Origin of the sequence: Streptomyces sp. NPDC059895 (assembly GCF_042731035.1) — a bacterium.
Taxonomy (GTDB): Bacteria; Actinomycetota; Actinomycetes; order Streptomycetales; family Streptomycetaceae; genus Streptomyces.
Window position 1 is genome coordinate 1 of sequence record NZ_JBHWKO010000041.1, and the last position, 57671, is coordinate 57671.

49 protein-coding genes, 1 rRNA gene and 1 riboswitch (1 of these 51 running past the window's edge) are annotated in these 57671 nt (G+C 72.0%); of the genes, 37 read left to right on the plus strand and 13 right to left on the minus strand.

Annotation, left to right across the window (positions count from 1 at the left end):
• From rrf to ACFV9M_RS32730, 12 genes are all read left to right on the plus strand, one after another.
• Positions 1-95 (plus strand): 5S ribosomal RNA (gene rrf / locus ACFV9M_RS32675); the annotation flags it as partial.
• A gap of 109 nt (positions 96-204) precedes the next feature.
• Positions 205-813, plus strand: a complete 609-nt coding sequence (locus ACFV9M_RS32680) for a CDP-alcohol phosphatidyltransferase family protein (protein ID WP_385074048.1) — start codon at positions 205-207, stop codon at positions 811-813.
• A gap of 115 nt (positions 814-928) precedes the next feature.
• Entirely contained in the window at positions 929-3424 is a 2496-nt protein-coding gene (locus tag ACFV9M_RS32685) for a sugar phosphate nucleotidyltransferase (RefSeq protein ID WP_385074051.1), read from the plus strand.
• A gap of 98 nt (positions 3425-3522) precedes the next feature.
• On the plus strand, positions 3523-4428 hold the full coding sequence (locus tag ACFV9M_RS32690; RefSeq protein WP_385074054.1) for a DUF881 domain-containing protein: 906 nt from the start codon (positions 3523-3525) through the stop codon (positions 4426-4428).
• A complete protein-coding gene (locus tag ACFV9M_RS32695) occupies positions 4425-4757 on the plus strand; it encodes a small basic family protein (RefSeq protein ID WP_030798533.1) in 333 nt (110 codons plus the stop codon). Before ACFV9M_RS32690 ends, ACFV9M_RS32695 begins: the two co-directional genes overlap by 4 nt.
• A 5-nt stretch (positions 4758-4762) precedes the next feature.
• Positions 4763-5701, plus strand: coding sequence for a DUF881 domain-containing protein (locus tag ACFV9M_RS32700; protein WP_385074057.1), 939 nt, complete (start codon positions 4763-4765; stop codon positions 5699-5701).
• Positions 5702-5783: 82 nt separating this feature from the next.
• Positions 5784-6668 (plus strand): FHA domain-containing protein, encoded by an 885-nt coding sequence (locus ACFV9M_RS32705; RefSeq protein ID WP_385074141.1) that lies wholly within the window; start codon positions 5784-5786, stop codon positions 6666-6668.
• 44 nt (positions 6669-6712) lie between these two features.
• Positions 6713-7450 (plus strand): MerR family transcriptional regulator, encoded by a 738-nt coding sequence (locus tag ACFV9M_RS32710; RefSeq protein ID WP_385074059.1) that lies wholly within the window; start codon positions 6713-6715, stop codon positions 7448-7450.
• An 85-nt stretch (positions 7451-7535) separates the two neighbouring features.
• Positions 7536-8009: a bifunctional nuclease family protein gene (locus tag ACFV9M_RS32715; protein ID WP_004934251.1), complete on the plus strand. Its 474-nt coding sequence runs from the start codon at positions 7536-7538 to the stop codon at positions 8007-8009.
• Positions 8010-8265: 256 nt separating this feature from the next.
• Entirely contained in the window at positions 8266-8949 is a 684-nt protein-coding gene (locus ACFV9M_RS32720) for a MerR family transcriptional regulator (RefSeq protein WP_385074062.1), read from the plus strand.
• Between the two features lie 233 nt (positions 8950-9182).
• A complete protein-coding gene (locus ACFV9M_RS32725) occupies positions 9183-10667 on the plus strand; it encodes a DNA polymerase IV (protein ID WP_385074064.1) in 1485 nt (494 codons plus the stop codon).
• Between the two features lie 20 nt (positions 10668-10687).
• Positions 10688-11110: a nucleotidyltransferase domain-containing protein gene (locus ACFV9M_RS32730; protein ID WP_385074067.1), complete on the plus strand. Its 423-nt coding sequence runs from the start codon at positions 10688-10690 to the stop codon at positions 11108-11110.
• 8 nt (positions 11111-11118) lie between these two features.
• Here ACFV9M_RS32730 and ACFV9M_RS32735 read toward each other — a convergent pair whose 3' ends face one another.
• On the minus strand, positions 11119-11490 hold the full coding sequence (locus ACFV9M_RS32735; RefSeq protein WP_385074070.1) for a PRC-barrel domain-containing protein: 372 nt from the start codon (positions 11488-11490) through the stop codon (positions 11119-11121).
• A 114-nt stretch (positions 11491-11604) separates the two neighbouring features.
• Positions 11605-11700, plus strand: a riboswitch (glycine riboswitch).
• A gap of 175 nt (positions 11701-11875) precedes the next feature.
• Between ACFV9M_RS32735 and gcvP the strand changes: the two genes are divergently transcribed.
• Entirely contained in the window at positions 11876-14761 is a 2886-nt protein-coding gene (gcvP, locus tag ACFV9M_RS32740; RefSeq protein ID WP_385074072.1) for an aminomethyl-transferring glycine dehydrogenase, read from the plus strand.
• A gap of 84 nt (positions 14762-14845) precedes the next feature.
• Here the strand turns inward: gcvP and ACFV9M_RS32745 are convergent, their stop codons facing one another.
• The 5 genes from ACFV9M_RS32745 to ACFV9M_RS32765 form a co-directional block, all read right to left on the minus strand.
• On the minus strand, positions 14846-15265 hold the full coding sequence (locus ACFV9M_RS32745) for a molybdopterin-binding protein (RefSeq protein ID WP_385074074.1): 420 nt from the start codon (positions 15263-15265) through the stop codon (positions 14846-14848).
• Between the two features lie 28 nt (positions 15266-15293).
• Positions 15294-16586 (minus strand): ATP-binding cassette domain-containing protein, encoded by a 1293-nt coding sequence (locus tag ACFV9M_RS32750; RefSeq protein ID WP_385074077.1) that lies wholly within the window; start codon positions 16584-16586, stop codon positions 15294-15296.
• Positions 16583-17440, minus strand: a complete 858-nt coding sequence (locus tag ACFV9M_RS32755; RefSeq protein ID WP_385074080.1) for an ABC transporter permease — start codon at positions 17438-17440, stop codon at positions 16583-16585. The genes ACFV9M_RS32750 and ACFV9M_RS32755 overlap by 4 nt, the downstream gene beginning before the upstream one ends.
• Positions 17437-18273, minus strand: coding sequence for a molybdate ABC transporter substrate-binding protein (gene modA, locus ACFV9M_RS32760; protein ID WP_385074082.1), 837 nt, complete (start codon positions 18271-18273; stop codon positions 17437-17439). The genes ACFV9M_RS32755 and modA overlap by 4 nt, the downstream gene beginning before the upstream one ends.
• Positions 18274-18528: 255 nt before the next feature.
• Positions 18529-18924: a molybdopterin-binding protein gene (locus ACFV9M_RS32765; protein WP_385074085.1), complete on the minus strand. Its 396-nt coding sequence runs from the start codon at positions 18922-18924 to the stop codon at positions 18529-18531.
• Positions 18925-19153: 229 nt separating this feature from the next.
• Here ACFV9M_RS32765 and ACFV9M_RS32770 point away from each other — a divergent pair, with 229 nt between their 5' ends.
• The 5 genes from ACFV9M_RS32770 to ACFV9M_RS32790 all read left to right on the plus strand — a co-directional run bounded on the left by ACFV9M_RS32770 (position 19154) and on the right by ACFV9M_RS32790 (position 25366).
• Positions 19154-20800 (plus strand): glycoside hydrolase family 43 protein, encoded by a 1647-nt coding sequence (locus ACFV9M_RS32770; RefSeq protein WP_385074088.1) that lies wholly within the window; start codon positions 19154-19156, stop codon positions 20798-20800.
• 155 nt (positions 20801-20955) lie between these two features.
• Entirely contained in the window at positions 20956-22248 is a 1293-nt protein-coding gene (locus ACFV9M_RS32775; protein ID WP_385074090.1) for an extracellular solute-binding protein, read from the plus strand.
• 6 nt (positions 22249-22254) lie between these two features.
• The gene (locus ACFV9M_RS32780) at positions 22255-23259 is read left to right on the plus strand and encodes a carbohydrate ABC transporter permease (RefSeq protein ID WP_385074092.1); all 1005 of its coding nucleotides are present in this window, start codon (positions 22255-22257) and stop codon (positions 23257-23259) included.
• Positions 23260-23429: 170 nt separating this feature from the next.
• On the plus strand, positions 23430-24194 hold the full coding sequence (locus ACFV9M_RS32785) for a carbohydrate ABC transporter permease (RefSeq protein WP_385074143.1): 765 nt from the start codon (positions 23430-23432) through the stop codon (positions 24192-24194).
• Between the two features lie 68 nt (positions 24195-24262).
• The gene (locus tag ACFV9M_RS32790) at positions 24263-25366 is read left to right on the plus strand and encodes an endo-1,4-beta-xylanase (protein ID WP_385074093.1); all 1104 of its coding nucleotides are present in this window, start codon (positions 24263-24265) and stop codon (positions 25364-25366) included.
• Positions 25367-25409: 43 nt separating this feature from the next.
• Here the strand turns inward: ACFV9M_RS32790 and ACFV9M_RS32795 are convergent, their stop codons facing one another.
• The 3 genes from ACFV9M_RS32795 to ACFV9M_RS32805 all read right to left on the minus strand — a co-directional run bounded on the left by ACFV9M_RS32795 (position 25410) and on the right by ACFV9M_RS32805 (position 28003).
• Positions 25410-26450: a LacI family DNA-binding transcriptional regulator gene (locus tag ACFV9M_RS32795; protein WP_385074096.1), complete on the minus strand. Its 1041-nt coding sequence runs from the start codon at positions 26448-26450 to the stop codon at positions 25410-25412.
• 344 nt (positions 26451-26794) lie between these two features.
• Entirely contained in the window at positions 26795-27001 is a 207-nt protein-coding gene (locus ACFV9M_RS32800; RefSeq protein ID WP_385074099.1) for a DUF5999 family protein, read from the minus strand.
• A gap of 387 nt (positions 27002-27388) precedes the next feature.
• Positions 27389-28003, minus strand: coding sequence for a hypothetical protein (locus ACFV9M_RS32805; RefSeq protein ID WP_385074101.1), 615 nt, complete (start codon positions 28001-28003; stop codon positions 27389-27391).
• 560 nt (positions 28004-28563) lie between these two features.
• Between ACFV9M_RS32805 and ACFV9M_RS32810 the strand changes: the two genes are divergently transcribed.
• A complete protein-coding gene (locus tag ACFV9M_RS32810; protein WP_385074104.1) occupies positions 28564-30081 on the plus strand; it encodes a glutamate-cysteine ligase family protein in 1518 nt (505 codons plus the stop codon).
• Between the two features lie 364 nt (positions 30082-30445).
• Positions 30446-31246: a CPBP family intramembrane glutamic endopeptidase gene (locus ACFV9M_RS32815; RefSeq protein ID WP_385074106.1), complete on the plus strand. Its 801-nt coding sequence runs from the start codon at positions 30446-30448 to the stop codon at positions 31244-31246.
• Positions 31247-31306: 60 nt separating this feature from the next.
• Here the strand turns inward: ACFV9M_RS32815 and ACFV9M_RS32820 are convergent, their stop codons facing one another.
• Positions 31307-32116, minus strand: coding sequence for a PhzF family phenazine biosynthesis protein (locus ACFV9M_RS32820; protein WP_385074109.1), 810 nt, complete (start codon positions 32114-32116; stop codon positions 31307-31309).
• Positions 32117-32427: 311 nt separating this feature from the next.
• On the opposite strand from ACFV9M_RS32820, the gene ACFV9M_RS32825 reads away from it, so the two are divergent.
• The 5 genes from ACFV9M_RS32825 to ACFV9M_RS32845 all read left to right on the plus strand — a co-directional run bounded on the left by ACFV9M_RS32825 (position 32428) and on the right by ACFV9M_RS32845 (position 39306).
• Positions 32428-33390 carry an NAD-dependent epimerase/dehydratase family protein gene (locus ACFV9M_RS32825; RefSeq protein WP_385074112.1) on the plus strand — a complete coding sequence of 321 codons (963 nt, stop codon included), beginning with the start codon at positions 32428-32430 and terminating at the stop codon, positions 33388-33390.
• A gap of 534 nt (positions 33391-33924) precedes the next feature.
• Positions 33925-36612: a LuxR C-terminal-related transcriptional regulator gene (locus ACFV9M_RS32830; protein ID WP_385074115.1), complete on the plus strand. Its 2688-nt coding sequence runs from the start codon at positions 33925-33927 to the stop codon at positions 36610-36612.
• Between the two features lie 181 nt (positions 36613-36793).
• Entirely contained in the window at positions 36794-38434 is a 1641-nt protein-coding gene (locus tag ACFV9M_RS32835) for an MFS transporter (protein ID WP_385074117.1), read from the plus strand.
• On the plus strand, positions 38434-38955 hold the full coding sequence (locus tag ACFV9M_RS32840; RefSeq protein WP_385074120.1) for a hypothetical protein: 522 nt from the start codon (positions 38434-38436) through the stop codon (positions 38953-38955). The genes ACFV9M_RS32835 and ACFV9M_RS32840 overlap by 1 nt, the downstream gene beginning before the upstream one ends.
• A 153-nt stretch (positions 38956-39108) precedes the next feature.
• Entirely contained in the window at positions 39109-39306 is a 198-nt protein-coding gene (locus ACFV9M_RS32845) for a hypothetical protein (protein WP_385074121.1), read from the plus strand.
• A gap of 124 nt (positions 39307-39430) precedes the next feature.
• Here the strand turns inward: ACFV9M_RS32845 and ACFV9M_RS32850 are convergent, their stop codons facing one another.
• The gene (locus tag ACFV9M_RS32850) at positions 39431-40834 is read right to left on the minus strand and encodes a DUF2252 domain-containing protein (RefSeq protein ID WP_385074124.1); all 1404 of its coding nucleotides are present in this window, start codon (positions 40832-40834) and stop codon (positions 39431-39433) included.
• Between the two features lie 400 nt (positions 40835-41234).
• Between ACFV9M_RS32850 and ACFV9M_RS32855 the strand changes: the two genes are divergently transcribed.
• The 5 genes from ACFV9M_RS32855 (at position 41235) to ACFV9M_RS32875 (ending at position 45441) form a co-directional block, all read left to right on the plus strand.
• Entirely contained in the window at positions 41235-41972 is a 738-nt protein-coding gene (locus ACFV9M_RS32855) for an HdeD family acid-resistance protein (protein WP_385074127.1), read from the plus strand.
• Positions 41973-42007: 35 nt separating this feature from the next.
• Complete coding sequence (locus ACFV9M_RS32860) at positions 42008-43348, plus strand: hypothetical protein (protein ID WP_385074130.1); 1341 nt, start codon at positions 42008-42010, stop codon at positions 43346-43348.
• Positions 43349-43496: 148 nt separating this feature from the next.
• On the plus strand, positions 43497-43967 hold the full coding sequence (locus ACFV9M_RS32865) for an SHOCT domain-containing protein (RefSeq protein ID WP_385074133.1): 471 nt from the start codon (positions 43497-43499) through the stop codon (positions 43965-43967).
• Positions 43968-43998: 31 nt separating this feature from the next.
• Positions 43999-44436 carry a hypothetical protein gene (locus ACFV9M_RS32870; RefSeq protein WP_385074136.1) on the plus strand — a complete coding sequence of 146 codons (438 nt, stop codon included), beginning with the start codon at positions 43999-44001 and terminating at the stop codon, positions 44434-44436.
• Positions 44437-44607: 171 nt separating this feature from the next.
• Positions 44608-45441, plus strand: coding sequence for a class II glutamine amidotransferase (locus ACFV9M_RS32875; RefSeq protein WP_385074138.1), 834 nt, complete (start codon positions 44608-44610; stop codon positions 45439-45441).
• A gap of 204 nt (positions 45442-45645) precedes the next feature.
• On the opposite strand, the gene argG is transcribed toward ACFV9M_RS32875, so the two are convergent.
• Positions 45646-47100: an argininosuccinate synthase gene (argG, locus tag ACFV9M_RS32880; RefSeq protein WP_385076416.1), complete on the minus strand. Its 1455-nt coding sequence runs from the start codon at positions 47098-47100 to the stop codon at positions 45646-45648.
• A gap of 225 nt (positions 47101-47325) precedes the next feature.
• Here argG and ACFV9M_RS32885 point away from each other — a divergent pair, with 225 nt between their 5' ends.
• The 7 genes from ACFV9M_RS32885 (at position 47326) to ACFV9M_RS32915 (ending at position 57292) form a co-directional block, all read left to right on the plus strand.
• Positions 47326-48087, plus strand: coding sequence for a TnsA-like heteromeric transposase endonuclease subunit (locus tag ACFV9M_RS32885; protein WP_385076418.1), 762 nt, complete (start codon positions 47326-47328; stop codon positions 48085-48087).
• The gene (locus ACFV9M_RS32890) at positions 48075-50192 is read left to right on the plus strand and encodes a Mu transposase C-terminal domain-containing protein (protein ID WP_385076421.1); all 2118 of its coding nucleotides are present in this window, start codon (positions 48075-48077) and stop codon (positions 50190-50192) included. The genes ACFV9M_RS32885 and ACFV9M_RS32890 overlap by 13 nt, the downstream gene beginning before the upstream one ends.
• Before the next feature lie 188 nt (positions 50193-50380).
• Positions 50381-51205: a TniB family NTP-binding protein gene (locus tag ACFV9M_RS32895; RefSeq protein WP_385076424.1), complete on the plus strand. Its 825-nt coding sequence runs from the start codon at positions 50381-50383 to the stop codon at positions 51203-51205.
• A gap of 1942 nt (positions 51206-53147) precedes the next feature.
• Positions 53148-54371: an MFS transporter gene (locus ACFV9M_RS32900; protein ID WP_385076426.1), complete on the plus strand. Its 1224-nt coding sequence runs from the start codon at positions 53148-53150 to the stop codon at positions 54369-54371.
• 189 nt (positions 54372-54560) lie between these two features.
• Entirely contained in the window at positions 54561-55217 is a 657-nt protein-coding gene (locus tag ACFV9M_RS32905) for a PadR family transcriptional regulator (RefSeq protein ID WP_385076428.1), read from the plus strand.
• Positions 55218-55509: 292 nt separating this feature from the next.
• Positions 55510-56241 (plus strand): Clp protease N-terminal domain-containing protein, encoded by a 732-nt coding sequence (locus tag ACFV9M_RS32910; RefSeq protein ID WP_385076431.1) that lies wholly within the window; start codon positions 55510-55512, stop codon positions 56239-56241.
• A 46-nt stretch (positions 56242-56287) separates the two neighbouring features.
• Positions 56288-57292: a DMT family transporter gene (locus tag ACFV9M_RS32915; RefSeq protein WP_385076433.1), complete on the plus strand. Its 1005-nt coding sequence runs from the start codon at positions 56288-56290 to the stop codon at positions 57290-57292.
• Positions 57293-57454: 162 nt separating this feature from the next.
• Here the strand turns inward: ACFV9M_RS32915 and ACFV9M_RS32920 are convergent, their stop codons facing one another.
• Positions 57455-57671, minus strand: the 3' portion of a protein-coding gene (locus ACFV9M_RS32920; RefSeq protein ID WP_385076436.1) for a pyridoxamine 5'-phosphate oxidase family protein. Its footprint extends 479 nt past the window's final position; only the last 217 of its 696 coding nucleotides appear in the window; its start codon lies beyond the right edge, outside the window; the stop codon is at positions 57455-57457.

Genomic DNA, 57671 nt, shown 5'->3' on the forward strand with positions numbered 1-57671 from the left:
AAACGCCCGGTTACATTCCGAACCCGGAAGCTAAGCCTTACAGCGCCGATGGTACTGCAGGGGGGACCCTGTGGGAGAGTAGGACGCCGCCGAACTAAATTTGGAGCTCTGGCTCCTGGGCACACAGCCCGGGGGCCAGAGCTTTTTTGCGTTGAGGTAAGGTCAGGGAGCATCGTTGGCTCGTTTCCTACTGGAGGCCCCCGGGTGGAGGTCCAGGAGACCCGTGTTCAGACCGACCGGGTCCTCACCATCCCGAACATCCTCAGCATGGCGCGTCTCCTCGGCGTACCGCTGTTCCTGTGGCTGATCCTCAGGCCTGAGTTCGGGGGGCCGCAGAGCGACGGCTGGGCCCTGCTGGTACTGGCCCTGAGCGGGGTCAGCGACTACCTGGACGGCAAGCTCGCGCGACGCTGGAACCAAGTCAGCAGCCTCGGCCGGCTCCTCGACCCGGCCGCGGACCGGCTCTACATTCTCTCGACCCTGATCGGCCTCACCTGGCGGGACATTCTGCCCCTCTGGTTGACGGCTGTACTTCTCGCGCGGGAACTGGTCCTGCTGGTGATGGTCGGCATCCTCAGACGGCACGGCTATCCGCCGCCACAGGTGAACTTCCTGGGCAAGGCGGCCACCTTCAACCTGATGTACGCCTTCCCGCTTCTCCTGCTCAGTGACGGAACCGGATGGCCGGCGTCACTCGCTGCCATTTTCGGATGGGCGTTCGCCGGATGGGGTACAACGCTCTACTGGTGGGCAGGAGTCCTCTACGTGGTACAAGTCCGCCGCCTGGTCCGTGCGGACGCCATGGCCGACTGAGCTCGCCGATCCCCTGTCGAGAAGTGGCTCGATGGCCCGCCGCCGAGAAGTGCGGGACAATCTGGACGGGTGAAGTCGGCTAGACCGTCGTCTCTTCAAGGAGGACGCTTCCGACATGAAGGCCGTCGTGATGGCCGGAGGCGAAGGCACGCGCCTTCGCCCTATGACCTCGAGCATGCCCAAGCCGCTCCTGCCGGTGGCCAACCGGCCGATCATGGAGCACGTTCTGCGGCTGCTCAAAAGGCATGGGCTCAACGAGACCGTCGTCACTGTGCAGTTCCTGGCGTCACTGGTCAAGAACTACTTCGGTGACGGTGAAGAGCTCGGAATGGAGCTCAGCTATGCCAACGAGGAGAAGCCACTCGGTACCGCGGGAAGCGTCAAGAACGCGGAGGAGGCGTTGAAGGACGACGCCTTCCTCGTCATCTCCGGCGATGCACTGACCGACTTCGACCTCACCGAACTGATCAACTTCCACAAGGAAAAGGGCGCGCTGGTCACCGTCTGCCTGACGCGCGTGCCCAATCCGCTGGAATTCGGCATCACGATCGTCGACGAGGAGGGCAAGGTCGAGCGCTTCCTCGAGAAGCCGACCTGGGGCCAGGTCTTCTCGGACACTGTGAACACCGGCATCTACGTGATGGAACCCGAAGTCTTCGACTACGTCGAGGCCGACGTGCCCGTCGACTGGTCCGGTGACGTCTTCCCGCAGCTCATGAAGGAGGGCAAGCCGATCTACGGCTATGTCGCCGAGGGCTACTGGGAGGACGTCGGCACGCACGAGAGCTATGTGAAGGCCCAGGCCGACGTGCTCGAACGCAAGGTCGACGTCGAACTCGACGGCTTCGAGATCTCCCCGGGCGTATGGGTGGCCGAGGGCGCCGAAGTCCACCCCGACGCCGTTCTGCGCGGCCCCCTCTACATAGGTGACTACGCCAAGGTCGAGGCCGGCGCGGAAATCCGCGAACACAGCGTCATCGGCTCCAACGTCGTCGTGAAGAGCGGCGCCTTCCTGCACAAGGCCGTCGTCCACGACAACGTGTACGTCGGACAGCACAGCAATCTGCGCGGATGCGTCGTAGGCAAGAACACCGACATCATGCGGGCCGCCCGGATCGAGGACGGCGCCGTCATCGGTGACGAATGCCTGATCGGTGAAGAATCGATCGTGCAGGGCAATGTGCGGGTCTATCCGTTCAAGACCATCGAAGCCGGCGCGTTCGTCAACACGTCGGTGATCTGGGAGTCCCGCGGACAGGCGCACCTCTTCGGGGCCCGCGGTGTCTCCGGCATCCTGAACGTCGAGATCACGCCCGAACTGGCCGTGCGTCTGGCCGGCGCCTACGCCACGACCCTGAAGAAGGGCTCCACCGTCACCACCGCCCGCGACCACTCCCGTGGTGCCCGGGCCCTGAAGCGGGCGGTCATCTCCGCGCTCCAGGCCAGCGCCATCGACGTACGGGACCTGGAGAACGTACCGCTGCCGGTGGCGCGGCAGCAGACCGCTCGGGGCAGCGCCGGCGGCATCATGATCCGGACCTCGCCCGGGGTGCCGGACTCCGTGGACATCATGTTCTTCGACGGACAGGGCGCCGATCTGTCGCAGGGCGGTCAACGGAAGCTGGACCGGGTGTTCGCGCGGCAGGAGTACCGGCGGGCGTTCCCCGGCGAGATCGGGGACCTGCACTTCCCGGCCAGCGTCTTCGACTCCTACACCGGGTCGCTGCTGCGGAACGTGGACACCACCGGGATCTCCGAGGCCGGCCTGAAGGTCGTGGTCGACGCCTCCAACGGAAGCGCCGGCCTGGTCCTGCCGAGCCTGCTCGGCAAGCTCGGCGTGGACTCGCTGACGATCAACCCCGGTCTGGACGAGTCCAGGCCCACGGAGACCGGCGACATGCGTCGCCGGGGGCTCGTACGGCTCGGCGAGATCGTCGCGTCCTCGCGGGCCGCGTTCGGCGTGCGGTTCGACCCCGTGGGTGAGCGGCTGTCCCTGGTGGACGAGAAGGGCCGCATCATCGAGGACGACCGGGCGCTGCTCGTGATGCTCGACCTGGTCGCCGCCGAGCGGCGCAGCGGGCGGGTCGCCCTGCCGGTGACGACGACCCGGATCGCCGAGCAGGTGGCGGCCTACCACGGGACGCAGGTCGAGTGGACGACGACCTCGCCCGACGACCTCACCCGGGTCGGGCGGGACGAGTCGACGATCTTCGGCGGAGACGGCAAGGGCGGGTTCATCGTCCCGGAGTTCAGCAGCGTCTTCGACGGGACCGCGGCCTTCGTGCGGTTGATCGGGCTCGTGGCCCGGACGCAGCTCACGCTGAGCCAGATCGACGCGCGGATCCCGCGGGCACACGTCCTGAAGCGGGATCTGGCGACCCCGTGGGCCGTGAAGGGGCTCGTGATGCGGCGGGTCGTCGAGGCGGCCGGAGACCGCTTCGTGGACACCACCGACGGCGTCCGGGTGGTGGAGACGGACGGACGCTGGGTCATGGTCCTGCCGGACCCCGCCGAGGCCGTCACGCACCTGTGGGCGGAAGGCCCGGACGACGCCTCCGCGCAGGCACTGCTGGACGAGTGGGCGACGGTGGTGGACAGCGCCGGGCGGTGACGGCAGGTCCACGCGCGCGTGCCGGACAGGTGTCCTCGAGAGGGCCTGTCCGGCACGCCGGTGGGGTCGTTCACAGGTAGTGGCCGCGACATGCGACGATGTGCGGCATGCCGCAGCAGCCCCCCGTTCGGAGCACACCCGCGCGCGCCTCGCGCCCGGACGCGTCCATGTCGCTGCTCACCAACGTCATGGACCACAGCCTCGACGACGGGTACGCCGAGGCGGCCGCCCGGAAACAGGCCGACGGCACCGGGGGCCTGCCCAGGACCCTGCGGGCCAGGCTGGGACTGGCCGCCGGGCTGGTCCTCGCGGCCCTCGTGGTGACCGTCGGCGCGGCCCAGGCGCGGACCGCCGCCCCGGTCGTCGCCAAGGAGCGCGAGGAGCTCATCGACCGCATCGACCGCGAGACCGAGGCGGCGGACGAGCTCGAGGACACCGTCGACGACCTGCGCGCCGACGTGAGCGCCCGGCAGCGGGAAGCGCTCAGGGACAGCGGCGGCGGCGATCAGGCGGAGCTGGTGGGCATGCTGGCGGGCGCCGTCGCGGTGCACGGGCCAGGGATCAAACTCGTCGTGGACGACGCCGAGGAAGCCTCCACCGGCGGTGACGGCGACCCCCGCGAGACATCCGGGTTCTCCGACACCGGACGAGTGCGCGACCGTGACATGCAGCGTGTGGTGAACGGGCTGTGGGCCTCTGGCGCCGAGGCGGTCTCCATCAACGGGCAGCGGCTGACGGCGCTGTCGGCGATCCGGGCCGCGGGCGACGCGATACTGGTCGACAACAAACCGCTGGTGCCGCCGTACACGGTGCTCGCGGTGGGGGACGGGCAGAACCTCAGTACCCGGTTCCAGGACAGCGCCGACGGGCTGTACCTGCACGCCCTGCAGGAGAACTTCGGCATCCGGACCGCGATCTCCGTGCAGGACGACGTCCGGGTGCCCGCCGCGCCGAGTGTGATCGTACGTACAGCACAGCCGATAACTGAGAAGGACACATCGTGATCGCCGTACTGGGCCTCGTCGTGGGCGTCGTGGCCGGCCTGTTGGTCCAGCCCGAGATTCCGGCCGCTGTCGTTCCGTACCTGCCGATCGCCGTCGTGGCGGCACTGGACGCGGTGTTCGGCGGGCTGCGGGCCATGCTGGACGGGATCTTCGACGACAAGGTCTTCGTGGTGTCGTTCCTGTCGAACGTGGTCGTCGCCGCGCTGATCGTCTTCCTGGGCGACGAGTTGGGCGTCGGGTCCCAGCTGTCCACGGGTGTGGTGGTCGTCCTCGGCATCCGCATCTTCTCCAACGCCGCGGCGATCCGCCGGCACGTGTTCCGGGCGTGAGGCCGATGAACAACCAGGACGAGACACGCCGGGACGAGACACACCGGGACGAGACACACCGGAGCGGGACGCACCGGAGCGGGACGCACCGTCACGAGTCGCACGGCAACGGGTCGGACCGGGACGACACGGCGACGACCCGGCTGCGCAGGGAGTTGCCCGCGGAGGTTCCCTCGGTGCCCGCGCAACAGCAGGGGCCGGGACGGGCCTCGGAGCCCGAGCTGACGGGGCGGCAGCGGCTGGTGAAGGGGCTGTGGCCGCCGCGCGTCACCCGGGCCCAACTCATCGTCGCCGTGCTGCTGTTCGGCCTCGGATTCGGTCTGGCCGTCCAGGTCGCCTCCAACAGCGAGAGCGGCAACGCCCTGCGCGGCGCGCGCCAGGAAGATCTCGTCCGCATCCTCGATGAACTCGATGACCGCACTCAGCGTCTTGAGGACGAGAAGCAAGGTCTCGAGGAGCAGCGGCAGGAGCTGGAGAACAGTTCCGACCAGGCCGAGGAAGCGCGTAAGCAGACGGTCGAGAAGGAGAAGCAGCTGGGTGTCCTGGCGGGAACAGTGGCCGCCCAGGGGCCCGGTATCACCATGACCATCGAGGACACGAAGGGGACGGTCGAGGCGGACATGCTGCTCGACGCGATCCAGGAGCTGCGCGCCGCGGGGGCGGAGGCGATCCAGGTGAACGGTGTACGGGTCGTCGCCGACACGTTTCTGACGGATTCCGGCAAGAGCGTGAGCGTCGACGGGAACAAGATCAACGCGCCCTATCGTTTCAAGGTCATCGGCAAGCCGCAGGACCTCGAACCGGCGCTCAACATTCCTGGAGGCGTGGTGCAGACTCTCGAGAAGGAGCAGGCCACCGTGACCGTCGAGCGATCGACCAAGATCGTCGTGGACGCCTTGCGAGTGGCGCAGCAGCCTGACTACGCTCGGTCGTCCTCCCAGTGAACCGGGGGTGCATGGGGGCCGTCCGGCAGGGGCATGAGGTTGCGGGGGGTCGACGCACCGATCGGGTGGTGCGTGGTGGAAACTGTCTGGTGGATACGGACGTTGTGAAGGTGTCCGGGTCGGCCGGTGTATTCAGTCAGGGTTCGTCCTGCCCCACGGGCGGGTCTGTTTCGGTCAAGGGGAATCGCCCGTGAAGTTGTTTGCGAAGTTGTTCGGCAAGAGCGCGCGAGAGGGCAGCGACAACGCGACCGCCCGTCATCGCGCACAGCCCGAGGCGGAAGGTGAGCGGCCGCTGTTCCGCGACCAGGTGGCTGGTCCGGGCGGTGACATTCCGGGAGGCCAGGGCGCGGCGTCGGTTGACCCTGCCCAGGCCGGCGGCATAGGTTTCGGCCAACCGTCGACCTCGAGTACGGGTGGAGGGTTTTCCCCCATGTCAGCCCTGGTGTGTACGAGGTGCGGTAACCGCAACGCGGAGAACAGCCGCTTCTGCTCCAACTGCGGCGCGCCGCTGAGGCCCGGTCTGACGCCCGAGCGCGCGTCGGAGACGACCTCCACCATCTCCATCTCCGGTCTCGAGGCCTACGACTCCGAGGCCACCGGTCAGACCCAGCTGCCGGCGCTCTCCCCCGAGGCGCAGGCCGCGGTGGACGCGCTGCCGCTCGGCTCCGCGCTGCTGGTCGTGCGCCGCGGGCCCAACTCGGGCAGCCGTTTCCTGCTGGACGGCGACCTGACCACGGCCGGGCGTCACCCGCAGAGCGACATCTTCCTCGACGACGTGACCGTCTCGCGCCGTCATGTGGAGTTCCGTCGCCGGCCGGACGGTTCGTTCACGGTGGCCGACGTCGGCAGTCTGAACGGCACGTACGTCAACCGGGAGCGGATCGACGAGGTCGCTCTGTCGAACGGTGACGAGGTGCAGATCGGCAAGTACCGGCTGGTCTTCTACGCGAGCCAGCGAGGCTACTGACCCTCCCCCCGGGCTTCGTCCGGGGGTATCCCCAGGGAAGGTCCATGCTGCGAACACCGAGGGGCGGTGCCGGTCACGGCACCGCCGCCGCGGACGGCGGTCCGATGAGCATCGGCGCGGTGCTGAACGTGCTGCGTGACGAGTTCCCCGACGTCACCATCTCGAAGATCCGCTTTCTGGAGTCGGAGGGGCTGGTCGAGCCGGAGCGGACCCCTTCGGGGTACCGCAAGTTCAGTGCGGCGGATGTCGAGCGCCTCGGTCACGTGCTGCGGATGCAGCGGGACCACTATCTGCCGCTCAAGGTGATCCGGGAGCATCTGGACGCCATGGAGCGCGGTGAGGCCGCGCCGTTGCCGACGGTGGGCCGGCAGCGCGACGGGGAGGCCGTGCCCGAGCTGCCCGACGTGCCCACGGTGGCCCGTATCGGACGGGCCGAGCTGCTGGCGGCCGCGGGGGTCGAGGAGCCGGAGCTGGAGGAGTGGGAGTCGTACGGGCTCCTGGTACCTCTGGAGGACGGGGTGTACGACGCGGAGGCGGCCACGGTGGCCTCGCTCGTCGCCGAGCTGGGGCGTTTTGGCATCGAGCCCCGGCACCTGCGGGTGATGAAGGCCGCCGCGGACCGTGAGGCCGGGCTCGTGGACCAGGTGGTCGCCCCGCTCAGGCGGCATCGCAATCCCCAGACCAGGGCACATGCGGAGGCCCGTACGAAGGAGCTCGCGGGGCTGACGGTGCGGTTGCACGCGGCGCTCGTGCAGATCGCGCTCGGGGTGCGGCTGCCCTGACGCGTGGGTGCTCCGGGAGGCCGGATCGGTCACCCGTTCCCGGCCCGACTACCCAAACGTCCCGGGCACGGCCTAGGGTTGCTGTGTGAACGAGCTCGATGTCGTAGGTGTCCGGGTCGAGATGCCCTCCAACCAACCGATCGTGCTGCTGCGTGAAGTGGGGGGCGACCGTTACCTCCCCATCTGGATCGGACCGGGGGAGGCGACGGCCATCGCCTTCGCCCAGCAGGGCATGGCTCCCGCGCGGCCGCTGACCCACGACCTGTTCAAGGACGTGCTGGAGGCCGTCGGCCAAGAGCTCACGGAAGTGCGCATCACGGACCTGCGTGAGGGCGTCTTCTACGCCGAGCTGGTCTTCGCCAGCGGTGTCGAGGTGAGTGCCCGCCCGTCCGATGCCATAGCGCTGGCGCTGCGCACCGGGACGCCGATCTACGGCAGTGACACGGTCCTGGACGACGCGGGCATCGCCATCCCGGACGAGCAGGAGGACGAGGTGGAGAAGTTCCGCGAGTTCCTCGACCAGATCTCGCCGGAGGACTTCGGCACCAGCAACCAGTAGCGGGCGGTGCCCGGCCGACGGGACGGGCCGCGCGGGGAAGGGGCGCCCGGGGGCGTCCCGGGAGCGGCATGTGCCGGTGGCCCGTGAGGGCGTCCCACGGTTCCCGCTCCGCGCATTCGGCTAGCCTTTCCCCGCGGTGGGGTGCGGGAAACCACTCCTTGGGTGATTATCACTCGGCGTGGCGAGTGTGGCGATCGTTGACGCACCCCTGGTGACTGCCTACCGTCGAGAAGGCAGGTCAAGGACGGAGGTCGGCGTGGGAAGCAGCGGCGACGGTACGGCTGGGGGTGCCCCCGGATTCGGTGTCGGGGGGAGCGGTCCGTACCCTTCCCCGAGTTCTCGGCTGCGCTCGGGCAGGGGGTACCCCCCGCACGGTGGCGCGGCCGACCTCGCACCCCAGCGACCGGCGGCCGTGCCGAGCGGCGGAGGGGCGGCGTCCATGGCGTCCGAGCAGATCGGCTACCGGGGTCCGACGGCCTGTGCGGCCGCCGGCATCACCTATCGGCAACTGGACTACTGGGCGCGCACCGGGCTCGTAGAGCCGAGCGTGCGGCCCGCTCACGGGTCCGGCACGCAGCGGCTGTACAGCTTCCGGGACGTCGTCGTCCTGAAGATCGTCAAGCGGTTCCTCGACACCGGTGTGTCACTGCAGAACATTCGCACCGCCGTCCAGCACCTGCGTGAGCGCGGGTTTCGCGATCTGGAGCGCATGACGCTGATGAGCGACGGCGCCACGGTCTACGAGTGCACCTCGCCGGACGAGGTGCACGCGCTGCTCCAGGGCGGTCAGGGCATCTTCGGGATCGCGGTGGGCGTGGTGTGGCGGGACGTCGAGAGCGCGTTGTCCCAGCTGCACGGCGAGCGGGTGGACACCGGGGAGACACTCGTCGGGCACAACCCGGCGGACGAGCTGGCGCGGCGGCGCAACCGGGCGGTCTGAGACCTGGCGCGGTCTGAGACCCGGTGGGTGCCTGGCGGGCGGTCCGGGACCGGAAGGGTGCCGGGCGGGCGGTCCCGGACCGGGAAGTGCACCTGGCGGGCGGTCCTGGACCGGAAGGGTGCCGGGCGGCGGTCTGCGGCAGCGGGACGGTGTTGCGGGCGGTCCGGGAGCGCAGCGGTGCCGATCCGGGCGGTCCGGTGCCGTTGTCAGTGGTGTGGTGCAGCATCGGAGATGTGAGAAAAGCGCCCACGATCCTGCATCTCGACATGGATGCCTTCTTCGCCCAGGCGGAGCAGGCGTCCAAGCCGAGTCTGCGCGGGAAGGCCGTCGTCGTGGGCGGGCTGGGGCCGCGCGGGGTGGTGGCGACCGCCTCGTACGAGGCGCGGGTCTTCGGTGTGCACTCGGCGATGCCCATGGCCCAGGCCCGCCGGCTGGCGCCGAACGCCGCCTACCTCACCCCGCGCTTCGCGTTCTACCGGTCGATCAGCGATCAGGTGATGGGGTTGCTGCGGGCCCTGTCCCCGCTGGTCGAGCCGCTGAGCCTGGACGAGGCGTTCGTGGACCTGGAGGCGGGGGAGGCGGCCTGGGACGGCGAGTCGGCGCGGCTGGCCGGGGTGCGGCTGCGGGCGGACATCCGCGCGGTCACCGGCCTCACCGGATCGGTGGGGCTGGCCGGCTCCAAGATGCTCGCGAAGATCGCCTCGGAGCAGGCCAAGCCCGACGGCCTGGTGCTGATCGAGCCGGGCACGGAGCGGGCGCTGCTCGGGCCGATGCCGGTGCGGACCCTGCCGGGGGTGGGTCCGGCGACCGGTGACCATCTGCGCCGGGCGGGGATCACCACGGTCGACGAGATCGTCGAGGCCGGTGAGGACGAGCTCGTGCGGCTGCTGGGCAAGGCCCACGGGCACGGCCTGTACGCGATGGCGCTGGCGCGGGACGACCGCCCTGTGGTGGCGGAGCGGGAGACGAAGTCGGTGTCGGTCGAGGACACGTACGACGTGGACATCCATGACCGGGTGCGGGTCGAGCTGGAGGTGCGGCGGCTGGCCGACCGGTGTGTGCGCAGGCTGCGGGGGGCCGGGCTGTCGGGGCGGACCATCGTGCTGAAGGTGCGGCGGTACGACTTCTCCACCCTCACCCGGTCCGAGACCCTGCGGGGGCCCACGGACGATCCCGCGGTGGTGCGGGAGGCGGCCGGCCGCCTGCTGGACGCGGTGGACACCACGGGCGGGGTGCGGTTGCTCGGGGTCGGCGTCAGCGGCCTGGCCGACTTCACGCAGGAGGACCTGTTCGCGCAGGCGGCCGAGGAGAGGGCGGAGGGCGTGGAGGAGGAGGTGCCGGACGAGCCGGTGCGGGAGGACGCGGTGCCGGACGGGCACCAGTGGCGTCCGGGGCACGATGTGCGGCATGCCGTGCTGGGGCACGGATGGGTGCAGGGCAGTGGCCTGGGGCGGGTCACCGTGCGGTTCGAGACACCGCAGTCGGAGGTGGGGCGGGTGCGCACGTTCCGGACGGACGACGCGGATCTGGAGCCGGCGGATCCGCTGCCGCTGGTCCGGCGAAGACCTGACAAGGCCCCGATGACGGACGACGGGGTGGAGGACGCGGGCGACGCGAGGGCGGACGCGGGGGACGCGATGGAGGACGCGGGGGACGCGGCTGGGGAGGCGGAGTCGGCGGGCGGGGTGCCGGCGGGGCGGCCGGGGGCCGTTCGGTGACCGGGGAGAGTCCTTCCGGGGTGTCCCCGCAGCGGCGTGCCGAGGTCCGGACGGTGGTGGAGCGGGTCACGGCGTGGGCCCTCGGCCGGAGCGACGTCGTCGGAGTGCTGCTGGTCGGCTCATGGGCCCGGGGCGCGGCGCGGCCGGACTCCGACGTCGATCTCGTCGTCCTGACGACCCGGGCGGCCGGGTACCCCGACGACGACGCCTGGCTCCGCGAGCTCGCCCTGGGCGAGGTGGTCCGGGTCGAGGCGTGGGGGCCCGTCACCGAGTGGCGGCAGGTCACCGCCTCCGGGCTGGAGGTCGAGGTGAACATCGGCTCGCCGGACTGGGCGCGCACGGACCCCGTCGACGCCGGTACCCGGCGCGTCGTGCGGGACGGCGCCCGCGTCCTGCTCGACCCCGCCGGGATGCTCGGGCGGCTGCTGCGGGCCTGCGGCTGACCGCGGGGTCAGGCGTCGTCCCTGCCGGCCAGGGTGCCGAAGTCGTGGTCCTGCGCCGGGGGAGGGGCGCCCACGTCGAGGCCGTAGTGGTGGTAGAGCTGGAGCTCCTGCTCGGGGGAGAGGTGGCGGCCGACGCCGAAGTCCGGAGCGTCCTTGATCAGAGCGCGGTCGAAGGGGACGCGCAGGGTGCCCTCGACCAGTTCGCTGGGCTCCAGGGGGACGAAGGCGTCCCGGGAGAACAGGCCGGTCCGTATCGCCGCCCACTCCGGCACGCCGGTCGCGTCGTCGAGGTAGACCTCGTCGATCGTGCCGATCTTGGTGCCATGACGGTCGAACGCCTTGCGGCCGATCAGGTTGCGCGGATCGATGTCGGTCTGCACGGGCCCTCCACTTGGTCGCAACTCATCCGTAAGCACTACAAAAGAGCACTTCGGGGAAGGCGGCCACTCGACAGAGGACGCCGTTGACCTCGCTGATAGTCTGGCTACGGCTGCTGACCCCGTGCGGGAGAGTCCTCCGGAGAACACCGGAGGCGCCGAAGGAGCAAATCCTCCCCGGAATCTCTCAGGCCCACGTACCGCACGGACGAGGTCACTCTGGAAAGCAGGGCGGATGTCGATGGCTTCCGCTCTCACCGACGGTGAAAGCCGGGCGCCCGCGGGCGGCCGGTGAAGCTCTCAGGTCGAGATGACAGAGGGGGAGGCCGTCCGGGTACCCGTGCCGTGGTGCCCCTCGTAGGTCGCGTCAGACCAGGAGGCCTCCGCAATGACCGCCCATCGCATTCCGCTCTCCGACCTCGAACGGGCAAACCCGTTCGAGCAGCGCCACATCGGGCCCGACCAGGAGGCGCGGGCCAAGATGCTCGCGCAGGTCGGGTACGGCTCGCTGGACGAGCTCACCGCCGCCGCCGTCCCCGATGTGATCAAGAACGCCGACGCGCTGGACCTGCCGGGCGCGCGGTCCGAGGCCGAGGTGCTGGCCGAGCTGCGCTCGCTGGCCGACCGCAACCAGGTCCTCGACTCCATGATCGGCCTGGGCTACCACGGCACGTTCACGCCGCCGGTGATCCTGCGCAACGTCATGGAGAACCCCGCCTGGTACACGGCCTACACGCCGTACCAGCCGGAGATCTCCCAGGGGCGGCTCGAGGCGCTGCTGAACTTCCAGACCATGGTCGCCGACCTCACCGGGCTGCCCACGTCCGGTGCCTCGCTGCTCGACGAGGGGACCGCCGCCGCCGAGGCGATGGCGCTCTCCCGCCGTATGGGCAGGAACAAGAAGGGCCTGTTCCTGGTCGACGCGGACGCGCTGCCGCAGACCATCGCCGTGATCGAGACGCGGGCCGAGCCGACGGGCGTCGAGGTGGTCGTCGCCGATCTCGGCGACGGGATCCCGGCCGAGGTCGCCGAGCGCGAGATCAACGGCGTGCTGCTCCAGTACCCGGGTGCCTCCGGCGCCGTACGCGACCTCAGGCCGGTCATCGAGCAGGCCCACGCGCTGGGCGCGCTCGTCACCGTCGCCGCCGACCTGCTCGCGCTGACGCTGCTGACGTCGCCCGGTGAGCTGGGCGCGGACATCGCGGTCGGCACGACGCAGCGGTTCGGTGTGCCGATGGGCTTCGGCGGGCCGCACGCCGGCTACATGGCCGTCCACGAGAAGTTCGCGCGCAGCCTGCCCGGGCGGCTCGTCGGCGTGTCCGTGGACGCGGACGGGAACAAGGCCTACCGGCTGGCGCTCCAGACGCGTGAGCAGCACATCCGCCGGGAGAAGGCCACCAGCAACATCTGCACCGCGCAGGTGCTGCTCGCCGTCATGGCCGGGATGTACGCCGTCCACCACGGCCCCGAGGGGCTCAGGACGATCGCGCGGCGCACCCACCGGTACGCCTCCGTCCTCGCCGGCGGCCTCAGGGCCGGCGGCGTCGAGGTCGTGCACGGCTCGTTCTTCGACACGCTGACCGTGCGGGTGCCCGACCGGGCCGCCGAGGTCGTCGCCGCCGCGCGCGAGAACGGCGTCAACCTGCGCCTCGTCGACGCCGACCAGGTGTCGATCGCCTGCGACGAGACCACCGGGCGGGCCCAGGTGAGCGCCGTCTGGGCGGCCTTCGGGGTCGAGGGGGACATCGCGGAACTCGACGCGGTGACCGAGGACGCGCTGCTGGCCGCGCTGCTGCGCACCGACGAGATCCTCACCCACCCCGTCTTCCACCAGCACCGCTCCGAGACCGCGATGCTGCGCTACCTGCGCCGGCTCGCCGACCGGGACTACGCGCTCGACCGCGGCATGATCCCGCTGGGCTCCTGCACCATGAAGCTCAACGCGACCACCGAGATGGAGCCGGTCACCTGGCCCGAGTTCGGGCAGCTGCATCCGTTCGCGCCCGCCGAGCAGGCGGAGGGCTACCTCACGCTCATCCGTGAGCTGGAGGAACGTCTCGCCGAGGTCACCGGGTACGACAAGGTGTCCCTCCAGCCCAACGCCGGGTCGCAGGGCGAGCTGGCCGGCCTGCTCGCCGTACGGGGCTACCACCGGGCCAACGGCGACGAGCAGCGCACCGTGTGCCTCATCCCGTCGTCCGCGCACGGCACCAACGCCGCCAGTGCCGTGATGGCCGGGATGAAGGTCGTCGTGGTGGGCACGGCCGGGGACGGCGAGATCGACGTCGAGGACCTGCGGACGAAGATCGACAAGCACCGGGACGAGCTCGCGGTCCTCATGATCACGTACCCGTCCACGCATGGCGTGTTCGAGGAGCACGTCGCCGACATCTGCGCCCGGGTGCACGAGGCCGGCGGGCAGGTGTACGTCGACGGCGCCAACCTCAACGCGCTCGTCGGGCTCGCCAAGCCGGGGCACTTCGGCGGTGACGTCTCACACCTGAACCTGCACAAGACGTTCTGCATCCCGCACGGCGGCGGCGGCCCCGGCGTCGGGCCGGTGGCCGTGCGCTCGCACCTGGCGCCGTACCTGCCGAACCACCCCCTCCAGCCCGCCGCCGGGCCCGAGACGGGCGTGGGGCCGATCTCGGCCGCGCCCTGGGGCTCCGCGGGCATCCTGCCGATCTCGTGGGCGTACGTGCGGCTCATGGGCGGGGACGGGCTGAAGCGGGCCACGCAGGTGGCGGTGCTGTCCGCCAACTACATCGCCAAGCGGCTGGAGCCGCACTACCCGGTGCTGTACACCGGCCCCGGCGGGCTGGTCGCGCACGAGTGCATCATCGACCTGCGGCCGCTCACCAAGGCGACCGGGGTGAGCGTCGACGACGTGGCCAAGCGGCTCATCGACTACGGGTTCCACGCGCCGACGATGTCGTTCCCGGTGGCCGGCACGCTGATGATCGAGCCGACCGAGTCCGAGGACCTGACCGAGCTCGACCGGTTCTGCAAGGCGATGATCGCGATCCGTGCGGAGATCGACAAGGTGGGCTCGGGCCAGTGGCCCGCCGACGACAACCCGCTGCGCCACGCCCCGCACACCGCGGCCGCGCTCGGCGGGGAGTGGGAGCACGCCTACGCGCGCGAGGAGGCCGTCTTCCCGGCCGGAGTGTCCGCCGCCGACAAGTACTGGCCTCCGGTGCGCCGCATCGACCAGGCCTTCGGGGACCGGAACCTGGTCTGTTCGTGCCCGCCGCTGGACGCGTACGAGGACTGAGCGGGCAGCCTAGGGCCCCGTCCGTGCCGGACGGGGCCCTCGGCCGTACCCGGCCTGACCGAGCTGCCCGGGCAGCACGGCTAGCTAGGCCGTGGCCAGGGCCACTTCGGTCGACTTGATCAGCGCGACGACGTCGGAGCCCACGAAGAGGCCGAGGTCGGTGGCCGCCTCCCGGGTGATCACCGCGGTGAGTTCGCCGGCCGCGACGGAGACCTTCACGGACGCCATGGCCGTGCCGAGGGTGAGGCCCACGACCGTGCCGGGGATCCGGTTGCGGATGGACAGGCCCTCGACGCGGTCCGTGGCGAGGGACACTTCCGTCGACTTCACCAGCGCCAGCACGGCGGAGCCCGGGGCGAGACCCAGCTCGGTCACCGCCTCCCGCGTGATCGCCGCGGTGAGCGTGGGGCCGCCGGTAAGGCGGACCCTGACGGTGGCCATCACCTGGCCCGCGGTGATGTCGCTGACGGTGCCGGTGAGCTGGTTGCGGATACTCAGGATCATGGGACCCCACCGTAGGGCCCCATGACCTCTATGCCGGGTATGCGTGCGTCTGCGCCGCCTTGACCGTGGCCCAGACCGGGGCGCCGGGGCGCAGGTCGAGTTCGGCGGCGGCGACCGTGGTGAGGTCGGCGGCGAGGGCGAGTTCGCCGGTGAGGCCGGCGCGGATCTGGTCGCCGTGGGTCTCCAGTCCGGCCACCTCGCAGCGCCAGAGGTTGCGGGCGCTGGAGCCGGTGGGGCGGTCGCGGTGGAGGGTCACCGCGCTCGGCGGGAACGCCACGAAGACGGGCCCCGACAGGTGCTCGGTGGTGGTGAGGACGGGGCCCTGGTCGAGATGGACCGTGTGGCCGTCCGCCCGGCCGCGGTACAGGTTCAGGCCGACCAGTTGCGCGATGTAGTCGGTGCGCGGGTGGCGGGCGATGTCGGACGGGGCGCCCTCCTGGACGACCTCGCCGTGCTCGACGACGACCAGACGGTCCGCGAGGACCATGGCGTCCAGCGGGTCGTGGGTGACCAGGACGGCGACGGCCTCGAACTCGTCGAGGTGGCGGCGGAGCTGGGCGCGCACCTCCAGCCGGGTGCGGGCGTCCAGTGCCGCCAGCGGCTCGTCCAGCAGGAGCAGCCGGGGACGGGTGGCCAGGGCGCGGGCCAGGGCGACCCGCTGGGCCTGGCCGCCGGACAGCCGGCGGGGCTTGACGCCGGCGTGTCCGGCCAGGCCCATGCGGTCGAGCCACTCGGCGGCCTCGGCCCGGGCCCGCGCCCGGGACGCGCCGTGGCAGCGCGGGCCGAACGCCACGTTGTCCAGGGCCGTCAGGTGCGGGAAGAGCAGGTAGTCCTGGAAGACCACGCCGACGGGACGGGACTCCGGCGGCGTCCTCTCCAGCGCCCTGCCGTCCAGCCGGAGGTGGCCGCCGCTGAGCGGGGCGAGGCCGGCGAGGGCGCGCAGGGCGGTCGTCTTGCCGGCGCCGTTGGGGCCGAGGAGGGCGACGACGTCACCGGGGGCGGCGGTCAGGGCGACGTCGAGACGGAAGGGGCCGCGGTCGACGACGAGGTGGGCGTCGAGGCCTTCGCCGGTCGGGCCTTCGGCGGACGGGCCTTCGGCGGACGGGCCCACACCTACGGAGCGCTTGCCGGTCGGGCCGGTGGTGGCTGGTCCGGTTGCGGTCGGGCCGGTGGCGGTCGGGTCGGTGGTGGCCGGGTCGGTGGTGGCTGGTCCGGTTGCGGTCGGGCCGGTGGTGGCTGGTCCGGTTGCGGTCGGGCCGGTGGTGGCTGGTCCGGTTGCGGTCGGGCCGGTGGCGGCCGTGGGGCGGCGGTCGGTGCTCATGAGGCCGTCATCCAGCGGTCCCGCAGACCGGCGAGGACCGCGATCGAGACGGCCAGGAGGACCAGGCTGAGGGCGATCGCGGCCTCCGGGTCGTTCTGGAGGGCGAGGTAGACCGAGAGCGGCATGGTCTGCGTGCGGCCCGGGAAGTTGCCCGCGAAGGTGATCGTCGCGCCGAACTCGCCGAGGGCGCGGGCCCAGGCGAGGACGGCGCCCGCCGCGACCCCCGGCGCGATCAGGGGCAGGGTGACCCGGCGGAACGCGGTGAAGCGGGAGGCGCCCAGGGTGGTGGCCGCCTCCTCGTAGCGCGGGTCGGCGGCGCGCAGGGTGCCCTCGACGCTGATGACCAGGAACGGCATCGCCACGAACGTCTCCGCGACCACGACGCCGGCCGTGGTGAAGGGGAGCGTGACGCCGAACCAGGAGTCCAGCCACTGCCCGACCACGCCGTTGCGGCCGAGGGCGAGCAGCAGGGCCACGCCGCCCACCACCGGGGGCAGGACCAGCGGGAGGGTGACGAGCGCGCGGACGAGACCGCGGCCGGGGAACTCCGTGCGGGCCAGGAGCCAGGCCAGCGGAACCCCGATCACCAGGCTCACCGCGGTCGCCGCCGTCGCGCAGACCAGGGACAGGCGGAGCGCCTGCCACACCTCGGGGCTGGTCAGTTGCCCGGGCAGGGTGCGCCAGGGCGCCCGGACGAGGAGGGAGACCAGCGGGAGGAGGAGGAAGGCCAGGCCGACGAGGGCGGGCAGGAGGAGAGCGAGGGGGACGCCCGTGCGGATCCGGCCGGTCCGCGGACCGGGGCGTGCCGGGGCGTCCGCGGAACCGGTCTTCGCGGGAGAGGCCGGGGAGGTCACGGCTTGAGGAACCCGGCCTCGGACAGGACCTGCTGGCCCTCCGCCGACCGCACCAGGGCGATGAAGGCCTTGGCCGCGCCGGCGTTCGGGGCGTCCTTCAGGAGCGCGATCGGGTAGTCGTTGACGGCGTCCGCCGACTCGGGGAAGTCCACGCCCTCCACCTTGTCACCCGCCGCGTGCACGTCGGTCTTGTAGACCACCGCCGCGTCGGCCTCCTTCAGCTCGACCTTCGTCAGGGCGCTCTTGACGTCCTGCTCGTAGGAGACGGGGGTCAGCTTCAGCCCGCCGGCGTCGAGGGCCTTCTGGGCGGCGGCGCCGCAGGGGACCGTCTTGTCGCACAGGACGACCTTCAGCCCCGACGCGGTGAGGTCCTCGAGGGACGCGATCTTCTCGGGGTTGCCGGGCAGGGTGGCGATCGCCAGTTGGTTGCGGACGAAGGTGACCGGGGCGGTGGCGTTGTCCTTCGCGTCCGTCACGATCGCCATGGTCTTGGTGCTGGCGGCGGCGAAGACGTCGGCCGGGGCGCCGCTGGTGATGCTGGCGGCCAGGGTGTCGCTGCCGCCGAAGTTGAACGTCACCTTCGTGCCGGGGTGGTCCTTCTCGAACTCCTCGCCCAGCGTCGTGAAGCTCTCCTGGAGGGAGGCGGCCGCGAACACGGTGACGGTGCCGGAGAGCGCGTTCGAGGACGGCGAACCCGAGGCGGACGACGCGGACGAGGCGGACGAGGCGTCGTCGGACGCCGAGGACGAGCACGCGGCCAGGGTCAGCAGCGCGGCGACTGCGGCGCCGGTGACCAGCGGCGTCCGGCGGGTACGGCGCGGGGTACGGGTCATCACGGTGTGCTCCTCGGTGTCTGCGATCCCTCGAACGGCCCAGCGCGATCATAATGCCGCAGATGCGAGAGGTAAGTCTGCTGTGGCATCGCATGAGCGTGCTTGATCCGGTCTTGAGGTACGCATGTGCGTTTCCATGACCGGGAGTGCGTCATGGGTGCGGCGCGGCATGCCTGAGACCCGCACGGCGTCGACGCCGTGCGGGCCTCAGGCATGGGGGCTCGGTGAACCCGCGGGAGGCGGAGGGGCGCTCGCTCAGACCCGGTCGATGTGTACGTTTGTCGACTTCACTCGCGCGGTGGCCTCCATCCCCACCTCCAGGCCCAGTTCCTCGACGGCCTCCCGGGTCAGCAGGGAGACGAGGCGGTGCGGGCCGGCCTGGATGTCGACCTGGGCGGCGACGTCGCCGAGCTTGATCGCCGTGACGATGCCGGGGAACGCATTGCGCACAGAGGTGTAGGAGGCGCCCTCCTCGCCGCTGCCGGAGCCCGCGAGTTCGACGGAGAACGCGGCGAGGTCCTTGCCGTCGATGAGGCGTCGTCCGGTCTCGTCGCGGTGGGTCGCCACCCGGCCCGCGTCCGCCCAGCGGCGCGCGGTGTCGGGGCTCACGCCGAGCAGCCGCGCGGCCTGGCCGATGGTGTAGGACTGCATGCCGGTCACGATAGGCGGTACGACCTGCGGCCGAGCACACGGTGCCGAACACACGGCGCCGAGCACACGGCGCCGAGTACACGGCGCCGGGCCCCGGAGCCGCCCCTGAGCCCGCCGTACGGCGTCCTCCTTGCCGAGCCGTCGGCCGCCGCCTACAGTCCGCTCCGTAATGTTCGTCGAAGAGACCGAATGTTTCGACCGCTTCGGTCTCCCGAAGGGGTGGACGCGCATGAGGACGAACGACACGACGAACGACACGACAAACGGCAGGACAAACGGCAGGACAAACGGCAGGCCCGGCGGTACCGCGGCCGCGACGACGGGCGGCGCCACGGACGACAGGGCGGACGACGGCGCGACCGGCCGCACCTACGACAACCCCGTCATCCCCGGCTTCCACCCCGACCCCAGCATCTGCCGGGTCGGCGACGACTACTACCTCGCCTGCTCCAGCTTCGAGTACTTTCCGGGCGTCCCCGTCTTCCACAGCCGTGACCTCGTCCACTGGCGCCAGATCGGCAACGTCCTGGACCGCCCGGCCCAGTTGCCGCTGCCGGACGACCTGCCGGCCTCCGCGGGGATCTACGCGCCGACGATCCGGTACCACGGCGGCCGCTTCTACATGATCACCACCAACGTCGCGGGCGGCGGCACCTTCCTCGTCACCGCCGAACGGCCGGAGGGGCCGTGGTCCGACCCGGTCTGGATCGACCTGCCCGGGATCGACCCCGACCTCGCCTGGGACGAGGACGGCTCCTGCTGGTGCGCGGTCTCGGGGGTGCGGGTCGCCCGGATCGACCCGGTGACCGGCGAGGTGCTGGAAGGGCCGGTGCCCGTGTGGTCCGGGACGGGGCTCCAGCATCCCGAGGCCCCGCACCTGTACCGCGTCGGGCCGTGGTGGTACCTGCTGCTCGCCGAGGGCGGCACGGCCCACGGCCACAGCGTGTCCGTCGCGCGGGCCAGGTCGCCGCTGGGCCCGTACGAAGCGGCCCCCGCCAACCCCGTCCTCACCCACGCCGGCACCGATCTGCCCGTCCAGTGCACCGGCCACGCCGATCTCGTAGAGGCGGCCGACGGCCGGTGGTGGATGGTGCTGCTCGGGACGCGCCCGCGCGGCTGGTTCCCCCGGTTCCACGTGCTCGGCCGGGAGACCTTCCTGACCCCGGTCGAGTGGGTCGACGGCTGGCCCCGGACGGGACCGGTGCGCGAGCGGCACCCCGCGCCGACGGGCGCCTGGCACCCCGTCCCGCCCGAGCCGGAGCGGGACGACTTCGGCGCCCCCGGCCTCGCCCCGTACTGGATCTCCCCGCGCCGCAGGCCCGAGGGCTCCTGGTCGCTGAGCGCCCGTCCCGGCCATCTCACCCTGACCGCGACCGGCGACAGCCTCGACCGCCCGGGGCACACCTTCGTCGGCCGCCGCCAGCGCCACCCCGACTGCCGTACGGCGGCCCGTCTGGAGCCCGGCTCCGGGCGCGCCGGGCTCTCCGTGCGCCTCGACGAGGCCCACCACTACGACCTGGAGGTGAGCGGGGGAGAGGCGGGCGTGGTCGTCCGGATCGGGCCCGTACGGCAGTGGGTCGCGCGGCGGCCGGTGCCGCCCGGCCCCCTCACCCTCGTCGTCGACATCCGCACGACGGACCAGGTGGCGCCCTCCGTGACGGCCCCGGGGCAGCGGGCCGACGGGGTGCGCCCGGCCGGTCCCGACACGATCGCCTTCTCCGTCGAAACGGCGGACGGCACCGAGCCGCTGGCGGAGCTCGACGGCCGGTACCTCTCCACCGAGGTGGCCGGCGGCTTCACCGGCCGGGTCATCGGGCTCTACGCCACCGAGGGCACAGCGGCCTTCGACTGGTGCGAGCACCGGCCGACCCGCTGAGACGTGCCTGCCGGATTGCCTGTGTTCAAGGGGTTGCCACCCCTCGGAGCCTGTCTCTAGGGTGCGGCAGCAACGAAGCTTTCCGAATCTCAAGCGAAACTTTCGACATCGGACGGACAGCGGTGTGTGCCGTCCCGAACCCCGAGGAGCGCATGATGGGCCACCCGGCACTGTCCCGCCGCGGCTTCCTGGCGGCCTCCGCCGCGGCCGGTCTGAGCATGACGGCACTGAGCGCCTGCGGCGGCGACTCGGACGGAGGGTCGTCGGGGACGACCACCATCGAGTGGTGGAACATCTCCACCACCCAGCCGACGAAGGACGTCTGGGCCGGTCTGGCCAAGCAGTTCGAGGCACAGAACCCGAACGTCAAGATCAAGATCGTGCAGCTGGAGAACGACGCCTACAAGTCGAAGATGACGGCCCTGACCGCCTCCGGGAAGCTTCCCGACATCTTCCACACCTGGGGCGGCGGGGTCCTGCGGCAGCAGATCGACGCGGGGCTCGTCGAGGACCTCACCGACCGCACCCAGGACTGGGCGAAGGGCCTGCTGCCGGTCGCCAGCGAGCCGTACCTCTTCGACGACCGGACCTACGGCATCCCGTTCGACATCGGGATGATCGGCTTCTGGTACAGCAAGGCGCTCTTCCGCCGGGCCGGCATCGACGCGCCGCCCACCACCTGGAGCGGTTTCCTCGACGCCGTCGGGAAGTTGAAGTCCGCCGGCGTCACCCCGCTCGCCCTGGCCGGCAAGGAGAAGTGGCCCGGCATGTACTACTGGGCCTACCTCGCGATGCGCACCGCCGGAGCCGACGCCGTCCAGAAGGCCAGTGACGACAAGGACTTCACCGGCGAGGGCTTCGTCCAGGCCGGGCAGCACCTGAAGGAACTGGTCGACCTGGAGCCGTTCCAGAAGGGCTTCCTCGGCGCCGCCTACTCCAGCCCCACCGGGCAGGCCGCCACCGTCGGCAACGGCAAGGCCGCCATGGAACTCATGGGCCAGTGGGCGCCCGTGGTACAGGCCGACGCCGGCAAGGGGCTCGGCACGGACCTGGGCTTCTTCCCGTTCCCCGAGGTCGAGGGCGGCAAGGGCGCGCTCACCGAGGTGTTCGGCGGAGGCGGCGGCCACGCCCTGCGCGCGGGCGCCCCGCAGGCGGCCGTGGACTTCCTGAAGTTCTTCGCCTCCGCCGCCACCGACACCCAACTGGTCGAGAAGACCGGCGTACTGCCCGTCGTACCGGCCGCCGAGAGCGCCCTCACCGACCCCAACCTCACCGCCGTACAGACCCAGTTGAAGGCGGCCACCGGCTTCCAGCTCTATCTCGACCAGGCGTACGCGCCCGCCGTCGGCCAGGAGGTCAACGACAGCGTCGCCGCCCTCATCGCCGGTTCCAAGTCACCCCAGCAGGTCGCCGAGTCGATCACCAAGGTCGCGAAGGAAGAGCAGTAGCCCGCGATGACCTCGACCTACCTCCCGGACAAGCGGAGCGGCCCGGACGCCGAGGCCGTGCTCCCGTCCCCGGCCGCCGGCCCGGCCCGGGGACGGGCCCGGCGGCGCGCGCGGCACTGGCTCACCGCCGTCGGCCTCCAGGTGCCGGCCCTGGTGCTGTTCGGCACGCTGGTGCTGCTGCCGATGCTGTTCGCGCTGTACGCCGCGTTCTTCCGCTGGGGCGGCTTCGGCATGCCCGAGGACTACGTCGGCGGCGACAACTTCACCCGGCTCTTCGAGGACCCCGTCTTCCTCGGCGACCTGTGGCGCTGCCTGCTCCTGGTGCTGCTCTCGCTCGTCCTCCAGCTGCCGTTCGCGCTGGCCCTGGCGGTCGCGCTCAACCAGCGGATCCGCGGCCGGGCCGTGTACCGGATGCTGTTCTTCGCGCCGTACATCCTCTCCGAGGCGATCACCGGCGTGCTGTTCGGCATGATCTTCGCGCCGGACGACGGCCTCGCCGACCACGTCCTCGGCGCGGTCGGCCTGGACGGGCTGGGCGGGCAGTGGTTCGCCGACCCGTCCACCGTCATGGCCACCCTGTTCTTGGTCATGACGTGGAAGTACTTCGGCTTCCACATTATGCTCTACCTGGCCGGACTCCAGTCCATCCCGGCCGAGCTGACCGAGGCGGCCCTCATCGACGGGGCCGGACCGTGGCAGCGCTTCCGGCACGTCACCCTGCCGCTGCTCGCGCCGACGCTGCGGATCAGCGTCTTCCTGTCCGTCATCGGCTCGATCCAGCTCTTCGACCTGGTCTGGGTCACCACCGCGGGCGGCCCCGACCACCACTCCGAGACGATGGCCGTGACCATGTTCCAGTACGGCTTCAAGCGCTACCAGGTCGGCTACGCCAGCGCGATCAGCGTGGCCATGTTCGCCATCAGCCTCGTCTTCGCCCTCGCCTACCAGCGGTTCGTGCTCCGCCGCGACCTGGAGGGGGCCACCACGACCCTGCGAGGAGGCGGCTCGTGAGCGCACGTGAGACCGGTGGTGCCGTGAGTGCCCGTGAGACCGGTGGTGCCGTGAGTGCCCGTGAGACCGGTGGTGCCGTGAGCGCCCGCAAGACCGGCGGCCCCGTGAGTGTGCGCAGGACCGGCCGGACCCTTCCCCTGCACGTCGTCCTCGTCGCCGTCGGCGCGGTGATGGCCGTGCCCCTCGTCTACGCCGTCCTGTCCGGCTTCAAGTCCACGGACGAGCTCTCCCGCAACCCCGTCGGCCTGCCCGACGCGTGGATCATCTCCAACTACACGGACATCCTGGGCGCCGGCTCGTTCTGGCGGCTGGTCGGCAGCAGCACCCTCATCGCGGTCGGTACGACGATCGTGGTGGTCGCGGTGTCCGCGCTCGCCGCGTTCTCCTTCGCCCGGTTCGCCTTCCGCGGCCGGGAAGCGCTGTTCACCCTGTTCACGATGGGGCTGATGTTCCCCTTCGCGGTGGCAGCCCTGCCCCTGTTCCTGCTGCTGCGCTCGCTGGACCTGCTGGACAACCCGCTCGGCGTGATCCTCCCGCAGGCCGCCTTCGGGCTACCGATGACCATCGTGATCCTGCGGGGCTTCTTCCGGGAGATCCCCGCCGAGCTGGAGGAGGCCGCCACCCTCGACGGCTGCGGCCCCCTCGGCTTCTTCTGGCGGATCCTGCTGCCCATGGCCCGCCCGGCCCTCGGCACGGTCTCCGTCCTCGCCGTCGTGGGCAGTTGGAACAACTTCTTCCTGCCGCTGCTGGTCTTCACCGACTCGACGTGGTGGACGATCCCCATCGGCGTCCAGCAGTTCCAGGGCCAGTACTCCGCCGAGTACGCCCGGGTCTTCGCCTATCTGGTCCTGGCCATGGTCCCCGCCCTGGCCTTCTACTCCGTCGCCGAGCGCCAACTCGTCGGCGGCCTCACCGCCGGCGCCACGAAGGGATGACGCGCGCCCGCGGACGCGCCACCGCGTCGTACGGCTCACCCACACCACCGATCGTGAGGAGTCGCACCATGTCCCGCACCTCCCGCACCTCCCGTACGTCCCGTACCTCCCGCACGTCCCGCACCCGGCTGAGACTCGCCGGGGCCCTCGCCGCCGTCCTCGTCGCCGCGGGCGTCGCGAGCGGCCCGGCCGCGCAGGCGGGCGAGCAGCACGAGGCGAGGACGCTCGCCGAACTCGCCCAGCGGCACGGCCGCTACTTCGGCAGCGCCACCGACAACCCCGAACTCGCCGACGAGCCGTACACGGCCGTCCTCGGCAGCGAGTTCGACATGATCACCCCCGGGAACGGCATGAAGTGGTACGCCACCGAGCCGCAGCAGGGCGTCTTCGACTTCTCCGCGGGCGACGAGATCGTCGACCTTGCCCGCGCCCACCACCAGAAGGTCCGCGCCCACACCCTCGTCTGGCACAGCCAGCTGCCCGGCTGGCTGACGAGCAGGCAGTGGACGGCGGACGAGCTGCGGGCCGTCCTGAAGAACCACATCCAGACCGAGGTACGGCACTACCGGGGCAAGGTCTACGCCTGGGACGTCGTCAACGAGGCGTTCAACGAGGACGGCAGCTACCGCGAGACGGTCTTCTACCAGACCCTCGGCCCCGGCTACATCGCCGACGCCCTGCGCTGGGCCCACCAGGCCGACCCCAAGGCGAAGCTGTACCTCAACGACTACAACATCGAGGCCGTCGGCCCGAAGAGCGACGCCTACCACGCCCTCGCCCAGGAGCTGAAGGCCCAGGGCGTCCCGCTCGACGGCATCGGCCTCCAGGCCCATCTCGCCCTCCAGTACGGCTATCCGACGACGCTGGAGGAGAACCTGCGCCGGTTCGCCCGCCTCGGCCTGGACACCGCGCTCACCGAGGTCGACGTACGGATGCAGCTGCCGGCGACCGAGGAGAAGCTGGCCCGGCAGGCCGAGTGGTACGGGGACCTGACCGAGGCGTGCCTCGCGGTGCGCCGGTGCGTCGGCATCACCGTCTGGGACTACACCGACCGGTACTCGTGGATCCCGGCGTTCTTCCCGGGGGAGGGGGCCGCCCTGCCGTGGGACGAGAACCTCGCGCCGAAGCCGGCGTACCACGCGATCCGGGAGGCGCTGAGCGCCCGGAGGTGACCGCCGGACCTTCGAGGTGCCGCAGCGGGTGCCGCAGCGGGCGTCAGCGTGCGGGAGCCGGTGGTGCGGTGCTCGACCGCACCACCAGCTCGGTGCCCAGTTCCACGCGGGGCGGGTCGGCGCGCTCGCCGCGGGCCAGGTTGAGGACCGTACGGACGGCGAGTTTGCCCATGTCGGCGAGGGGCTGCCGGACGGTCGTCAACGGCGGCGCCGACCAGCGGACTTCCGGGAGGTCGTCGAAACCGACCACGCTCATGTCCTCCGGTACGCGCAGACCGCGCCGGCGCAGCGCCTCGATCGCGCCGAGCGCCATCTGGTCGCTGGCGGCGAACACGGCGGTCGGCGGCTCGGGCAGGTCGAGCAGCGCGGTGCAGCCGGCGAAGCCGGACTCGGGGTGGAAGTCGCCGGGTACGACCAGGGTTTCGTCGACGGTGAGGCCGGCCGCCTCCAGGGCCGCCCGGTAGCCGTCGAAGCGGGCGCGGGAGCACAGCAGGCGCGGCGGGCCGGCGATCAGGCCGATCCTGCGGTGGCCGAGGGAGAGCAGGTGCTCCGTGGCGGCCCGTCCGCCCGCCCAGTTGGCGGCGCCGACGGCCGGGGTGTCGAGGGCGGGGGAGCCCGTCGGGTCGACCACCACGAGCGGGACCCCGAGGATGCGCAACTGCTCGTGCAGGGTGGGTTCCAGGGCCGAGGTGACGAGGATGACGCCGTCGGAGGCGCGGGCCCGCAGGTTGCGCATCCACTCCCGGGCGGCACCGGAGCGCCCGTGGATCGCCGACACGACCGTGCCCACGCCGGCCGCGTGGGCGACCTCCTCGACACCTCGGATGATCTCCACCGCCCAGGGGCTGTCGAGGTCGTTGAAGACCAGGTCGAGCAGGGCGGCGCGGGTCCGGACGGCGGAGGGGCGTTTGCGGTAGCCGTGCCGGCGCAGCAGGTCCTCGACCCGGGCCCGGGTGCGGGGCGAGACGTCGGAACGGCCGTTGACCACGCGGGACACCGTCGGCACGGAGACACCGGCCTGCCGGGCGATCTCCGTGATGGTGACCCTGCCGCGGGCCGCGGGTGCCGTCTCGTCCGCTGCCACTTCCCCCACCTCCGTCGCGTCCGGGACGCTTCCGTCGAAACTTCCAGGAGTCTTCCGGAAGGGCGGCGGCTGTGGGAAGACGTTCAAGGGAGACGTTCGAAGGAGACGTTCGAGGGTGACGTCCAGGGGTGTGGCTGGGGGGTGTGGCTGGGGACCGGGTCCGGGGTGGCGGCTGCGGGACGACGTGCGGAGCGGCGGCCGTGGGGGTGTGACGTACGGGAGGGCGACCGGGAGGTCACGCGGAGTGAGCGGTCCCGGACACGTGTCGGGGCCGGTGCGCGGCGGAGGCTGCGTCCGGCCCCTCGGGTCGGCGGACGGCGTCGGCCGGCCGTCCGCGGTGGTGCTCAGGCCGCCGTGACGACCCTGCCGGTGCCCAGCGGGCGGTGCGGGGCGATGATCTGGCCGTCCGGCAGGAGTTCACCGGTGTCCTCGAAGAGCAGGACGCCGTTGCACAGCAGGCTCCAGCCCTGTTCGGGGTGGTGCGCCACGAGGCGGGCGGACTCCCGGTCGGCGGATTCGGCTGTCGGACACGGCGGCTGGTGCTGGCACATGGATGGGATCTTCCGCTCTGGTGTGGTGCGTGGACGATGTGTCGTGTCTGTCCCGCGGCGTGAAACGTCGTTCATGGCCGCCCCCCGTTGTGATAAGTCGGTCGGAACCCAGTGTTGCCCCACGGGCGTCGATCCGCAGGGATTTCGCGGCACCGCTTCTCACAGGTTCATGACGCATCACCCTCGCGGGCGGTTCAGCTCAACTACCCGGTCACTTCGGGTGGTTCCCGCTGGTCGGATGGGGCTAGTCCGGGTGGTCAACGGGGTTGCGCGAGAGCACCGTACCCCGCCACCGGGGCCGGTTGCGCGAGAGCACCGTACCCCGCCACCGGGGCCGCGGTGGCGGGGTACGGAGGAGGGGGCCCGGGCCGGCGCCGGGCGGGCGGGTCAGGCCGGTGAGCCGAGGAGGGGCTCCTGGCCGGGTGCGACCCGGGGCTGCTGGCCGGGTGCCACCCGCAGTGTCAGCACCGGCAGCAGTTCGGCGACCCGGTGCGGGCGGTGGGCGGCGATGCCGGGGGGCGCCGGGGCCAGCGGCACCAGCAGGTCGGTCGCGGCGGGGTGGCCGGTGGTGCCGTCGGAGGCGCAGTCGCCGTGCAGCCAGAGCGTGAGCATGTACAGGCCGGGCACGGACAGCAGTCGTGCCTGGTAGGGCTGGGCGGAGGACTCCGCCTGGCGCACCGCGCGCTCGGTGGAGGCGATGTAGGGGCCCTCGAAGAAGTGGGAGAAGGCCCAGCCGTCCGGGGTCAGCCGCGTCTCGGCCGCGGCGACGGCCCGGTCGCCGGAGCGGATCAGGAAGCGCCAGCCGGCCAGCCGGGTCGCGGACACGCCCTCGGCGGTGACGTGGTCCAGGACGTGCACGGGCAGCGGGAGTTCGGGGGTGACGGGTCCCTGGGCGGTGCGCAGGGACGGGGTCCGGTCCTCGCGGACCGCGGTGGGGGAAGCGAGTGCCGTGAGGACGGAGCGCAGGGCGGGCGCGGGAGCCGGGGGGACATGCAGCGGCATGGTGGGTCGCCTCTCATTCGACAGGCACGGTGGCGCGAGGGCGTGGGGCGGACGACGCTGTCAGCTCTCAAGGAAGGTCGGAGAGACAGGGGCCGGGTCTGGAAGTCCGGGGTGCGCGAACGGCCCGCCGTCCGTCACCTCGACGACAGGCTGCATCGACCGTGGGCGCCCACCTTCTCCGCCTTGTTCGCGGAGTTTATACGACACGTGTTCAGACTGTGTTTCGGCTAGTCGCTCCTGGGGCACCCGGCAAGAGTCCATTCGGTCGGCGATTCGTGTGAATCATCCCGATTCAGAGGGGGTGGCGCCCCGATGACCTCGGGATATGCGCGCGCAACGGTCGGCCTATTCTCGTCGACGTTTTTCACGAGCTCCCATTCGTGAAAACGCCGCCAAGCGCCTTGCCCGGTGAATGTGCCTGTGGACTCCTTCGGTCAGGGTAGCGGGTGGCATCGCCGACGGGGGGCGTTATCGATCGACAGGGCTGGGCATCATCCCACCTGACCCCGGGACAGCCGGCGGCCGGACGTCGGCCGCCCCGTGCGAGGAGGGACGCTTCGATGGGGGAGAAGGTCGTGGCAGGCGGGTTCGACCTGGCCGATCGTCAGCGCTACCGCGACAAGCTGCGGCAGTGCCTGACGGGGCTGGAGCGGCTCCTGTCCCAGCAGCGCTTCGACCGCCCGAAGAACCTCATGGGTCTCGAGATCGAACTGAATCTCGCGGGTGTCGACGGCCTGCCGAAAATGCTGAACGGACAAGTACTGGAGCGGATCGCGAGCCGAGATTTCCAAACAGAACTCGCCATGTTCAACCTGGAAGTCAACATCGCTCCACACCGATTGGGTGGCCGGGTATTCGACCGGCTCGCGGAGGAACTCCGCACCTCATTGGCATATGCCGACCGAAAGGCGGGCGAGGTCGATGCGGGAATCGTGATGATCGGTATTCTGCCGACTCTCGACCGTGACGACCTGGTCTCCTCCAATCTCTCCGAGGTGGACCGCTACACCCTCCTCAACGACCAGATCGTGGCCGCCCGTGGCGAGGAGTTCACCCTGGAGATCGACGGCGTCGAGCGCCTGTCGTGCACCTCCAAGTCGATCGTCCCCGAGGCCGCCTGCACCTCGGTGCAACTCCACCTCCAGGTCACCCCGGACCGCTTCGCCGACGTGTGGAACGCCGCGCAGGCCGTCGCCGCCCCGCAGGTCGCCCTCGGTGCCAACTCGCCCTTCCTCTTCGGGCGCGAGCTGTGGCGCGAGTCCCGGCCCCCGGTGTTCCAGCAGGCCACCGACACCCGGCCGCCGGAGCTCCAGGCGCAGGGCGTGCGGCCGCGGACCTGGTTCGGCGAGCGGTGGATCAGCTCGGCCTACGAGCTCTTCGAGGAGAACCTGCGCTACTTTCCCGCCCTGCTGCCCATCTGCGACGAGGAGGATCCGCTGGACGTCCTGGCGGCGGGCGGCGTCCCCAAGCTCGCCGAGCTCGTCCTGCACAACGGCACCATCTACCGCTGGAACCGCCCGGTCTACGGCGTCGCCGACGGCGTCCCCCACCTGCGCGTGGAGAACCGGGTCCTGCCGGCCGGGCCCACCGTCACCGACGTCGTCGCCAACGCGGCCTTCTACTACGGCGTCGTCCGCGCCCTCGCCGAGGACTCGCGGCCGGTGTGGACGCGGCTGCCGTTCGAGGCCGCCGCCGCCAACTTCGAGGCCGCCTGCCGCGACGGCATCGACGCCCGTCTCCAGTGGCCGCGGCGCGGCCGGCTGGGCGGCACGACCGAGGTCGACGCGGTGAGCCTCGTACGCGACGAACTGCTGCCGCTGGCCGAGGCGGGACTGGACGCCTGGGGGGTGGAACCCGCCGACCGCGACCTCTACCTGGGGGTCATCGAGGAGCGGTGCCGCCGGCGGACCAACGGCGCGAGCTGGCAGGTGGCCACCTACCACCGAGCCCTGGAAGCGGGCCTGTCCCGCGACGCGGCCCTCGCGGCGACCACCCGCCGCTACGCCCAGCTGATGCGGCAGGGGGAGCCGGCGCACACCTGGCCGGTGGGGCTGCCGGAGCCGGTGCTCACGCGGTGAGGGCCACGGTGACGGGCTGGAGGCCTTCGTAGGGACCCCTCCGTGCGCGGGGCTCTGTGCGGGGCGTCGAGCGGGGCGTCGAGCGGGGCCCGTACGCGGCTGCTTCCGTACGGCTGCTTCCGTACGGGGGGCCGCTGGCGCCTGCCCTGGAATCATCGGGCAAGCTGTGACGTCCCATGACGGTGGTGTCCTCCCTGTCGGTCCGGGTGCCGGGTGTCCGGTCGCACGGCAGACGACGGCGAGGTGCGCCCCGTACGGCGTCCGTCCCCCCGGCGGCCTGTCGCGCACGTGCTCGCACCTGCTGTCCGAGACCCTGGCGACGCGCGGACCGGGCGGGGGCGGGTTCACCCAACTGGAGGCGCGTGTGCAGGCGGAGGAGGGGCCGGTGGCCGGTTCTTTTCCGCAGGAGCGGTTCTCGCGACGGATCTTCCGTGACGAGACGCTGCTCGTTCTGGGGCTTTCGCTCGGTGCGAGTGGCGTGTCCGCCCTGATCAGTTTTGTCGGATCGGTCACGAAACCGGGAGGCCTGAAGGACCAGGCCGCGACTCTCAACGCCTCGGCCGCGCCGGGCCGTCCCTGGCTCGATCTGGCCTGGCAGCTCTTCGGGATCGCCACGGCCCTCGTCCCGGTCGCCCTCGTCGCGCACTTCCTGATGCGGGAGGGGCGGAGCCTGCGCACCCTGGGTTTCGACCGCACCCGCCCCTGGCCCGACCTCGGCCGCGGCGCCGGGGTCGCGGCGGTCATCGGCAGTGCGGGCATCGCCTTCTACCTGGCCGCGCGCGGCCTCGGCTTCAACCTCACGGTGGTGCCGGAGGCGTTGCCCGACGTGTGGTGGAAGTACCCGGTGCTGATCCTGTCCGCGCTGCAGAACGCGATCCTCGAAGAGGTCATCGTCGTGGGCTATCTGCTGCGCCGGCTGGGCCAGTTGGGCTGGACCCCGGTCGGCGCGCTGCTGGCCAGTTCCGTACTGCGCGGCTCGTACCACCTGTACCAGGGCATCGGCGGCTTCGTCGGCAACCTGGTGATGGGTGTGGTGTTCGTCCACCTCTACCGGCGCTGGGGCAGGGTGGGGCCCCTGGTGGTGGCGCATTCCCTGCTCGACATCGGGGCGTTCGTGGGATATGCGCTGCTGGCGGGGAAGGTGGGGTGGCTGCCGACGGCTTGAGCCACCAGCCACCAGCCACCCCGGTCCGCCCCGGCCCGCCCCGGTCCACCCGGTCGTCGCCTAGACGAGGAGGTCGCCCTCGATGACGGTGACCGCGCGACCGTTGAGCAGGGTGCGCTCGCCACGCACCTCGGTGCGCACCCGGCCCGACCGGGGGGAGGCCTGGAGACCGGTGAGGCCGGGGCGGCCCAGACGCTCGGACCAGAAGGGGGCCAGGGCGGTGTGGGCGCTGCCGGTGACCGGGTCCTCGTCGATGCCGATGTTGGGGAAGAAGCAGCGGGAGACGTAGTCGTAGCCGCAGTCGGGGTTCTCGGCGCGGGCGGTGGCGATGATGCCGCGCGCGGAGTGGGCGGTGAGCGCCTTGTGGTCCGGCCGCAGGGCGTGGACGGTCTTCTCGTCGGCGAGTTCGAGCAGGAGGTCACCGACGTTCGGCCCGGTGTCGAAGGCGGCGAGCGGCTCGGCGCCCAAAGCCTCGGCGGCGCCCCTCGGAACGTCCACGCGGGTGAGCGGGGCGGTCGGGAAGTCCAGGGTGAGGGAGCCGTCCTCGGCGGGCGTCGCGACGAGCACGCCGCTTCGGGTGGCGAACCGCACCGGCCCGTCGTGGGCGCCGGTGGTGTGCAGGACGTGGGCGGTGGCGAGGGTGGCGTGACCGCACATCGCGACCTCGGCGACGGGTGTGAACCAGCGCAGCGCCCAGTCCGCCTCACCACCCGCCGGGAGGGGGTGGGCGAACGCCGTCTCGGCGTGGTTGACCTCCAGGGCCACGTTCTGGAGCCAGTCGTCGCCCGGGAAGGCGTCGAGCAGCAGGACCCCGGCCGGGTTGCCGGCGAAGGGACGGTCGGTGAAGGCATCGACGATTCGAATCCGCATGTCGGTGACGGTAAGGGGTGGGGGGAGCGGGTCGCCAAGGCCAATTCGGAGGGCATGGCCTTAATCGGCGGTGGGGGCCGGGTCCGGTGGGTGGGGGAGGCTTGCCGTTCAAGGGGAGGGCTTGTCCCGTCGCGCGGTCCGGGGGTGCGGGGAACCTACCTCGTCCGCCGGGACGTTGAGGGGGCGAGGGACGAGACGGGCCGGGAGCGGCTGGACGGCGAGGGACGAGACGGGCCGGGAGCGGCTGGACGGCGAGGGAAAGGGAAGCGGCACTGAACGACACGACTGCTGGAGACGACGACGGCACGGTCGTGCTGACCGGGGCGACCGGCTTCATCGGATCGCACGCGTTGCGCGCGCTGCGGGCCCGGGGCACAAGGGTCCGCGCACTGGTGCGCCGCATCCCGGACACCGGGTCCGGATCCGGGGCGGGGGCCGGGGCCGGGGCCGGGACCTCCGTCGAGTGGGTGCGCGGGGACCTGACCGACGCGGACGCGCTGCGCGGCCTGTGCGAGGGCGCCCGGGCGGTCGTCCATCTCGCCTCGTACATCGGCGGGGACGAGAAGCTGTGCGAGGCGGTCAACGTCGACGGCACCCGTGCGCTGATGGCGGAGGCCACGCGCGCTCGCGTTCCCCGCGTGGTGCACCTGTCGACCGCCGCGGTCTACGGCGCCGGCCCGCACCGGGGCATCGCGGTGGACGAGGTCGCGGCCGAACCGGCCTCCGCCGTGAGCGGGACCCGGCTGGCGGGAGAGGCGTGCGCGCGGGAGGCGGACGCCGTCGTCCTGCGGCCCGGGATGGTGGTCGGCGCCGGGGACCGCTGGGTCGTGCCCGGGCTCGGGGAACTCGTCGAGAGGGTGCCCGCGGAGTGGGACGGCGGCCGCGCCCTGCTGTCCGTGGTCGACGCCGGCGACCTGGCCCGCCTGATCACCGCCGCGGCCATCGGCCCCCGCCCGGTGCCGCCCGGCGTGTACCACGTCGGCCACCCCGACCCCGTACGCGTCGGCGACCTGCTGGCGCGGCTGTCGGCGCTCGGAGTGCTGCCGCCCCGCCCCGCCGAGGACTGGCCGTGGCCCACCTGTCTGGAGCGCCTGCGGGCGACCCCCGGCCGCGTCTCGGAGCGCCAGTTCGCGCTGGCCGCCCGCGACCACTGGTACCTCTCCGACGACCTGTGGAAGCTGACGGACGAGCCGCCGGGGCCCGGCCCGCTGAGCCGTCTCGCGGACGCGGCGCAGTGGTACCGCGACCACCTGCGCGCCGCCGGCGCCGGCTGAGGACGGCCCGCACGGGCGCCCCGCCGTGCCCGTGCGCCCACCTCGGTAGCGGCGGTCGCTCGCACCGGGGGCGCCCCGGCCGTGGCCGTCCGGGTGTCTCGCGGTGTGCCCGGCGGTGTGCGGCGGGTGGCGTGGCGCGGTCCGGCAGGTCCTGGTGCCGCGCGGCGGGTGGTGTGGCGCGGTTCGGCAGGTCCCGACGGTCGGTGTGCGGCGGGTGGTGTGGCGCGGTCCGGCAGGCCCACAGCGCCGCACGGCCGGTGGCGTGGCGCGGTCCGGCAGGCCCCGGTGCCGCACGGCGGGTGGTGTGGCGCGGTTCGGCAGGCCCCGGTGCCGCACGGCGGGTGGCGTGGCGCGGGACAGCAGGCCCACAGCGCCGCACGGCCGGTGGCGTGGCGCGGTCGGGTGTGCCCTCGGTGGCGGGTGGGCCCGGGCTGTGTGCGGTGGTCCGGTGCCTCGCGGGGCGCCCCCGGCGGATCACTGCGATGCTGAGAGGGAGCGGTACCCCTGACCTGACGACCAGTGGTGGTGAACGCCATGGCTGGGTTCGAGGAGACCGGCCCCTCTCCCGAGGCGCCGCAGGCCGACCCGCACGGAGACCCGTTCCTGCGGACGCGGTTCGCCGTACCGGCGCGTCCCGTCACGTTCCTCCCGCGCGGGCGCCTGGTCACCCACCTCGACCAGGCTCTCCGGACACCGTTCACCATGGTCAACGGCTCGGCCGGCGCGGGCAAGACGCTTCTGGTCGCCGACTGGGCCGCGCGCCGGAACCCCCGGCCCCTCGCCTGGCTCACCACCGACACCGACGGGCTGGGCCCCGGCATGTTCTGGGCGTACCTGCTCCGTGCCCTGGAGGTCGCCGGTGTGCCCCTCTCCGCCGGAGTCGGGCGCCCCGCCGACGCCGGCCGTGTCGCACCCGGACTGCTCTCCCGGCTGGCCGTCGAGCTGAGCGCGCGCGAGCGGCCCGTGACGGTGGTCGTCGACGAGTACGACCGGGTGACCGACCCGGAGATCGCCGAGCAGCTCGCGTTCGTCCTGCACCACGCCGGGCCCGGCATGCGGCTGATCCTCGTCACCCGCACCGAACCCCTGCTGCCGCTGCACCGCTACCGGGCCGCCGGAGAGCTGACGGAGATCAGGGGCGCGGAGCTGGCCTTCACGCCCGAGGAAGCGGCCCGGCTCCTGGAGCTGCACGGGCTGAGCCTGCCGGTGGACGCGGTGCGCGGGCTCGTCGACCGCACCCGGGGCTGGGCCGCCGGACTGCGGCTGTGCGCCCTCGCGGCCGGCGAGAGCCCGGATCCGCAGCTGTACCTGAAGGAGTTCGAGGCCGACCGGACCGCCGTCGCCGACTTCCTGCTGGCGGAGGTGCTCGACCGGCAGCCGCCCGGGACCCGGGACCTGCTGCTGCGGGTCTCCGTGCTGGAACGCTTCTGCGCCGGGCTGGCGGACGCGCTGACGGAACGCACCGACGCCGGGCCGGTCCTGGCCCGGCTGGAGCGGGAGAACGCGTTCGTCGAGCACCTCGGTCACGCCCGGTACCGCCTGCACCCGCTGTTCGCGGAGATCCTCCGGGCCCATCTGCGGGTGCGCTCACCCGGCCTGGAACCCGAACTCCACCGACGGGCCGCGCGATGGCTGCGCGCGTCCGGCTCCCTCACCGAGGCACTCGGCCACGGCGCGGCCGCGGGCGACTGGGAGTTCACCGCCGGGGCCCTGGTCGGCGACCTCGCCCTCGGCCAGCTCTTCACGGGGCTGCGCTCCGACGACCTGGCCGCGCTGTTCTCCCGGATGTCCCCCGAGGCGGGGAGCCCGGCCGCCGACCTCGTCCGCGCGGCCCGTGAGCTGTCCGCGAACGACCTCGACCACGGCCTGGCCCACCTGCGTCACGCCGAGCGCGGCCTGGCGGAGGACTGCGCGGCGGCGGACGCGCCCGAGCTGGCGGCGGCCCGGCTGAGCTGCGCCCTGCTGCAAGCCCTCGCCGCCCGGCTGACCGGCTCGCCGGGCCTGGCGGAGACGGCGTCGGCGGCGGCCGGCCGGCTGCGGGAGCAGGTTCCCGCCCACCTTCTGGAGCGGCATCCGGAACTCCTCGCCCTGCTGCTGACCCACCTGGGCTCGGCACGGCTGTGGGCCGGGCGCTTCGAGGAGGCGCGGGCCGCCCTGTCCACCGTGGCCGACTGCCCCGGCGGGGACTCCACGGCGCTCCCGCGCGAGGACTCCCTGAGCCGCCTGGCCCTGATCGACTACCTCGACGGCTGGACCGGGCGGGCGGAGCGCGGGGCCCGGGCCGCGCTGACCGAGACGGAGCGGTTCGGCCTGCCCCAGCCGTCCGCCACCGGCGTCGAGCAGCTGGTCCTGGCCGCCGTCGCCGTGGACCGCAACGAGCTCGGCCGGGCGGCCCAGGCCCTCCTCCACGCCGAGGCCGACGCGGGACCGGTCCCGGCCGACCCCGTGACCGCGGCGGGCCGTGCCGTCGCCACCGCGCGTCTGCACCTGGCCCGCGGCGACGTCCGGGCCGCGCTCGAGGCGGTGCAGTCCTCCGTCCGGGCCGACGTGCCCTCACCCTGGGCGCGGGGGCACACGGCGCTCGTCGTCGCGGCCGCGCACCTGGCCGAGGGCCGGCCGCGGGCGGCCGCCGGACTGCTGGAGGAGGTCTCCCACGAACAGGCGGTGTGCGCCGTGGAGGCCGCACGCGCCCAGCTCGCCGCCGGCCGGCCCGCGGCCGCGCTGGACCTGCTCGACCGCATCCGGCCCGAGGACCGTCCGGGACCCGCGGTGACCGTACGGGCCACCCTGGTGCGGGCACAGGCCGCGGACGCGGCGGGGGACGCCGCCGCCTCGCGCGGCCTCGTCGTCCAGGCCCTGCGGGAGGCACGCCACGAACTGCTGCGCCGTCCGTTCCTCGAAGCCGGGCCCTGGATCCGGCCCGTCCTCGCCGCGCCGCAGCCGCGCACGCTCGCCGCGGGCTGGCTCACTCCCGGCCCCGCCCCGCACGACGGCGCGCCGGCGCGGTCCGAGGAGCGGCCGCCGGTCGTCGAGGAGCTGAGCGGACGCGAGTGCGACGTGCTGCGGCGGCTGGCCGAGATGATGTCGACGGAGGAGATCGCCGCCGACCTGTACGTGTCCGTGAACACGGTCAAGACCCACCTCAAGAGCGCCTACCGGAAGCTGGCGGTGAACCGCCGCAACGAGGCGGTGCGCCGCGCCCGCGAGCTGGGTCTGCTGTGAGGGAGGACGCCCCGACGCGCGCCCGGCCCGTCGACGGGCACGGCAGGCGCGGATCCCCCGCGGCGGGTGAGGCGCGGACCGTGGTCCTTCCCTTGCGATGGGGATGGCGGCGGGTCGTCGGCCGGCCGCCGCCCGGCCGGCACCGCCGGTGTCGCGGGCCGATGCGGGCGAGGTGGACACCGTGACCCAGTGGAGGGCGCTCGCCGTCCTGGGCACCGCCCAGTTCCTGATGGTGCTCGACACCTCCGTCATGAACGTCTCCATCAGCCAGCTGGTCGAGGACTTCGACACCGAGGTGACCGCCATCCAGGCCGTCATCACCCTGTACGCCCTGGTCATGGCAGCGTTCATGATCATCGGAGGGCGGTGCGGGGACATCCTCGGCCGGCGGCGCCTCTTCCTCCTCGGTCTCGTCGTGTACGCCACGGGCTCGGCGCTGACCGCCGTCGCTCCGACGCTGTGGGTCCTCGCGCTGGGCTGGTCGGTCATCGAGGGACTCGGTGCCGCGATGGTGCTGCCGTCCATGGCGGCGCTGGTCGCGGAGTCCTACCGGGGACGGGACAGGGCCGTCGCCTACGGTGTCATCGGCGGTCTGGCCGGCGCCGGGATCGCCGTCGGACCGCTGCTGGGCGGCTGGGTCACGACGTATCTCACCTGGCGGCTGGTCTTCGCCGGCGAGGTCGTGGTCGTGCTGGCCGTCCTGTGCTTCCGCCGGGTGATCACCGAGGCCCCCCGGACGGGACCCCACCCGCGGCTGGACGGTGTGGGCGCCGCGCTCAGCGCGGCCGGTCTCGCGCTCGGCGTGCTCGGGGTGCTGCAGAGCAGCACCTGGGGCTGGGTGCAGCCCCGCAATCCGCCCTTCACCGTCCTGGGCTTCGCGCCCACCCTGTTCGTCGTCGGCGCGGGCGTGGCCGTCCTGGCCCTCTTCGGGCGCTGGGAGCGGCACCGCGACGCCCGGGAGGCCGACCCGCTCGTGCACCTGTCCCTGCTGCACCGGCCGGCCCTGCGCTCGGGCCTGATGACCCTGCTGAGCCAGAACCTCATCCTGCTCGGACTGTTCTTCACCATTCCCCTGTACCTCCAGGTGGTCCAGGGGTTCGACGCCTTCGAGACGGGGCTGCGGCTGCTGCCGGTGTCCGTCACCATGCTCGTGACCTCGCTCGGCGCGGCCCGGCTCGGACGGCTCGCCGGACCGCGCCGGGTGGTCCGGCTCGCCCTGGCGACCCTCGCCGCGGCCATCGTGTGGCTGCTGGCCACGCTCGACCCGGCCATCGACGACGCGCAGTTCGCCGGAGCGATGGCAGTGCTCGGCGTCGGCATGGGGCTGCTCGCCTCGCAGCTGGGCAACGTCGTCCAGTCCAGCGCGGGCGAGGAGGAACGCAGCGAGGTCGGCGGGCTGCAGTTCACGGCCCAGAACCTCGGCTCCGCGCTGGGCACCGCGCTCATGGGGTCGATACTCGTCGGTGCCCTGGCCCACGCCTTCACCTCTCAGGTGGAGGACGATCCGCGGCTGTCGCAGGAAGCCCGCCGCCAGACCGGGGTCGCCCTCGAAGCGGGGATCACCTTCGTCCCCACGGAGCAGGTCCGCTCGGCCGCCGAACGCGCCGGGCTCCCCCCGTCCGACGTCGACGCCCTCGTGGACTCCTACGCCGAGGCGCAGCTCGACGGCCTGAAGGCCGCGGTGCTCGCCGCCGGAGGCGTCGCTCTCGCCAGTTTCCTCGTCACCTCGCATCTGCCGTCGTCACGGGCCGAGCGCGCCGAACGGGCCGGCACCCGGCCGGAGGGCGGGCCGACGGCGGACCGGGACCGGAGGAGGAGGTGATGTCCACGGCCGGGCGGGGGAAGGCCGACCGGGCCCGCGGCGCCGAGCGGCGGGCCCACGCCGACTACACCGGCGGCGTCTACGGATCGATGCTCGCGGCCTCCGTGGTCGTCGGCGCCGGGACGCTCGGCTCGTACCCACGCCTCGAACTGGTGCTGCTGTTGCTGCTCACCGGGGTGGCGTTCTGGATCGCGCATGTGCACGCGCACCTCTTCGGGGCCCGGCTGGCGCAGGGGAGCCCGGACCGCCCGGACGTGCTGAAGGCGTGCCGTGACGAGTGGCCGATCGTCAAGGCCGCCGTCCCGCCGGCCGTCGCCGTGGCCGTCAGCCCCCTGCTGGGTCTCGACCTCCAGGGTGCCCTCTGGCTGGCCCTCGCCGTCGCCGTGGCCGGGCAGGTGGGGTGGTCGGTGGCCGCGGCACGACGTGCCGGGGCCTCACGGCGTCTGACGGCCGTCACCGCGTCGGTCAACCTGGTGCTCGGTCTTCTGATCATCGCGTTCAAGATCTTCCTGAAGCACTGAGGAACGGACGGGCCGCGCACCGCGCCGGGCCGCGTATCACCTGCCCGGGGTGAGGCCCCGGAGGCCGCCGGGGCGGACCATCACAGGGCAGGGCGACGAACGCGGGGAAAAGGGCGACCCGCCCACCCCGGGCCGCCCGGGGGAGAACAGGTGATGCGCTACGAGATCCGCGTCGACGGATTGCTGTCGGAGACGCTGACCAGGGCCTTCCCGGAGCTGGACCACGTGGTGATGTCCGGTCAGACGGTCCTGTTCGGGTACGTCGTCGACGAGGCGCACCTCTACGGGCTGCTGGCCCGCTGCCAGTCCCTGGGGCTTCGGGTGCTGGAGATGCGGCAGTTGCCGGAGTGACCCGAGGTGCGGGAGGTACGGCGGCGGGGGGCGGGGTCTTCCGGTGCTTCCAGTGCTTCCGGTGCTTCCAGTGCCTCCGGTGCTTCCGGTGCCTCCGGTGCTTCCGGTGCCTCCGGTGCGCGGCTCAGTGGCTCTCCGCCCGGACCCGGCCCGAGCGGGCGGCGGCGTCCAACGCCTTGAAGTCCCGGTCGTTCTGGTCGGCGTAGGACTGGGCGAAACCGGTGAGCGCGCGGTCGAAGCGGTCGCCGCCGCCGAGATAGGCGGCGATGGCGACCGGGTCGCCGGACCGGGCGTGGGCCCGTGCCAGACACGCCCCGCACTGCCGTGCGAACAGGCGCAGCAGCGCCGGGTCCATGGTGTCCGGCCGGGCGATGCCCTTCCAGTCCCACAACTGGCGTACGTAGAAGTCCCGTTCGCGCCCGTCGAGGCCCACGGCGTGCGTCCAGCCCAGGAAGATGTCGCTGGTCGTCTGGATCAGCCGCTGGCCGGTCACCACACGGCGGCCCTGGTTGTCGTAGCGGTCGCCGCCGGTGTGCGGGGCGAGGACCGACTCCTGCGCCTCCTTGGCCTGGAGCAGCAGGGGATCGTCGTCGTCCCGGCCCAGCAGGAGCAGGATCCAGCAGCGTGTGCCGACGCTGCCGACGCCCACCACCTTGCGGGCGACGTCGGCCAGGCGGTAGTGGCGCAGCAGATGGCGCCGCTCGGACGACAGGCTCCGCGCGTACCCGTCGAAGACGTCGTGGAGGTCCTTCTCCTCCTCGCCGGGGTCGGTCGTCAGGTCCCGGAGCGGGACGATCAGCGGCGGGTCCGGTGCGATGCGCCGTCCCTCGGCCGTGCCCCGGGTGAGCTTCTCGAAGGCCTGGAGATGGGTGCGGGTCCGGGCGTGCGCCGTGGCCTGTGCCGTCCGGCGCCGGGCCTTCCGGTCCATCGAGGAGGCCAGCAGCTCCCGTATCCGGTCGGCGTCGTCCTGGGCGTACCAGACGTCCAGGGTGCGCATCCCGGCGAAATCCCGCATGCGCTGCCGATAGGCCCGTACGCCTGTGCGGACCACGTCGTCCTGTTCACCGGCGGAGAAGCCGTTGGCCCGGCCGGCGATCACGAAGCTGGCCGCCAGCCGTTTGACGTCCCACTCGAAGGGACCGGCCAGGGTCTCGTCGAAGTCGTTGACGTCGAAGACGAGATGGCGTTCGGGCGAGGCCAGCAGGCGGAAGTTGAGCAGATGGGCGTCACCGCAGAGCTGCACGGTCAGGCCGGTGCTCGGCGCGGGCCCCAGGTCCGCGGCCATGATCGCGGCCGCGCCCCGGTAGAAGCGGAACGGGGACTCGAGCATGCGGGCGTAACGGACCGGCACCATCTCCGGCAGGCGGGTGGCGGACTGACGCTCCAGGACGTCCACCGGGTCGGTGCGTCCCGCCGCCGCCTCGAACCAGCCGTGGCAGGACCGCGGCGCCCGGGCGCGGGCCTTCCGGCCGTACGCCGCTCGCTCGGCCGGTGACAGGGAGGGCGTGAACGCAATCGGTACGACCATGGCTCCCACTCCCACTTCCTGGACGGCGTCCTCGGCATACCCCGGAGCGCGCCCGTGACAGCCGGGTTTCCCTGCCGGGTTCCCCCGCCGGGTTCCCCCGCCGGGTTCCCCTGCCGGGTTCCCCCGCCGGGTTCCCCCGCCGGGTTCCCCTCGGCCGATCCGCGTCCCGTCGCCCGGCCGATCCGTGTCCCGTCGCCCGAGCCGGGGGCTCCTCGGGGTCGTGCCGCAGGCCGGAGTGCCGCTTCGCGCACCCACCTCACCGTCTCCGCGCCGCACACGGATCACCCGCGGCGGGTGACCCGGCGGCCCCGGGCCGGCGGGACGCTGGCCCGGTGGGGTCACCACACACCGCCCCGCCGGCGGTCCGGGAGCGGCCCGCTCGATCACGCGAGGAGGAGCCATGACCATGTCGCGTGGTCCGGTACCGCCCACCGGACCGGAACACCCCTCCGGCGGGGCGGCCTCCGGGCGGGAGCGCGCTCGGCGGGCCGACCCGGCCGACCCCTTCGCATCCGCCGCCACGTCCACCACCCCCGTCCCGGCCGACGTGCTGGCCGCGCTCGGGCGCTCGTGGACGTGGATCCTCGGTGCGGCCTTCGCCACGCTCGTCCCGGGTGTGCTCGTCCTGGTCTGGCCCGACGCGACCCTGCACGTGCTCGCCGTCCTCGTCGGCCTGTACCTGCTGGTGGCCGGGCTCTTCCGGTTCGTCGACTCCTTCGCCCGCGGCGACCACGGCGAACGGCTGCCCAGCCTCCTCGTGGCCGTGCTCTACGTGCTCGCCGGCGTGCTGTGCCTGCGCAACCCGTTGCAGACCGTCACCGCGCTCTCACTGATCGTCGGGGCCGTCTGGCTGGTCTCGGGCATCCTCACCCTCCACACGGCCCTCGCGGCCAAGGACATGCCCCACCGGGGCGTCGTCCTCGGCGCCGCGGCGCTCGCCGTCGTCGCGGGGATCGTGGTGCTCGCCCTGCCCACGGAGTCGGCCCGGGCGCTGACCCGGCTGCTCGGGCTGTGGCTCGTCCTGCTCGGGCTGGCCGAGGCGGCCGTCGCCCTCGCCTGGCGGGCCGCGCTGCGCCGGGCCGGCGTCGGCGGGCGGGGCGGCGTCGGCGGGCGGGGCGGTCCGGACGAGGCCGGCTGAGACCGAGGCGTGGCACACACCATCAAGGAGGAACCATGGTCTCGGGCCCCACCTCAGGACCGTCCCACGCCGGTAACGGCCCAGGCGGCGGCCACGCCCTGACCGCCGAGGAACGCGCGGAGTACGAACGGCTGCGCCGGGCGGAGGGAGCGCACCACCGGCGCCTGCGCACGGCGGGCGCCGCGGTCCTGCTGGTGGTGACCCTGCTGCTCGCCCCCGCGGCCGTGGTGGCCGCCTGGGTGCAGGACACCGTCACCGACACCGACCGCTATGTGCAGACCGTCGCGCCGTTGGCGTCGGATCCGGCGGTCCAGGAGGCCGTGACCGACAAGCTGACCGACCGCGTGGTCGACAACGTGGACGTCCAGGCGGTGACGGACGCCCTGACGAAGGTGCTGGCGGACGCCGGTGCGCCGCCCCGGGTGGTGGCGGGCGCCGATGCCCTCACCGGCCCGCTGCGCTCCGCGGTCGAAACGGTCGTCCGCCGCAACGTCGAGCGCGTGATCAGCAGCGACGTCTTCGAACAGGTCTGGGAGCGCGCCAACCGGCAGGCCCACGCCGCCGTGCTCGACATGCTCACCGGGGATCAGCAGGGGGTGCTGCGCGCCTCGGGGGACGCCGTTCAGCTCAACCTCGGCGCCGTGGTGGACGACGTGCGCCAGCGCCTCGTCGACCAGGGCTTCGAGAAGGCGGCCGCCATCCCCGACACCGACCGCACGATCACGCTCTTCCGCACCGAGGAACTCGGCAAGGCGCAGGACGCGCTGCGGCTGCTGGACGTGGTCGGCGTCTGGCTGCCCGTGCTGACCGTCGCGCTCGCCGCCCTCGCCGTCGGGACCGCTCCGGGACACCGGGTGATGCTGCTGATCACCGCGCTGGGCGTCGGAGCCATGATGGTGCTGCTGCTCGTGGCACTGGCCGTGGTGCGGCGGGTCTACCTGAACGACGTTCCCCCTTCCGCCCTGCCGCCCGACGCCGCCGCGGCGATCTTCGACACCTTCCTCCGCTTCCTGCGCGACAGCACGCGCACCCTCCTGGTCGTCTCCCTGATCGTCGCCCTGGCCGCCTACCTGTACGGTCCCGGGCGCGCGGCCCGCTGGGTGCGCGGCTCGGCCGGGCGCTGGACCACGGCCGGCGGGCGGGCGCTGGGCCGCGCGGGCCTGCGCACGGGTGGGGCGGGACGGTGGCTGGACACCCACCGGAAGGGCGTCACCGGCGTCACGATCGGGGCGGGCGCCCTGGCGCTCGTGCTGTGGAACCACCCCACGATCGCGGTGGTGGTGCTGGTCCTGGTCCTGGTGGTCGTGGTGCTGATCGTCGCGGCGCTGCTCGCCGCCGCGGCCCCCGGCCGGGACACGGCGGTTCCGGAGCCGTGAGCCACGCCCCCCGGTGTGACCTCCGGCGCCCCACCGGAGGTCACGGAATGCTCACCCGCCCCGGGTGAGGCGTCCCGCCGGGTCCCGCGCGCACCCTGGGAGCGGCTGGGCACGGCACGACGGCCCGGGTCCGGAACGGAGGAGAAAGATGAGTGAGGACGTGTACCTCGCGTACGACTTTCCGCTGTTGAGCGCCTTCTGGACGATGTTCTGGTTCTTCCTGTGGGTCATGTGGTTCGTCCTGCTCTTCCGAATCGTCGTGGACATCTTCCGGGACGACCACCTCAGCGGCTGGGCGAAGGCCGGCTGGCTGGTGTTCGTCATCGTCCTGCCCTTCCTGGGCGTGTTCGTCTACGTGATCGCCCGCGGCAAGAACATGGGCGGTCGCGAGATCGCGCAGGCACAGGCCCGCCAGGAGGCCTTCGACAGCTACGTCAGGGAGACCGCCCGAGGCGGCGCGGCCCGGCCCAGCAGCGTCGACGAACTCGCCAGGCTGTCCGAGATCCGTGCCCGCGGAGACATCACGGACGAGGAGTTCCGCCGGGCCAAGCAACTGGTCCTGAGTGGCCACGGCCCCGCCGAAGGCCCGGGTCCGGTCCCGACCGCCCCCGGCCGCTGAGTACCGAACGACACCGAATCGAGGAACCGGGATGACAGGGACACACACCCCGCAGACAGAGTCGGCCAAGTACGCGTGGGCGGAAGGCCTGACCGTCTTCGCCGCCGTCACCCTCATGCTGGCCGGGGTACTGGGGATCTTCCGGGGGATCATGGGCATCGCCGAGGACGACGTCTTCGTGGCCACCCGCAACTACGTCTTCCAGTTCGACCTGACCGGCTGGGGCTGGACCCACCTGATCCTGGGCGCGCTCGCGGTGATCGTCAGCCTGGGACTGTTCCAGGGGGCCCTGTGGGCACGCGTCGCGGGCGTGGCCATCGCCGGACTGATCATCATCGCCAACTTCCTCTCCCTGCCGTACTACCCGATCTGGTCCGTCGTGATGATCGCCTTCTCCGGGTTCGTCATCTGGGCCCTGTGCGTGGCGCGCGGGGACCGCTCGGGCGGCGGGTACGAACGCCGGGCGTAACCGGCCCCGCAGCGGCCCCCGGCCGTCGGCACCGGGGGTCGCCGGCCCGCCGGGTGACCGGCAGGGTGGCATCCCGGGACGGCCGGGTGCCGTCCCGGTACACCGGGTGCGTCATCCCGGTACAGCAGACATCGGCCGCCGGCGGGCCGGCGGCCGGGAAAGCGGTGGCTCATGTGCCGTTGGCTCGCCTACTCGGGCACCCCCGTCCTGCTCGACGCCATCCTCTACCGGCCGCAGCACTCGCTCATCGACCAGAGCCTGCACGCCCGGATGGGTGTGGAGACGACGAACGGCGACGGGTTCGGCGTCGGCTGGTACGGGCCGCACGTGGACACCCCCGCAGTGGTCCGGGACATCGGCCCCGCCTGGAGCAACCACAACCTGCGGGAGATCGCCGGCCACGTCCGCTCGCCGCTGTTCTTCGCCCACATCCGGGCCTCGACCGGATCGGCGGTGCAGCAGACCAACTGCCATCCGTTCCGCCACGGCCGCTGGATGTGGATGCACAACGGTGCCATCGCCGAGTTCCACCGGATGCGCCGCGACCTCGCCCTCGCCGTCGATCCGAGCCTCTTCCTCGACATCGAGGGCTCGACCGACTCGGAGATGATGTTCTACCTGGCGCTCACGTTCGGACTGGAGCAGGACCCGCCGGGTGCCGTCGCGCGGATGGCGGCCCTCGTCGAACGGGTCGGCCATGAGCACGGCGTGGAGTACCCCCTGCAGATGACGCTCGCCGTCACCGACGGCCGTCGGCTGTGGGGGTTCCGCTACTCCAGCGAGCGGGCCTCCCGCTCGCTCTTCTACAACACGCGGGTGGACACCCTGCGCGGCCTCCACCCCGACGTCGGTTTCCTCCAGGAACTGTCCGACGAGACCCGGCTCATCGTGTCGGAGCCGCTGGGGAACCTGCCCGGCGCCTGGATCGAGGTCCCCGAGGGCACCTACGGCGTGGTGCAGCCGGAGGGGGACGAGATGCGTCCGTTCGTACCCAAGGCGGCGTAGGACGGCGCCGGGAGCTCAGCGACGGTACCGGGCGCCGGGAGTTCAGCGACGGTACCGGGCGCCGGGAGTTCAGCGACGGTACCGGGCGTCGGGCGTTCTGTGGCGGTACCAGGTACCGGGGCGCTCCGCGACGGTACCGGGAACGGGAAAGGCCGGCTCGGCGCCGTCGCGCCGAGCCGGCCCCGCCACTGCCGCTGCCGCCGGTCAGTCCGTGCCGAACTCCATCGCGGCGCGGTCCAGCAGTTCGTCGTCGACGGAGACCTCGCCGCGCGAGGCGATGGCCTCGGCGCCGCCCTCCGGCATCTCCGGCATGGTGCCGATCAGCCCGGTCGCGGCCGCCTGAGCGGCGCCGATGGCGGGGCTGCCGGTGCCGATCAGGCCGAGGCCGGCGTACTGCTCCAGCTTGGCGCGCGAGTCGGCGATGTCGAGGTTGCGCATGGTGAGCTGGCCGATCCGGTCGACCGGGCCGAACGCCGAGTCCTCGGTACGCTCCATCGACAGCTTGTCCGGGTGGTAGCTGAACGCCGGGCCCGTGGTGTCGAGGATCGAGTAGTCCTCACCGCGCCGCAGCCGCAGCGTCACCTCGCCGGTGACGGCCGCGCCGACCCAGCGCTGCAGCGACTCGCGCACCATCAGCGCCTGCGGGTCCAGCCACCGGCCCTCGTACATCAGCCGGCCCAGACGCCGTCCCTCGGTGTGGTACTGGGCGAGGGTGTCCTCGTTGTGGATCGCGTTGACCAGGCGCTCGTAGGCCGCGTGCAGCAGGGCCATGCCGGGCGCCTCGTAGATGCCACGGCTCTTGGCCTCGATGATCCGGTTCTCGATCTGGTCCGACATGCCCATGCCGTGGCGGCCGCCGATGGCGTTGGCCTCCATCACCAGCTCGACGGCGGAGGCGAACTCCTTGCCGTTGATCGAGACCGGGCGGCCCTGGTCGAAGCCGATCGTCACGTCCTCGGTGGCGATCTCGACCGACGGGTCCCAGAACCGCACGCCCATGATCGGCTCCACGGTCTCCACGCTGGTGTCCAGGTGCTCGAGGGTCTTGGCCTCGTGCGTGGCACCCCAGATGTTGGCGTCGGTGGAGTACGCCTTCTCCGTGCTGTCGCGGTAGGGCAGGTCGTGGGCGAGGAGCCACTCCGACATCTCCTTGCGGCCGCCCAGCTCGGTCACGAAGTCCGCGTCCAGCCAGGGCTTGTAGATCCGCAGGTGAGGGTTGGCGAGCAGGCCGTACCGGTAGAACCGCTCGATGTCGTTGCCCTTGAAGGTCGAGCCGTCGCCCCAGATCTGGACGTTGTCCTCGAGCATCGCCCGGACCAGGAGCGTGCCGGTGACGGCGCGGCCGAGCGGCGTGGTGTTGAAGTAGGCGCGCCCGCCCGAGCGGATGTGGAACGCCCCGCAGGCGAGCGCGGCCAGGCCCTCCTCGACCAGCGCCGCGCGGCAGTCGACCAGGCGCGCGATCTCGGCGCCGTAGGTCTTCGCGCGGCCGGGCACCGAGGCGATGTCGGGCTCGTCGTACTGGCCGATGTCGGCGGTGTAAGTGCACGGAATGGCGCCCTTGTCGCGCATCCACGCGACCGCGACCGACGTGTCGAGGCCGCCCGAGAAGGCGATGCCGACGCGCTCGCCGGCGGGAAGGGAGGTGAGGACCTTGGACATAGGAAGAGTATGCAGTGTCGCGCATCATCATGCAAAGGCTGTGCCGGGCGGGCGGGTGGATAGGCGGCAGAACGTCCTTGGGGCTGGTCATCCGGCGAAGATGTGGGGGGCTTGTCATCTGTCCTGTCTCATCGAAGATTCCGTGAATCTCAGCGAAGGTGAACGGGTGCCCGTTAGTCTCACTGAAGGTTGAGCACCTGCTCGGCTTTCTGAGCTGGGGGTGCGGTGGACGCGCTGTCGCGTGCGTACAGCGATGAGGCGTTAGCAGCGTTTGAGCTGGACTTTCACAGCGACGGAGAGCGACGCAGGCTCCCGCTGGGGGCGAGTTGGCAGGTTCCGTTCGAGGCGGTCGAACCTGTCCGGCCCTTCCGTTGGGAGAAGGACACACCGGGCTTCGCCGGCTGGTACTACTCGGTGACCGCGCGGGATCACGTGGGCTACGAGTCGTGGCTGGAGCGGGACCGGTTGATCCTGCTCGACAGAGATCCGCAGGTGAGGGCGATATCGTCGCAGCCCTTCTGGCTGCACTGGCACGACGGCAGGCGACAGCGCCGCCACGCTCCCGATTACTTCGTCCGGCTGGCCGCCGGGCAGGCCCGGGTCGTGGACGTCCGTGCCGCCGAGGACATGGATCGGCGGGCACGAGAGGCCTTCGCGGCGACCGAGCGGGCCTGCGAGGCGGTGGGCTGGCAGTTTGAGTGGGTCGGCTGTCCGGATCCGGTGCTCATGGCCAACATCCGGTGGCTGGCGCGGTATCGCCGGGCACGCGCCGGTCGGCCGGTGGCCGTGGCCGAGCGTCTCCTGGAGGTATTCAGCGAGCCGAAGGTCTTGTGGGAGGGAGCCGAGCTGGTGGGCGACCGGATCCAGGTTCTGCCCGTGCTGTTCCACCTGCTGTGGTCGGGAAAGCTGGAGACCGATCTGTTGGGAGGGCTGTTGGAGACCGGGAGCCTGGTCTGGACGAAGGGGTGCCATCGGTGGGCAGGCTGAGGCGCCCGCCGACTCTGGCTGTCGGCGAGAGAGTCCGGTTCGACGGGCAGGTCCGGGGAGTGCTCGAAGTGACCGCGCAGGCCGCGGTCCTGGAGGACGCCGAGACTCCGCACCGCGTGGTGGCTTTGATCGAGTTGTTCGAGGCGGAGGACTTCGAGGTCTTGTTCCGCCCGGAGCGGATGCCGTTGCCTGCATCGTCCGTTCTGGAGACGCTCCCGGCGACAGCCGTGCAGCAGGCGCTGTGGTGGGAGGGCCACATCCTGGAAGTGGTACACGGACTGCCGCCGGACGCGAAACCCGGAACGAAACCGCGCGAGGAGTACGGGCCGGGCACGTCGCTGACCGCGCGGGAGAAGGCCAAGGCGGCTGAACTGTCCCGGTCTGGCCGTCCGGTGACGGCCAGCACGGTCGCCCGGCTGCGTCGCCGCTACCTGAAGGACGGGGTTGCCGGGCTGGCCGATGGCCGAGCGGCCCGCAAACGGTCGGCGTTCGGGGCGGTGGATCCCCGGGTGGTGGACGCGATGCGCCAGGCCATCAGGGAAGGCGTCGACACCTCCACCCGGACCGCGTCCTATCTCATCTGGAGAGCGAAGGAGATCCTCACCCAGGCCGAGACCGAGTCCGAGGTCGAGGACGGACGACAGGTGGTGGCTCCGTGGCCGTCCAGGGCCACTCTCTACCGGCTGGTGGAGAAGCTGACGGCGGGCACCCACACGACGGGCTCGGCGGTGACGCGCCGGTCGAAGGCTCACACGGCGGCCGCCCCCTTCGGGGAACTGACGGTGACCGCTCCGGGCGAGGTCATGCAGATCGACTCCACCCCGCTCGACGTGATGGTCCGCCTCGACAACGGGGTCGTCGGCAAGGTTGAGCTCACCGGCATGATCGACGTCGCTACCCGGACTCCGACGGCGCTCGTGCTGCGGCCGTCGACGAAGTCGGTCGATGCCAGCGTGCTGCTGGCCAGGACCGTGACGCCGGAGTTGATGCGGCCGGGCTGGGTCGACGCGCTGAAGATGTCCCGCTCCGTGCTGCCGCACCGCAGGCTGCTGACGTTGGATGAGCGCGTGGAGCACGCGGCCGCCAGGCCGGTGATCGTCCCGGAAATGATCGTCTGCGATCACGGGAAGGTGTTCATCTCGCACAACTTCCGGGCCTCCTGCCGGTTCCTGGAGATTGACTTCCAGCCCACGCACAAGGGTTCGCCCTTCGAGAAGGGCCACATCGAGAAAATGCTGGGCTCGGTCGCCACAATGTTCGCGCAGTTCCTCCCCGGCTACACCGGCCGCAACACCGACCGCCGTGGCCGGCACCCGGAGAAGGAGAACCTGTGGTCGCTGCCCGAGTTGCAGGAACTGCTCGACGAGTGGGTTGTCGCCAAGTGGCAGAACCGTCCCCACGAAGGGCTGCGTGACCCCGATCATCCGGGCCGGCTGTTCACGCCGAACCAGAAGTACGCCGCACTGGTTGAGTCCTGCGGCTACGTCCCGGTCGCACTGAGTGGCCAGGACTACATCGAGCTTCTGCCCGCGGCCTGGCGGGCCGTCAACTCCTACGGCATCCGGATCAACAACCGCACCTACGACGCCCCGGAACTCGGACCGATGCGACGGCAGCACTCCAGTGTCGCCGCCAAGCGAGGGCTGTGGGAGGTCCACCGCGACCCCTACGACGTCTCCCGAGTCTGGGTACGCAACCACCGCGGAAACGGCGAATGGGTCCAGGCGACCTGGAAATACCTGAACCGGGTGCCGGTCCCGTTCGGCGACCTCGCCTGGGACCACGTCAGCCACCAGCTGCCCAAGGCCACCGAGGAAGAACTCGCCGAGGTCGTGACCGCCTTGCTGACCCGCGCACATGCCGGCCCTGCCCAGGCTGCCGAGGGCAAGAAGAGCAAGAAAGACAAGCCCTCCAAGCGGGACCGCCAGGTGACCGCACGAACCAGAGCCACGGCTCCGTCCGCGGTCACTCCGCCGCCCGACCCGTCCCCGGTCGCCGCGGACGAGCCCACCGCGGAAGAACAGCTGGAAGACGAAGAGCCGATGGCCGACGTGATCCCGCTTGGCCTGTTCGACCCGCGCGAGGCCCCCTGGAGACGTTCATGACCACACCGCACGTCCTGCCCTTCGAGTCGGACGGGCACCTGAGTACGCGCCCGGGCTGGTGCGAGTTCGCGTAAGATCCGCCGATTCCGCCGATCTTTCTGTCCGAACGCGAGTACGCGGCGCTGAGCGATGCCGACCTCGCCCGCGACACCGAGGACCGTCTGGACCACCACACCCGCCTGCAAGTGGTGGCCACGTCCACGGTCCGCCACACCGTCACCACCGGTCGGCGTCTGATCCTGCTGAACCGGCACGCTGTCAGCGCCCGCCGCGGCCTGATGGTCTCCGAGCCTGCGGGCACCGGAAAAACCATCGCGATCACCCAGCTCGGCCTCGCCCACGAGGTCCAGGACCGGGACCGCCACCCGAACTCGCCCGACCGCATCCCGGTCCTCTACATCACCGTTCCGCCAGCCGCGACACCCCGCATGATTGCTGCCGAGTTCGCGCGCTTCCTCGGACTGCCCACGACCCGCCAGTTCAACATCACCGACATCATCGAGTCCGTCGTCGGGGTCTGCACCAAGGGCCGCACCGGCCTGGTCCTGGTCGACGAAATCCACAACATCTCACTCACCAGCCGCACCGGAGCCGAAGTCGCCGACACCCTCAAGTACTTCTCCGAACGCATCCCGGCCACATTCGTCTACGCGGGCATCGACGTCGAGCACAGCACCCTGCTCTCCGGCACCCGCGGGGCTCAGATCGCCGGACGTTTCACCCTGATCCCCTCCCATTCCTTCCCCTACAACGCCGAATGGAAGGCGCTGGTCAAAGCGCTGGAGAAGACGTTGCTCCTACGCCGTCACACGCCGGGCACGCTCGCCCGTCTCGACCGGTTCCTCCACGACCGGACCGGCGGGATGATCGGCGCGCTCTCGCACCAGATCCGAGGAGCGGCGATCGACGCGATCCTCAGCGGCACCGAGAAGATCACGAAGAAGGACCTGGAGAACGTCCCCCTCGACGTCGCCGCAACCGCCCGGATGAGTACAGGGGAGGACAGGAGTTGACCAGCAGGGCCTGGGTCGGCCAGGCGCTCGTCCCCCTGCCCTTCCAGGTCAGGCCCGTCGCCGACGAAGGCCGCGACAGGTTCGTCGCGCGCCTCGCCGAGGCCAACTTCCTCAAGACGTACTACCTTCGGAAGGTCTTGCGAGAGCCGCCCGACTACCACGGACCCGTGCTATGGCAAAGCCTGGGAGCCGTCACCGGGCGTGACCCAGTCGAACTCGGCAACATCCTGGGACACTCCCGTTGCAGGGAATGCGGCATCGCCCTGCCCCTGGACGACACGGCGACTGAACGCCGGACGTGCTCTGCTGCCTGCCGAACGAAGAGCTACCGCCGACGGATCCGCCACCAAGCCGACGAACTCCTGACGCATCGTCTGATCGTCTGCGCAGGCTGCGGCCAGAATGCCGAAGTTCCCGCAGAGCAACACCACCGCCGTTACTGTTCACGAACCTGTCGCCAACTGGCCCACGAGCAGCGGCGACGCGAGCTGCAGAAGCTCACGATCAAGGCTTGTGAAACATGCGGGAGTCCCCTGGGAAAACTCGTCAGCAAACGCTGGTGCTCGAAGCGCTGCGTCGACTGGGCATCGCGGAAGCGCACAGGACTCACCACTGCCCCGTTCCCCGGAGCCCCTTACCCAGGTCAGCCGACAACCTGTTCCGAATGTGATGGTCCACTCCAGCTAGAAAGCCGCAGAATACGCCTGACGTGCTCACCGGTCTGCAAAACGCGGGCCTCCCGACGTCGACGAGCGGCACGGCTCGCTGCGGAAGCCACGTGACACAGCCCAGCACGAACGGCGAGTCGATCGCCAGGCTCCCCTTCCAGGTCCGGCCGATCGCTGGTGAAGGCTGCTACGCCTTCATCGCCCGTCTCGCCCGCGCCAACTGCCTTGAGCCCGCCCACCTGCGTCGCTTCCTCGCCGGACCGCCCGGATTCCGCGGCAGACCATCCTGGGAACGACTCGCCGCCGTCACTGGCCGCGACGCCGGACTGCTTAGGAAGACGCTCGACACAGTGAAGTGCAAGGAGTGCGGCTCTGGCTTCCTGCTCCACCGCTCGTTCGGCAACCTGCCCCGCTACTGCTCCGCCCGATGCCGCTCTGGCCGATTCCTCAAACGAGAGGTCATGGAGCCCTGCCGGATCTGCAAGCAACCCATGAAGATCCAGTTCGGCCAACGCCACCGGCTCTGTTCCTCCGCCTGCCGCCGAGCGGCCTACATCGAACGTCGACTTCGCCAGAAGTACGCCCCTGACCACGACGAACCCCACATCTGCGCTGCCTGCGAGAGCCCCCTGCCGCCCACCTCCGAACGCACCTGCTCGCAGAAGTGCAGCCAACAGATCACCCGCTGGGACTGGATGATCGAAGACTACGGGCTCCCCCTGCCCTCAAGAGCATGCGCGTTCTGCGGAACCCCGGTGGCAGCAAAGTCTCCGGCTGACCCCCATCGCCGCTGGTGCAGCCGCCGATGCCGCACATGGGCATCCCACGGCCACGACCCGGCCACCTTCTTCAACCCGCTGATCTGCGGACAATGCCAGAAGCCATTTGAGCGCCCGGGCGGCAGAGATCGGCGCTGGTGCTCACGCAAGTGCTACCGGCTATCCCGAGGCTGGCCCGAGACGCCATCCACTTTGCGAGTAGCTCTTCCTGAGTGAGATCGCTGATCAGGCCAGGAGATCGTAGTTGTGCTGGTCAGGGCAAGGCAGAGCCGTTCGCCTTGCTTCTGGGGGTGTTCGTTTCTGCGCGCCGTTCCTCTACGCTTGAGGAGGTCATCAACTACCGCATGACATCTGCCCGGTGATGGAGTCGGCGTGGGGTGCGCGTCCCCGCTCCACGCCACCAACTGGACGGCCTCAGGCGCAGCCACGGGTCGGCACATCCGGACGCCGACGACCCCGTTGGCGCGTCCCGCCGGGCGGCGAAAGGGATGCGTCGTGCCTTCGGCTTCGACGAACTACCGCACCCTGCTGCGCACTTCGGGTGCAGCGGCCTTCTTCCTTCCCGCAGCTGTCGGGCGTCTGGGCATCGCCATGACGGGGATCGGCATCGTCTGGCTGGTGCACGCACGCACCGGGTCGTATGCCGCCGCGGGTCTCGTCACCGGCGGGTTCGCTGTCGCGGACGCCGTCGCCGGGCCTCAAATCGGGCGCCTTGTCGACCGGTTCGGGCAGGCGCGGGTGCTTCCCTGCGCGCTGGGCTCCCATGCCGGGGCCGTGGCGCTGCTGCTCGCCGGCGCTGTTCCGGACCTCGTCGCCGGAGTGCTCGTCGGGGCAACGGTGCCCCAGCTCGGTGCCCTGTCCGCCGCTCGCTGGTCCGCCCTGCTGTCCGGCGAACGGGCTGCCGCGCTGCCCACCGCCTTCGCCCTGGAGGCCCTCGCCAACGGCGTGTCCTACATGGCCGGCCCGGCCCTGGTGAGCGTCCTCGGTGCGGCGGGCCACCCGGGCGCCGGGGTGCTGCTCGCCGCCGCTCTCGTCGTCGGCGGCGGGCTCGCCCTTGCCGTCCAGCGCCGCACCATGCCGCCCCTCACCGGCCGCGCTGAACGCCGGCACGCCGGACGTGCCCTGCTCCGCTCCGCATTCCTGCGGCAGGTCGCCCTCGGCCTCGCGCTCGGGGTGTTCTTCGGCGCGATGCAGGTATCCGTCACCGCATATGCCGTCGAACGCGGCACACCAGACGCGGCAGCACTGCTCTACTTTGCCTCCAACTGCACCAACCTGGTGGGTGGTTGGGCCTACGGAGCATGGCGCCACGGCGGCTCACCCCGGCGCCACCAGGCCGCAGCCGCCGCCTGCCTCACCGTCGCGAGCCTCCCGCTGACCTTCCTCGACGCGCCCCTCGCGGTCGGCGCCACCCTCGCCCTGACCGGACTCGCTGTCCCGGTCCTCCTGATCCTCACCTCCGTCCTCACCGAGTCGTCGGTCCCGCGCGCCGTCCTCACCCAGGCGTTCACCTGGGGCAACTCGGCAAGCGCGGCGGGAATAGCGGGCGCCGCGGCGGTCGCGGGGCGGGTGGTGGACGCGGGGCGGGTGGTGGACGCGGGCGGTGCGCACGGCGGTTTCGGTGTCGCTGCGGGGGCCGCGGTGGTGATGACGGTCCTGGCGCTCGGCGGTCTACGGGACTCATCACCGGACGTGACCGAAGTGGTCAATCTTCGCTGAGACAAACCAGCAGTTCGTCAAGCTTCGCTGAGACGAAGACCGATCAGTGCAGCTTGCCTGAGATCGGCCCAACCTTCGCTGAGACAGGTCATTGTCATCCGAGAAGCCGGGGGCTTGCCATCCGAACACTTCCGATATATCGTTGACGCATCGCGACAGATCAACGATGGAATGAATGGAGTGATGGCGATGCGTAGCCACGGATTCGAGCGTGGACATCGGCAGGGCGGCCCCTCCCGGCGTGGCCGGGGTGGTCTCGGGCCGGACTTCGAAGGGCGACGGGCGGCCTTCGGCCCCTTCGGGCCGGGTGGTCCGGGGTTCGGCCCCGGTGGTCCCGGTGGTGGCTTCGGGCCGGGCTTCGGCCCCGGGCCCTGGGGCGGCCGAGGGCGCGGAGGGCCCAGGGGAAGGGCGCGGCGCGGTGACGTACGGGCCTCGATCCTGGCCCTGCTCAAGGAACGGCCCATGCACGGTTACGAGATGATCCAGGAGATCGCCGAGCGCAGCGGCGGCGCGTGGAAGCCGAGCCCCGGCTCGGTGTACCCCACGCTCCAGCTGCTGGAGGACGAGGGCCTGATCAGCAGTGAGTCGGAGGGTGGCAAGAAGCTGTTCTCGCTCACCGACGCGGGCCGTACGGCGGCCGAGGACGGCCCGGACGCCCCCTGGGAGGAAGCCTCCCGCGGGGTCGACTGGGAGGCCCTCGGCGAGATCCGCCAGGCCGGCTTCGGCCTGATGGAGGCCTTCGGCCAGGTCTGGAAGACCGGCAGCAAGGAGCAGCGCGAGAAGGCGCTGGCCGTCATCAACGACGCGCGCAAGAAGCTGTACCTGATCCTCGCCGACGAGGACTGACGGCCTCCCCGCCGTGAGACGGGCGCCCCGCGGGACCACCCCGCGGGGCGCCCGTCGCGCGTACGGCGCCGCCCGGGCGGCCGTAGGGCTTGGAGCGTGGGGCGGGGGCGGGAGTGCGGGGCGCGGGCGGCAGTGTGCAGCAGGAAGCGTGCCCCGCTGAGCGGACAACGGCCGAATATCCTCCCTGGGGAGGAGATTTCGTACCCCGGGGTCCGCTCCGCGTGGGATGCGTAGATGCTCCCCTCCGTTGATGACGTCCCACGCCGGGGCTGATGGGGTGGGGGATGTGCACATGCGTACCTCAGGGCCCTCGTCCGGCGAGATCCCCCGGCAGCCGGGCGGCGACGAGGCGGCCCGCGCCGTGGACGGCGACGCCGGGCTCAGCGCCGAACTGACGGCGGCGCTCGCCGGCGCGCGCCGCCGCGCCGCCCGGGACGGGGACCGGCAGATCGACACGGCCCACCTCCTGCACTCCCTCCTGGAGCACGACCCCGAGGTGCGCGCCGCGTTCGACGGCAGCCCCCGGCTCGCCCGGCTCCTCGGCTACCTCGCCCAGCGCAGCATCGGCTACGGCCTGCGCTGGCAGGGCGGGGTCGAGGACTCCGGAGCCCTGCCGCTCGTCTCCGCCGACGACGACTCCGACGCCCCCGCGGCGGGGCCGGTGGTGGAGCCGGTGACCGGGTCGGTGGCGGGGTCGGCGAACGGGCCGGTGGGGCCGGTGACCCGGCCGGGGGCGGGGCCGGCGGTCGGGTCGGCAGGTGAGCCGGCCGCCGCGGAGCCCGGCGCCCCGCCGGACCTCCCCGCCGCCGAGGGCTTCTCGCCCGTCGCCGCCGCCGCGCTGCGGCACGCGCGCGTGCGCGCCGCCGGCCGCGCCGACGGCACGGCGGCCCGTGGCGTCGACCTGCTGGTGGCGCTCGTCGCCGATCCCGGCGCCCGGGCCGTCGAGGTCCTGGGCCGTGCCGGCGTCGACGTCCGCGCGGTGCGGGCAGGGCTCCCGGACGCCGGTTCCCCGTCCAGCCGCTGAGACAGGTGTCAACAAGGATGACGCTCATGTCGTCGCCTGTCATCATGTGCCGGTGCAGACGTCTGTGAGCAGTCAGGGCAACCACGGAAGGGCCGTCGGGCTCTCGCTGGCCATCGGGTCGGCCATCGCCTTCGGCGGATCCGGGGTGGCGGCGAAACCGCTGATCGAGGCGGGCCTCGATCCGCTGCACGTGGTGTGGCTCCGGGTGACCGGTGCGGCCCTGGTGATGCTCCCGCTCGCCGTGCGCCACCGGGTGCTGCTGCGCCGCCGGCCCGCTCTCCTCGCCGGGTTCGGCCTGCTCGGCGTGGCCGGTGTCCAGGCCTTCTACTTCGCGGCCATCTCCCGTATACCCGTCGGCGTCGCGCTGCTCGTCGAGTACCTCGCGCCCGCCCTGGTGCTGGGCTGGGTGCGGTTCGTGCAGCGGCGGCCCGTGACGCGTGCCGCCGCGCTCGGTGTGGTCCTCGCGGCAGGCGGGCTCGCCTGTGTCGTCGAGATCTGGTCGGGGCTCGGCTTCGACGCCCTCGGACTGCTCCTCGCGCTGGCCGCCGCCTGCTGCCAGGTCGGCTACTTCGTCCTGTCCGACCAGGGCAGCGATTCCGGCGACGGCGCCCCGGACCCGCTCGGCGTCATCGCGTACGGCCTCCTCACCGGAGCCGCCGTCCTCACCGTCGTCGCCCGCCCCTGGAGCATGGACTGGTCCGTACTGGCCCACTCCGCCCGTATGGACGGCACCGAGGTCCCGGCCTGGCTGCTGCTCGCCTGGATCGTGCTGATCGCCACGGTCGTCGCGTACGTCACCGGCGTGGTCTCCGTGCGCCGGCTCTCTCCGCAGGTCGCCGGGGTGGTGGCCTGCCTGGAGGCGGTCATCGCCACCGTCCTGGCCTGGTTCCTGCTCGGTGAGCGCCTCTCGGCCCCGCAGATCGCGGGCGGCGCGGTGGTCCTGCTGGGCGCGTTCATCGCCCAGTCGTCCACGCCGTCCAAGGGCACCGCCCAGCCGGTGGCGGGCGGCAGCCCCGAGCGGGAGCTGTCCGCGCGCGGGACGGCTGCCTGAGGGGCGGGTCATGCCTTCGGGCGCCCGCGTCCCACCGTCCCCGGCCGCCTGAGCCGGGCCCTCCGGGCCCTCCGGGCCCTCCGGGCCTCACACCCGATCACTGCCGGACCGGTACCGGACCTGTGCGTGTCCTGGTGCCGGCCGTCCGCCGGTGGACCGGGGTCACAGTGCGGCGAGGTAGTCCGGGACGGCCGTGCCGGGCGCGAGGTCGGCGTCCGGGAGCGGAGCGCCGTAGCCCTTGAGCAGGGGGACCACGCCCGCCCAGTGGGGGAGCGCGAGGTCCTCGGGTTCCTCGTTCACCCCGCCGGTGCGGGTCTTGGCCGAGACCTCGTTCAGGTCGAGGCGGATCACCGCGGTGGCCGCCAGTTCCTTCTTGTCG

Excerpts from the sequence above, each read along its gene's own strand:
- ACFV9M_RS32685 (WP_385074051.1), top strand. The coding sequence starts at position 929 with ATGAAGGCCGTCGTGATGGCCGGAGGCGAAGGCACGCGCCTTCGCCCT.
- ACFV9M_RS32690 (WP_385074054.1), top strand. The coding sequence starts at position 3,523 with ATGTGCGGCATGCCGCAGCAGCCCCCCGTTCGGAGCACACCCGCGCGC.
- ACFV9M_RS32700 (WP_385074057.1), top strand. The coding sequence starts at position 4,763 with ATGAACAACCAGGACGAGACACGCCGGGACGAGACACACCGGGACGAG.
- ACFV9M_RS32710 (WP_385074059.1), top strand. The coding sequence starts at position 6,713 with ATGCTGCGAACACCGAGGGGCGGTGCCGGTCACGGCACCGCCGCCGCG.
- gcvP (WP_385074072.1), top strand. The coding sequence starts at position 11,876 with ATGACCGCCCATCGCATTCCGCTCTCCGACCTCGAACGGGCAAACCCG.
- ACFV9M_RS32745 (WP_385074074.1), bottom strand. The coding sequence starts at position 15,265 with ATGATCCTGAGTATCCGCAACCAGCTCACCGGCACCGTCAGCGACATC.
- ACFV9M_RS32750 (WP_385074077.1), bottom strand. The coding sequence starts at position 16,586 with ATGAGCACCGACCGCCGCCCCACGGCCGCCACCGGCCCGACCGCAACC.
- modA (WP_385074082.1), bottom strand. The coding sequence starts at position 18,273 with ATGACCCGTACCCCGCGCCGTACCCGCCGGACGCCGCTGGTCACCGGC.
- ACFV9M_RS32765 (WP_385074085.1), bottom strand. The coding sequence starts at position 18,924 with ATGCAGTCCTACACCATCGGCCAGGCCGCGCGGCTGCTCGGCGTGAGC.
- ACFV9M_RS32770 (WP_385074088.1), top strand. The coding sequence starts at position 19,154 with ATGAGGACGAACGACACGACGAACGACACGACAAACGGCAGGACAAAC.
- ACFV9M_RS32775 (WP_385074090.1), top strand. The coding sequence starts at position 20,956 with ATGGGCCACCCGGCACTGTCCCGCCGCGGCTTCCTGGCGGCCTCCGCC.
- ACFV9M_RS32780 (WP_385074092.1), top strand. The coding sequence starts at position 22,255 with ATGACCTCGACCTACCTCCCGGACAAGCGGAGCGGCCCGGACGCCGAG.
- ACFV9M_RS32785 (WP_385074143.1), top strand. The coding sequence starts at position 23,430 with ATGGCCGTGCCCCTCGTCTACGCCGTCCTGTCCGGCTTCAAGTCCACG.
- ACFV9M_RS32790 (WP_385074093.1), top strand. The coding sequence starts at position 24,263 with ATGTCCCGCACCTCCCGCACCTCCCGTACGTCCCGTACCTCCCGCACG.
- ACFV9M_RS32800 (WP_385074099.1), bottom strand. The coding sequence starts at position 27,001 with ATGTGCCAGCACCAGCCGCCGTGTCCGACAGCCGAATCCGCCGACCGG.
- ACFV9M_RS32805 (WP_385074101.1), bottom strand. The coding sequence starts at position 28,003 with ATGCCGCTGCATGTCCCCCCGGCTCCCGCGCCCGCCCTGCGCTCCGTC.
- ACFV9M_RS32810 (WP_385074104.1), top strand. The coding sequence starts at position 28,564 with ATGGGGGAGAAGGTCGTGGCAGGCGGGTTCGACCTGGCCGATCGTCAG.
- ACFV9M_RS32820 (WP_385074109.1), bottom strand. The coding sequence starts at position 32,116 with ATGCGGATTCGAATCGTCGATGCCTTCACCGACCGTCCCTTCGCCGGC.
- ACFV9M_RS32830 (WP_385074115.1), top strand. The coding sequence starts at position 33,925 with ATGGCTGGGTTCGAGGAGACCGGCCCCTCTCCCGAGGCGCCGCAGGCC.
- ACFV9M_RS32840 (WP_385074120.1), top strand. The coding sequence starts at position 38,434 with ATGTCCACGGCCGGGCGGGGGAAGGCCGACCGGGCCCGCGGCGCCGAG.
- ACFV9M_RS32845 (WP_385074121.1), top strand. The coding sequence starts at position 39,109 with ATGCGCTACGAGATCCGCGTCGACGGATTGCTGTCGGAGACGCTGACC.
- ACFV9M_RS32850 (WP_385074124.1), bottom strand. The coding sequence starts at position 40,834 with ATGGTCGTACCGATTGCGTTCACGCCCTCCCTGTCACCGGCCGAGCGA.
- ACFV9M_RS32855 (WP_385074127.1), top strand. The coding sequence starts at position 41,235 with ATGACCATGTCGCGTGGTCCGGTACCGCCCACCGGACCGGAACACCCC.
- ACFV9M_RS32860 (WP_385074130.1), top strand. The coding sequence starts at position 42,008 with ATGGTCTCGGGCCCCACCTCAGGACCGTCCCACGCCGGTAACGGCCCA.
- ACFV9M_RS32865 (WP_385074133.1), top strand. The coding sequence starts at position 43,497 with ATGAGTGAGGACGTGTACCTCGCGTACGACTTTCCGCTGTTGAGCGCC.
- ACFV9M_RS32870 (WP_385074136.1), top strand. The coding sequence starts at position 43,999 with ATGACAGGGACACACACCCCGCAGACAGAGTCGGCCAAGTACGCGTGG.
- ACFV9M_RS32875 (WP_385074138.1), top strand. The coding sequence starts at position 44,608 with ATGTGCCGTTGGCTCGCCTACTCGGGCACCCCCGTCCTGCTCGACGCC.
- argG (WP_385076416.1), bottom strand. The coding sequence starts at position 47,100 with ATGTCCAAGGTCCTCACCTCCCTTCCCGCCGGCGAGCGCGTCGGCATC.
- ACFV9M_RS32905 (WP_385076428.1), top strand. The coding sequence starts at position 54,561 with ATGCGTAGCCACGGATTCGAGCGTGGACATCGGCAGGGCGGCCCCTCC.
- ACFV9M_RS32910 (WP_385076431.1), top strand. The coding sequence starts at position 55,510 with ATGCGTACCTCAGGGCCCTCGTCCGGCGAGATCCCCCGGCAGCCGGGC.